48 protein-coding genes (1 of these 48 running past the window's edge) are annotated in these 52,537 nt (G+C 72.0%); 18 read left to right on the top strand and 30 right to left on the bottom strand.

Annotated elements, in window-relative coordinates; all coding sequences use genetic code 11:
* From ACWEOZ_RS29975 to ACWEOZ_RS29955, 5 genes are all read right to left on the bottom strand, one after another.
* Positions 1 to 738 (bottom strand): nucleotide sugar dehydrogenase (locus ACWEOZ_RS29975; protein WP_451914006.1); only part of this gene is annotated, 738 nt, incomplete at its 3' end.
* Complete coding sequence (locus ACWEOZ_RS29970; RefSeq protein WP_451914005.1) at positions 735 to 2,291, bottom strand: glycosyltransferase family 39 protein; 1,557 nt, start codon at positions 2,289 to 2,291, stop codon at positions 735 to 737. The genes ACWEOZ_RS29975 and ACWEOZ_RS29970, both read right to left, overlap by 4 nt.
* 7 nt (positions 2,292 to 2,298) lie before the next feature.
* Positions 2,299 to 4,380, bottom strand: a complete 2,082-nt coding sequence (locus ACWEOZ_RS29965; RefSeq protein ID WP_451914004.1) for an acyltransferase family protein — start codon at positions 4,378 to 4,380, stop codon at positions 2,299 to 2,301.
* Entirely contained in the window at positions 4,377 to 5,957 is a 1,581-nt protein-coding gene (locus tag ACWEOZ_RS29960) for a glycosyltransferase family 2 protein (RefSeq protein ID WP_451914003.1), read from the bottom strand. Before ACWEOZ_RS29960 ends, ACWEOZ_RS29965 begins: the two co-directional genes overlap by 4 nt.
* A gap of 310 nt (positions 5,958 to 6,267) precedes the next feature.
* A complete protein-coding gene (locus ACWEOZ_RS29955; RefSeq protein WP_451914002.1) occupies positions 6,268 to 6,876 on the bottom strand; it encodes a dienelactone hydrolase family protein in 609 nt (202 codons plus the stop codon).
* 46 nt (positions 6,877 to 6,922) lie between these two features.
* Between ACWEOZ_RS29955 and ACWEOZ_RS29950 the strand changes: the two genes are divergently transcribed.
* Entirely contained in the window at positions 6,923 to 7,507 is a 585-nt protein-coding gene (locus ACWEOZ_RS29950) for an ArsR/SmtB family transcription factor (protein ID WP_451914001.1), read from the top strand.
* 95 nt (positions 7,508 to 7,602) lie between these two features.
* Positions 7,603 to 8,586: a trypsin-like serine peptidase gene (locus tag ACWEOZ_RS29945; protein WP_451914000.1), complete on the top strand. Its 984-nt coding sequence runs from the start codon at positions 7,603 to 7,605 to the stop codon at positions 8,584 to 8,586.
* Here ACWEOZ_RS29945 and ACWEOZ_RS29940 read toward each other — a convergent pair whose 3' ends face one another.
* The 3 genes from ACWEOZ_RS29940 to ACWEOZ_RS29930 all read right to left on the bottom strand — a co-directional run bounded on the left by ACWEOZ_RS29940 (position 8,587) and on the right by ACWEOZ_RS29930 (position 12,169).
* Positions 8,587 to 9,297: a hypothetical protein gene (locus tag ACWEOZ_RS29940; RefSeq protein WP_451913999.1), complete on the bottom strand. Its 711-nt coding sequence runs from the start codon at positions 9,295 to 9,297 to the stop codon at positions 8,587 to 8,589.
* A 50-nt stretch (positions 9,298 to 9,347) separates the two neighbouring features.
* Positions 9,348 to 9,953, bottom strand: a complete 606-nt coding sequence (locus ACWEOZ_RS29935; protein ID WP_451913998.1) for a helix-turn-helix domain-containing protein — start codon at positions 9,951 to 9,953, stop codon at positions 9,348 to 9,350.
* 200 nt (positions 9,954 to 10,153) lie between these two features.
* Positions 10,154 to 12,169 carry an ATP-binding protein gene (locus ACWEOZ_RS29930; RefSeq protein WP_451913997.1) on the bottom strand — a complete coding sequence of 672 codons (2,016 nt, stop codon included), beginning with the start codon at positions 12,167 to 12,169 and terminating at the stop codon, positions 10,154 to 10,156.
* Between the two features lie 101 nt (positions 12,170 to 12,270).
* On the opposite strand from ACWEOZ_RS29930, the gene ACWEOZ_RS29925 reads away from it, so the two are divergent.
* Complete coding sequence (locus ACWEOZ_RS29925; protein WP_451913996.1) at positions 12,271 to 12,702, top strand: TetR/AcrR family transcriptional regulator; 432 nt, start codon at positions 12,271 to 12,273, stop codon at positions 12,700 to 12,702.
* A 5-nt stretch (positions 12,703 to 12,707) separates the two neighbouring features.
* Here the strand turns inward: ACWEOZ_RS29925 and ACWEOZ_RS29920 are convergent, their stop codons facing one another.
* A complete protein-coding gene (locus tag ACWEOZ_RS29920; RefSeq protein WP_451913995.1) occupies positions 12,708 to 15,014 on the bottom strand; it encodes a glycoside hydrolase family 65 protein in 2,307 nt (768 codons plus the stop codon).
* A complete protein-coding gene (locus ACWEOZ_RS29915) occupies positions 15,007 to 15,879 on the bottom strand; it encodes a PfkB family carbohydrate kinase (RefSeq protein WP_451913994.1) in 873 nt (290 codons plus the stop codon). The genes ACWEOZ_RS29920 and ACWEOZ_RS29915 overlap by 8 nt, the downstream gene beginning before the upstream one ends.
* A gap of 132 nt (positions 15,880 to 16,011) precedes the next feature.
* Between ACWEOZ_RS29915 and ACWEOZ_RS29910 the strand changes: the two genes are divergently transcribed.
* Positions 16,012 to 17,016: an NAD-dependent epimerase/dehydratase family protein gene (locus tag ACWEOZ_RS29910; protein ID WP_451913993.1), complete on the top strand. Its 1,005-nt coding sequence runs from the start codon at positions 16,012 to 16,014 to the stop codon at positions 17,014 to 17,016.
* 11 nt (positions 17,017 to 17,027) lie between these two features.
* Here ACWEOZ_RS29910 and ACWEOZ_RS29905 read toward each other — a convergent pair whose 3' ends face one another.
* On the bottom strand, positions 17,028 to 17,594 hold the full coding sequence (locus ACWEOZ_RS29905; RefSeq protein WP_451913992.1) for a hemerythrin domain-containing protein: 567 nt from the start codon (positions 17,592 to 17,594) through the stop codon (positions 17,028 to 17,030).
* Between the two features lie 119 nt (positions 17,595 to 17,713).
* Between ACWEOZ_RS29905 and ACWEOZ_RS29900 the strand changes: the two genes are divergently transcribed.
* Together ACWEOZ_RS29900 and ACWEOZ_RS29895 are read left to right on the top strand one after the other, a co-directional pair.
* Positions 17,714 to 18,265 (top strand): pyridoxamine 5'-phosphate oxidase family protein, encoded by a 552-nt coding sequence (locus ACWEOZ_RS29900; protein WP_451913991.1) that lies wholly within the window; start codon positions 17,714 to 17,716, stop codon positions 18,263 to 18,265.
* A 17-nt stretch (positions 18,266 to 18,282) separates the two neighbouring features.
* Positions 18,283 to 19,533: an MFS transporter gene (locus ACWEOZ_RS29895; RefSeq protein WP_451913990.1), complete on the top strand. Its 1,251-nt coding sequence runs from the start codon at positions 18,283 to 18,285 to the stop codon at positions 19,531 to 19,533.
* A gap of 7 nt (positions 19,534 to 19,540) precedes the next feature.
* On the opposite strand, the gene lexA is transcribed toward ACWEOZ_RS29895, so the two are convergent.
* A complete protein-coding gene (gene lexA / locus ACWEOZ_RS29890; protein WP_451913989.1) occupies positions 19,541 to 20,185 on the bottom strand; it encodes a transcriptional repressor LexA in 645 nt (214 codons plus the stop codon).
* A 119-nt stretch (positions 20,186 to 20,304) separates the two neighbouring features.
* On the opposite strand from lexA, the gene ACWEOZ_RS29885 reads away from it, so the two are divergent.
* Positions 20,305 to 21,177 carry a hypothetical protein gene (locus ACWEOZ_RS29885; protein ID WP_451913988.1) on the top strand — a complete coding sequence of 291 codons (873 nt, stop codon included), beginning with the start codon at positions 20,305 to 20,307 and terminating at the stop codon, positions 21,175 to 21,177.
* Here the strand turns inward: ACWEOZ_RS29885 and ACWEOZ_RS29880 are convergent.
* From ACWEOZ_RS29880 to ACWEOZ_RS29840, 9 genes are all read right to left on the bottom strand, one after another.
* On the bottom strand, positions 21,165 to 22,091 hold the full coding sequence (locus ACWEOZ_RS29880) for a hypothetical protein (RefSeq protein WP_451913987.1): 927 nt from the start codon (positions 22,089 to 22,091) through the stop codon (positions 21,165 to 21,167). The two genes, ACWEOZ_RS29885 and ACWEOZ_RS29880, sit on opposite strands and share 13 nt — an antisense overlap.
* Positions 22,092 to 22,206: 115 nt before the next feature.
* On the bottom strand, positions 22,207 to 23,454 hold the full coding sequence (fdhA, locus tag ACWEOZ_RS29875; protein WP_451913986.1) for a formaldehyde dehydrogenase, glutathione-independent: 1,248 nt from the start codon (positions 23,452 to 23,454) through the stop codon (positions 22,207 to 22,209).
* A 78-nt stretch (positions 23,455 to 23,532) separates the two neighbouring features.
* Entirely contained in the window at positions 23,533 to 24,978 is a 1,446-nt protein-coding gene (locus ACWEOZ_RS29870; RefSeq protein ID WP_451913985.1) for a diguanylate cyclase domain-containing protein, read from the bottom strand.
* 81 nt (positions 24,979 to 25,059) lie between these two features.
* Positions 25,060 to 26,268 (bottom strand): D-mannonate dehydratase ManD, encoded by a 1,209-nt coding sequence (gene manD / locus ACWEOZ_RS29865; RefSeq protein WP_451913984.1) that lies wholly within the window; start codon positions 26,266 to 26,268, stop codon positions 25,060 to 25,062.
* Between the two features lies 1 nt (position 26,269).
* Positions 26,270 to 27,109, bottom strand: a complete 840-nt coding sequence (locus tag ACWEOZ_RS29860) for an ABC transporter permease (protein WP_451913983.1) — start codon at positions 27,107 to 27,109, stop codon at positions 26,270 to 26,272.
* Positions 27,109 to 28,017, bottom strand: a complete 909-nt coding sequence (locus ACWEOZ_RS29855; protein ID WP_451913982.1) for an ABC transporter permease — start codon at positions 28,015 to 28,017, stop codon at positions 27,109 to 27,111. The genes ACWEOZ_RS29860 and ACWEOZ_RS29855 overlap by 1 nt, the downstream gene beginning before the upstream one ends.
* Positions 28,014 to 29,123, bottom strand: coding sequence for an ABC transporter ATP-binding protein (locus ACWEOZ_RS29850; RefSeq protein ID WP_451913981.1), 1,110 nt, complete (start codon positions 29,121 to 29,123; stop codon positions 28,014 to 28,016). The genes ACWEOZ_RS29855 and ACWEOZ_RS29850 overlap by 4 nt, the downstream gene beginning before the upstream one ends.
* 13 nt (positions 29,124 to 29,136) lie before the next feature.
* Complete coding sequence (locus ACWEOZ_RS29845; RefSeq protein WP_451913980.1) at positions 29,137 to 30,351, bottom strand: extracellular solute-binding protein; 1,215 nt, start codon at positions 30,349 to 30,351, stop codon at positions 29,137 to 29,139.
* A 27-nt stretch (positions 30,352 to 30,378) separates the two neighbouring features.
* A complete protein-coding gene (locus ACWEOZ_RS29840; protein WP_451913979.1) occupies positions 30,379 to 31,368 on the bottom strand; it encodes a LacI family DNA-binding transcriptional regulator in 990 nt (329 codons plus the stop codon).
* Positions 31,369 to 31,610: 242 nt separating this feature from the next.
* On the opposite strand from ACWEOZ_RS29840, the gene ACWEOZ_RS29835 reads away from it, so the two are divergent.
* A complete protein-coding gene (locus ACWEOZ_RS29835) occupies positions 31,611 to 33,131 on the top strand; it encodes an FG-GAP repeat domain-containing protein (RefSeq protein WP_451913978.1) in 1,521 nt (506 codons plus the stop codon).
* A 52-nt stretch (positions 33,132 to 33,183) separates the two neighbouring features.
* Here the strand turns inward: ACWEOZ_RS29835 and ACWEOZ_RS29830 are convergent, their stop codons facing one another.
* Positions 33,184 to 33,849, bottom strand: coding sequence for a cutinase family protein (locus ACWEOZ_RS29830; RefSeq protein ID WP_451913977.1), 666 nt, complete (start codon positions 33,847 to 33,849; stop codon positions 33,184 to 33,186).
* 200 nt (positions 33,850 to 34,049) lie between these two features.
* On the opposite strand from ACWEOZ_RS29830, the gene ACWEOZ_RS29825 reads away from it, so the two are divergent.
* The gene (locus tag ACWEOZ_RS29825; RefSeq protein ID WP_451913976.1) at positions 34,050 to 35,246 is read left to right on the top strand and encodes a PucR family transcriptional regulator; all 1,197 of its coding nucleotides are present in this window, start codon (positions 34,050 to 34,052) and stop codon (positions 35,244 to 35,246) included.
* Here ACWEOZ_RS29825 and ACWEOZ_RS29820 read toward each other — a convergent pair.
* Entirely contained in the window at positions 35,236 to 36,021 is a 786-nt protein-coding gene (locus tag ACWEOZ_RS29820) for a helix-turn-helix domain-containing protein (protein ID WP_451913975.1), read from the bottom strand. The genes ACWEOZ_RS29825 and ACWEOZ_RS29820 overlap by 11 nt on opposite strands.
* A gap of 119 nt (positions 36,022 to 36,140) precedes the next feature.
* On the opposite strand from ACWEOZ_RS29820, the gene ACWEOZ_RS29815 reads away from it, so the two are divergent.
* Positions 36,141 to 36,566 carry a hypothetical protein gene (locus ACWEOZ_RS29815; RefSeq protein ID WP_451913974.1) on the top strand — a complete coding sequence of 142 codons (426 nt, stop codon included), beginning with the start codon at positions 36,141 to 36,143 and terminating at the stop codon, positions 36,564 to 36,566.
* A 2-nt stretch (positions 36,567 to 36,568) separates the two neighbouring features.
* On the opposite strand, the gene ACWEOZ_RS29810 is transcribed toward ACWEOZ_RS29815, so the two are convergent.
* Entirely contained in the window at positions 36,569 to 36,754 is a 186-nt protein-coding gene (locus tag ACWEOZ_RS29810) for a hypothetical protein (protein WP_451913973.1), read from the bottom strand.
* Between the two features lie 76 nt (positions 36,755 to 36,830).
* Entirely contained in the window at positions 36,831 to 37,397 is a 567-nt protein-coding gene (locus ACWEOZ_RS29805; protein WP_451913972.1) for an HDIG domain-containing metalloprotein, read from the bottom strand.
* A 139-nt stretch (positions 37,398 to 37,536) separates the two neighbouring features.
* Here ACWEOZ_RS29805 and ACWEOZ_RS29800 point away from each other — a divergent pair, with 139 nt between their 5' ends.
* Together ACWEOZ_RS29800 and ACWEOZ_RS29795 are read left to right on the top strand one after the other, a co-directional pair.
* Complete coding sequence (locus ACWEOZ_RS29800) at positions 37,537 to 38,859, top strand: GH1 family beta-glucosidase (protein ID WP_451913971.1); 1,323 nt, start codon at positions 37,537 to 37,539, stop codon at positions 38,857 to 38,859.
* Positions 38,856 to 40,079 (top strand): MFS transporter, encoded by a 1,224-nt coding sequence (locus ACWEOZ_RS29795; RefSeq protein WP_451913970.1) that lies wholly within the window; start codon positions 38,856 to 38,858, stop codon positions 40,077 to 40,079. The genes ACWEOZ_RS29800 and ACWEOZ_RS29795 overlap by 4 nt, the downstream gene beginning before the upstream one ends.
* Here ACWEOZ_RS29795 and ACWEOZ_RS29790 read toward each other — a convergent pair.
* Together ACWEOZ_RS29790 and ACWEOZ_RS29785 are read right to left on the bottom strand one after the other, a co-directional pair.
* Positions 40,076 to 42,073 carry a hypothetical protein gene (locus tag ACWEOZ_RS29790; RefSeq protein ID WP_451913969.1) on the bottom strand — a complete coding sequence of 666 codons (1,998 nt, stop codon included), beginning with the start codon at positions 42,071 to 42,073 and terminating at the stop codon, positions 40,076 to 40,078. The genes ACWEOZ_RS29795 and ACWEOZ_RS29790 overlap by 4 nt on opposite strands.
* A gap of 192 nt (positions 42,074 to 42,265) precedes the next feature.
* Positions 42,266 to 43,111, bottom strand: coding sequence for a transporter substrate-binding domain-containing protein (locus ACWEOZ_RS29785; protein WP_451913968.1), 846 nt, complete (start codon positions 43,109 to 43,111; stop codon positions 42,266 to 42,268).
* A 110-nt stretch (positions 43,112 to 43,221) separates the two neighbouring features.
* Here ACWEOZ_RS29785 and ACWEOZ_RS29780 point away from each other — a divergent pair, with 110 nt between their 5' ends.
* The gene (locus tag ACWEOZ_RS29780) at positions 43,222 to 44,796 is read left to right on the top strand and encodes a methyl-accepting chemotaxis protein (RefSeq protein WP_451913967.1); all 1,575 of its coding nucleotides are present in this window, start codon (positions 43,222 to 43,224) and stop codon (positions 44,794 to 44,796) included.
* A 14-nt stretch (positions 44,797 to 44,810) separates the two neighbouring features.
* On the opposite strand, the gene ACWEOZ_RS29775 is transcribed toward ACWEOZ_RS29780, so the two are convergent.
* The 3 genes from ACWEOZ_RS29775 to ACWEOZ_RS29765 all read right to left on the bottom strand — a co-directional run bounded on the left by ACWEOZ_RS29775 (position 44,811) and on the right by ACWEOZ_RS29765 (position 46,963).
* Entirely contained in the window at positions 44,811 to 46,184 is a 1,374-nt protein-coding gene (locus ACWEOZ_RS29775) for a gluconolaconase (RefSeq protein WP_451913966.1), read from the bottom strand.
* Between the two features lie 44 nt (positions 46,185 to 46,228).
* Positions 46,229 to 46,582 (bottom strand): VOC family protein, encoded by a 354-nt coding sequence (locus ACWEOZ_RS29770; protein ID WP_451913965.1) that lies wholly within the window; start codon positions 46,580 to 46,582, stop codon positions 46,229 to 46,231.
* Positions 46,583 to 46,669: 87 nt separating this feature from the next.
* Positions 46,670 to 46,963, bottom strand: a complete 294-nt coding sequence (locus tag ACWEOZ_RS29765; RefSeq protein WP_451913964.1) for an NAD(P)H-dependent oxidoreductase — start codon at positions 46,961 to 46,963, stop codon at positions 46,670 to 46,672.
* A 173-nt stretch (positions 46,964 to 47,136) separates the two neighbouring features.
* On the opposite strand from ACWEOZ_RS29765, the gene sigJ reads away from it, so the two are divergent.
* From sigJ to ACWEOZ_RS29740, 5 genes are all read left to right on the top strand, one after another.
* Positions 47,137 to 48,012: an RNA polymerase sigma factor SigJ gene (gene sigJ / locus ACWEOZ_RS29760; protein ID WP_451913963.1), complete on the top strand. Its 876-nt coding sequence runs from the start codon at positions 47,137 to 47,139 to the stop codon at positions 48,010 to 48,012.
* A gap of 48 nt (positions 48,013 to 48,060) precedes the next feature.
* Positions 48,061 to 48,936 carry an alpha/beta fold hydrolase gene (locus ACWEOZ_RS29755; protein WP_451913962.1) on the top strand — a complete coding sequence of 292 codons (876 nt, stop codon included), beginning with the start codon at positions 48,061 to 48,063 and terminating at the stop codon, positions 48,934 to 48,936.
* Between the two features lie 36 nt (positions 48,937 to 48,972).
* Entirely contained in the window at positions 48,973 to 49,455 is a 483-nt protein-coding gene (locus tag ACWEOZ_RS29750) for an N-acetyltransferase family protein (RefSeq protein ID WP_451913961.1), read from the top strand.
* A gap of 73 nt (positions 49,456 to 49,528) precedes the next feature.
* A complete protein-coding gene (locus ACWEOZ_RS29745; RefSeq protein WP_451913960.1) occupies positions 49,529 to 52,246 on the top strand; it encodes a hypothetical protein in 2,718 nt (905 codons plus the stop codon).
* A gap of 64 nt (positions 52,247 to 52,310) precedes the next feature.
* On the top strand, positions 52,311 to 52,537 hold the 5' portion of the coding sequence (locus ACWEOZ_RS29740; RefSeq protein WP_451913959.1) for a metalloregulator ArsR/SmtB family transcription factor. Its footprint extends 136 nt past the window's final position; only the first 227 of its 363 coding nucleotides appear in the window; its start codon is at positions 52,311 to 52,313; its stop codon lies beyond the right edge, outside the window.

Genomic DNA, 52,537 nt, shown 5'->3' with positions numbered 1-52,537 from the left:
CTCGGCCATCGCGTTGATGAAGCTGATCTTGGTGGCCAGGAACGCGTTCGCGGCCACCTTGACCAGCTCGGCGGTGGCGAAGTCGGTGACCACCACCGGCACCTCCCGGTCCTCCGCGGCGGCCAGCTCGAGGATGCCCCGGTGCGCGGCGTGCAGCATGTCGTCGGCCCACTCCGACCGCAGGCCGGCGACGATCCGGCTGGGCCGCAGCACGTCCTGCACGGCGAAGCCCTCCTGCAGGAACTCCGGCGACCAGGCCACCTCGATCCCCAGGCCGGCGTCCGTGTGCTCGGCCACCAGCCGCTCCACCCATTCCGCGGTGCCGACCGGGACGGTGGACTTGCCGACGATCAGGGCCCGGCGGGTCAGGTGCCGGGCCAGTCCGGTGACCGCCGTCTCGACGTACGACAGGTCGGCGCCCATGCCGCCCACCCGCTGCGGCGTGCCGACACAGATGAAATGCACGTCGCCGAAGTCGGCGGTCTCCTGGTACGACGTGGTGAAGCGCAGGCGCCCGGCGGCGAGGTTGCGCCGCAGCAGCTCGTCGAGACCCGGCTCGTGGAACGGCACCGCCCCGGCCGACAGGGTGGCGATGCGGGCCGCGTCGACGTCGAAACCGAGCACCTCGTAGCCCAGCTCGGCGAAGCAGACGGCGTAGGTGGCACCGAGATAGCCGGTGCCGGCGAAGGTCAGCCGCGGTCGCTCCATCAGTTCTTCCTTCCTCGGGTACGGCGTCATCGCGGGTCCTTGCGGTCCAGCACGAAGATCCGGATCTGCTCGAAGCTGCGGTACTCGCTCAGGGTGTACGCCGTGAGCAGGAAACCCTGGGTCGGACCGGGCATGCCGTCCATCGGGTCGAGGTTGGCCGCTGTCGTCGACACCAGCCAGATCCGCCGGGTGTCGCCGACGCACGGCCCCGGGTCGGTGCACTCGTGGGCGCCGAAGGTGCCGTTCTCCTCCGAGGTGCGATCGACCAGCACGTCCCGCAGCACGCCGAGGCGCCGCGCCTCGTAGTCGAAGGCCCGGCGGCCGTTGCGGGTCGTACCGGCGTAGGCGATGCCGTCACCGGGCTCGGCCACCGTGGCCAGGGCAGCCGCCGCGCTGCGGTAATCGGGCTCGCCGTAGACCGGACTGTGCCGGGCCGCTCGCTGTCCCGGTCCGCTGACGAGCAGCACCGCGGCCACCACCAGCAGGCCACTCAGCGACAGCAGCCCGGGTGACCCGGCCCGGCGGGTGAACCGGGCCAGGGAGAAGCCCAGGGCGCCGGCCAGCAGCGCCCACGCCGGGACGGTGAAGAGCAGGTAGCGGTGCAGGAAGAGATGCAGCACCGGGAAGGTGACGTAGCAGAAGAGCGGCGGGAACAGCGCCCAGCTCAGCAGCAGGACCACCGGTCCCCGGTGGCGCGACCAGAGCAGCGCCGCCGCCGGCAGCGCCGCCACGCACACCACGAGCGCGACCTGCCAGGAGCCGAAGATCCGCTCGGGCAGGCTGGTCACCGCCGCGGCGTCGACCTTGATCCAGGCGATGACGCTCGACTGTTGCGAACCCTTGGCCGCCAGCGGCAGCGCGGCGGTCACCGCGATGAACGCCCCGGCGAACCAGCGCAGCAACCGCAGCTCACCGCTGACCCGGAAGGCCCGCCACAGGAACAGGGCGTGGGCCGGCAGCACGGTCAGGGTCACGATGTGCACGAGCCCGGCCAGGACGAGCCCGACGCCGTACCAGATCCACCGCCGCCAGGTCGGCCGCTCCATCGCCCGCAGCAGCAGCAACGTCGCCAGGGTGGCGAAGCCGATCGCGAACGCGTACGGGCGGGCCTCCTGGCCGTAGCGTGTCGCCGCGGGCAGGCCGGCGACGATCAGCCCGGCGATCAGGCCGGCCCCCGTGTCGAACAACCGGCGGCCCAGCACCGCGACCAGCGCCGCGGTGGCGGCCATGGCGAGCGCGGACGGTAGCCGCAGGCTGGTCTCCGAATCGCCGAAGACGTCGATCCAGAAATGCAGGACCAGATAGTACGGCGCCACGACGGCGTCCACGTTGGCCAGCAGCTTCCCCAGGTCCCGGAAGCTGAGGGTGGCGGCGTACCAGCTGGCGTACTCGTCGTTCCACATGCTCCGGGAGCCGATGCCGGCCACCGACAGGGTGAGCGCGAGCAGGGCCGGCGGCAGCGCCAGGGCCACCGTGCTCAGGACGGACCAGCTCCGCACCAGGGGCGGCGGTACGTGCCCGTCCGGTCGGCGCTGTCCGATGATCCGGGGTGCGGCGGGGGACAACAGTTGCGCGTCGGTCATCGCTTCCTCATTCGGCCAGTGCCTCGTCCAGGACGCCCGCGAGCTGCTTCGCGTACACGGACGTCAGGTGGTTGTCGTCGCGGTAGACGACGGTGCCGCCGATGACGGCGGGGCAGATCCTGGGCGTGCAGAACCAGGCGGTGGAGTCGACGACCCGTCCGCCGTGGGCCTGCACCAGAGCCCGGACGATCCGTTGCCGGGGCAGGAACAGGGACCGGAACACGTCGAGATGGCACTCGTTGACGGCGTTCCGGTGGGTCGCCAGGCACCGCGGTACGTCGTAGTGCGTGACCGGCGTGTCCGGGATGACGACCGGCAGCGCCCCGGCCCGCTTGATCCGGGTGACCGTGGCGGCCCAGGCCGAGGCCCAGTCCTGGTCGGGACCGGCGCTGGCTTCGACGTCCAGCGGGCCGCCCTCGCGGTTGCGGGCGGACATGACCACCACGGCCGGTCGCAACTGCTCGATCCGGTCCAGGGCCCGCAGCCGCCACTGGTCGCATTCCGCGTACGGAACAGTGGTGCCGAGTTTGTTGACCTTGCCGAGGGCCGGTCCGCAGTCGGTCTTCGTGAAGACGACGAGCCGCCAGCCCCGCTTGCGCGCGATGGTGTCGACGGCGTCGAACCACTGCTGGGCGTGCGAGTCACCGAAGAGCACCATGACCTGGCTGCCGGTCACGACGCCGTGCCGCTCGCAGCCCCGGCCGATGTTGTCGGAGACGAACCGGCTCGCGGGCGGCACCAGGCATCCGCCGTCCCGGGGCGAACTCGCCGCCGCCCGCGCGAGGGCAGGCGTCAGGTCGCGGGGCAGGACCGTCGGGATGATGCTGTCGCGGATGATCTTCTGCAGCTGTGGGACGGTGGCCGTGCCCGAGGCCAGCACGTCGGCGGGCTTGCGGGCGGCCGCCGTACCCGGGGTCCGCGTGCTCGAAAGGTGCGGGGCAGCCAGCGCGACGGCTACGGTCGCCGCAGTCAGCGCGGCGCCCAGGGCGAGCGCCCGGCCGGGGCGCAGCCGCAGGCCGCGGTGCCGGTGGATGCGGTTCTCCACGGCGGCGACCGACATGGCCGCCGGCACCAGCGCCGCGACCACCACGGCCACCTCGGCCGCGGTCGTCAGCGGGCGGCCCAGCACGTACGGGGCCAGGACCAGCAGCGGCCAGTGCCACAGGTACCAGCTGAACGAGACCCGCCCGAGCTCCTGCACCGGCTTGAGCCGCAGCAGCCGCCGGGCACCCCAGGACGGGCGGGCGCAGCCGCCGGCGATCACCAGTCCGGCCCCGAGCACCGCCGGTACGGCGTCCCCCAGCGCGACAGCGGCGGCCACGGTTCCCAGGCCCAGCCAGGTGAGCACGGCGGCGAGCGGGGCCGGGAGAGCCGAGAGCCGCCGCGTGCCCATGGCGATCAGAGCGCCGGCACCGAACTCCCAGAAGCGGGCCGGCAGGCCGTGGACGGTCCACGCGTTCGCCGCCGGCTCCAGCCAGAGTGCCAGCGAGGCGGCGCTCAGCACCGTCAGCAGGAGGGCGGCCGACAGCACGCTGGGGCGGCCACGGCGGGCCCAGGCCAGCGCGGCCACGACGAGCAGCAACGGCACCACCAGCGAGAACTGCACCAGCAGGGACAGCGGCCAGAAATGCTGCAACGGCGACACGTCGACCGGCCCGATGCCCTGGGTCGCCAGCCGCACGTTCATGGTGGCGGTTGCGGCAGCTACGGCGTCCCAGGAGACCATTGCGCGGTCCGTGGGCGGCATCCAGTGCCAGGCCGCGCCGAGAGAGCCGAGCACCACCACGGTCGCGGCCGGCACCATCCGGGTCGTCCGCCGGGCGTAGAACCGGAGCAGCGACAGCCGGCCGTCCTGCCGCAGCTCCCGGAACGCCCCGGCGGTGAGCACGAAGCCGGAGATCACGAAGAAGAGGTCGATGCCGACCCCGCCGCCGCTCAGGCCGGCCACGCTGACATGACAGCCGACCAGCAGCAGGACGGCGAGCGCGCGCAGGCCCTGCACGTCACGCCGGAAGACCGGCGGATCAAGTGCCGGCACCGGCCGGGCCGCCGGACGGGCCCGTTCGAGCAGTCCCGCGGTGCCGGTCATGACGCCACGACCGGGGCGCAGGCGGGCATCGGGCGGGCACCCGGGATCAGCGGATCGGCGTCCGGCGCGCTCGGGTGCCGTTGCGGGGTCGCCCGTCCGCCGAGCAGCAACGGCCAGACGAAGTACAGCATCGGGCCGGCGAACAACACCGTCGCCCAGAGCCGGTCCAGGCCGTAGTGCATGATCCCGAGCACGATCCCGGACCAGGTGAGCAGCTGGGCGGCGATGAGCCAGACCCGCAGCAGGCGCAGCACCCGCTTGGCGGTCGACGTGCGCTTGGCGGCGCCGGTCGGCACCCAGGCGGCGGTACGGCCGCGCAGGAAGTCGGCCAGGGCCAGGGCGTGGCAGAAGCCGATGAGCATCTGGACCCGTACGACGGCCGGTGACCAGCGGTAGTCGGTGACCCGGGGCATCAGGGTCGACCACACGAAGATGGTGCCGATCAGCGGCAGATAGTTGAGCGGCCGGATCTGATCGGGGAAGAACCACAACATCAGGAAGCCCGGCAGCTGACTGGTGAAGGCCGCGACGGCGGTGGTGATGTAGTAGAGGAAGCCGGTCCAGAAACAGAGCTTCTGCTTGACGGTGAGCGCCGAGCGGTGGAAGTCCGGATCGGCCAGCAGGCTCATGCTGCCGGTGCACCAGCGGTACTGCTGGTTGGCGAAGCCGTCGAAGTTGTCCGGGCAGACGCCCTTGGCCAGATTCACCGGCACATAACGCGTCCGGAAGCCGGCCTTGGCCATGTTCACTCCGGTGTGGACGTCCTCGCTGTGCCCGATCTGCGCGAAGCCGCCCGACGCCCGCAGCGCGCTGCGGCGGTAAACGGCATTCGTGCCGACACAGATGGCCGCGTCGACCGCGTCGCGGGCCGGCTGAATCCAGCGGTAGAACATCTCCTGGGTCGCGCCGGCCGAGCGCTGCAGCCAATTGAAGTGATCCTGCTGGACGTCGAAGAATTGCGGCGACTGGACGATCCCGACGGCCGGGTCGTCGAAGTACGGCGCCAGTTCGCGGGTCATGTCGGCGCGCGGGGCGAAATCGGCGTCGAAGACATGAATGAGATCGCCGGTCGAGTTCTCGTATCCGTGGCGCAGGTTTCCGGCCTTCTTCAACTCGCCGCGGTTGGGCCGGGAAAGGTAACGGAAGCCGTACTGCGCGGCGAGTCCGGCGACCGCGTCGCGGCCCGAGTCGTCGAGGACGTGGACGGTGAGCAGGCCCGGCCAGTCCAGGGCGGCGACGTGTCGGTAGGTGTTGTCCAGGACGGCGAGCGATTCACCGGCGGACGGCAGGAAGACATCGACCGAGGGATACGCCGCCGGCCGGTACTCCGCCACCAGGGCTTCGTGCTCGGCGCGGGTGCTGCGGCGCTTGCGGGTGCTCGACAGCAGGCTGATCAGCACGGCCACGACCTGAAGGGCGATCAGCTCGTAGAGCAGGCTGGTCCACATCGAGTTGGCCGCCAGCCGGGTCAGGCCGAACATGACACCGGCGAAGGCCAGCAGGAACACGCAGAAGATCCAGCGGCCCTGGCGTCCGTAATAGAGATATTTCTCGTGATCGTCCGGCGGCAGTGGCACGTACTCCACCACTGTCCGGGCAGAGCTGCCGGCCCGCGGATCTCTCTGTTGCCGAGTTTGTGCGACTACCACCGATGAAGGCCTTCCGTATGTGATGACGGAGCCGACTCGGGGATAGAGCCATCGAACGACCGACGACCGCAGCTGAGCCGGCGGTTGTCAGTCGATCACCCGGAAACAGAGCCTGAATGCATTTTCGCCGACGTTCACCGGACCCGTACGGGTTAATCCGATCGGTCGGAGATAAAGGAAAGCGTGATGCTGGTGATGTACATCACAACAACGACTGTCCGTTGTGTTCAACAATTTGTCAGCTCAGCCGGTCGAGAAACTCCACCGAGCGGCGTACCACCAGCGCCGTCGCGTCGGCGTCGGAGGACGGCAGCGAGCTGTCGGTGAACAGATGCCGGTCGCCGGGGTAGAGGAACAGCTCCGCCAGCTCGGGCCCGGCCGCCGCGACCAGCTCGCGGGCGGCGTCGAGGTCACCCTCCAGCGCGAAGATCGGGTCCTGCTCCATGCCGTGGATCTGCACCGGCACGCCCGCCGGCCAGGGCCCGAAGGACCATTCTCCGCTGATCGGCACGCAGCTCTCGTAGAGCAGGGCGCCGCGGGCGCCGGGCCGGGTCTGGGCGTAGCGCTGGGCCTGAGCCCCGCCCCAGGAGAAGCCGGCGTACACCAGGGGCCCGGCCAGCTTGGCCACCGCCCGGTCGGCGCGTTCGTTCAGGAGCTGCTCACCGGCGCCCCGGACGTACGCGACGCCCTCCTCGACGCTCGCCGGCCGCTCGCCGTCGAACAGCTCGGGGGTGTGCACGGTGTGCCCACCGGCCCGCAGGTGCTCGGCGAACGCGAGCACCCCGTCGGTCAGACCTTGCACGTGGTGGAACAGCACGACGCCGGCCATCTCTACACTTCCCCTCATCGGACGACAGTGGTCGAATGATCCACGATAGTAGAACGGTCGAACTTTGTCGGTCAATGAGCAGATCCCCGACTACGACCTCGACGAGATGGTCGTGGTCACCGCCCCCGCGCAGCTCCGCGCCCTGGCCGACCCGCTGCGCAGCACCCTGCTGGAGCTGGTGCTCGAGCGGGCCGCGACGGTCACCGAGCTGGCCCAGGCGGTCAGCCGCCCCAAGGGCACGGTCGCGTACCACGTGAATCTGCTGGTCGACGCCGGGTTGCTCCGGGTGGTCCGGACGCGGCGGGTGCGGGCCATCGAGGAGCGCTACTACGGCCGGATCGCGCGGACCTACTACATCGGCGCGCTGAACCGGCCCGAGGACAAGAAGGTCGTCGCCGCGATCAACGGGCTGGCCGAGGCGGCGGCCGAGGCCGTCCCGGCCCACGAGGCCGACGAGCTGCGGTGCCTGCTCGTGCACGCCCGCATCCCGATGGAGGAGGTCCGCAACTTCTGGGCCGAGGTCCAGGAGGTGGCCCGCCGCTTCGCCCAGCTCCCGCGCTCGGGTGACCAGGCGTACGGCTTCGTCGCCGGGCTGTATCCCACCGACGCCCCGACCCTGCCGGACGCGCGTTCCACCACGAAGGACTGATCATTCCCTTTTAGACCGTTCTGCGGGCATTCGCCGCCGTAAGGTGGCCGATTGCCGGGCGCGCGAGGTGCTCCGGCGATCCGAGGGAGTGACGCATGACCCGTCTGGCCGTACCGCTCGCTGTGCTGTTGGTTCTGGGGGTGGGTGCCGGACCGGCCCACGCCGCGGCGGTGAGCCCGTCGAGCGAACCCGTCGAATCAGCCGCGCTGATCAACGGGCGGGTGGTCCGCGACGCCGCGACCGCGCAACGGCTCATCGACGCCTACTGGACGCCGGAACGGATGCGGACGGCCATCGCGGTCCCCGACCCGCGCGTCATCGAGGACCCGGCGCTGGAGCAGCGCGACCGGCCGGGCAACATCGGGCGCCCGCAGACCGCGGTGCGGCCGGCCGGGCCGTCGGCCGCCGGCGGCACCAGGAGTACGGGCCGGGCGGTCAACCCCTCGGCCGGCGTCGGCAAGGTGTTCTTCACCAAGTCCGACGGCAAGAACTACGTCTGCTCCGGCAGCACGCTGAACAACGAGACCGGCAACCTGGTCTCCACCGCCGCGCACTGCATCCACGGCGGCAAGGGCGGCGTCAACCACGAGAACTGGATGTACGCGCCGCTCTACGCCGCCGGCAAGACCCCGTACGGCAAGTTCGCGGCGAAGTGGTTCCACGCCACCAAGGGCTGGACCCAGCACAGCTACCACTGGTGGGACTTCGCGTTCGTCAACGTGTGGCCGCTCGCCGGTGTGCGCCTGGTCGACAAGACCGGTGGCAACGGCATCAGCTTCAACCAGAGCAAGTCCATTCCGGTGACCGTGCTGGCGTACCCGTCGGCGGCGCCGTACGACGGAACGAAGCAGGTCTCCTGCGTGACCAGCCTGCACTGGGCGGCCGCCGCGCAGGTCAAGGTCTTCTGCGGGCTCACCCCGGGGGCCAGCGGTGGTCCGGTGTTCCAGAACTTCGACCCCACCATCGGCTTCGGCCTCACCAACACGGTGGTCGCCTACGTCTGGAAGAACCGTAACTACGGGCCGTACTTCGACAGCGACGTGCTGACCGTCTTCAACCGGGCCCGCAACAAGACCTGATCAGGCGAGCAGCGACTCCCGCATCGTCCGGCCCGGGTTGAAGGCGCCGGCGATGCGGTGCTCGGTGGGGGCGTACACGTCGACGGTGTTGTTGCGGCGCATCAGCTCCCGGACCGGCGGCGGCAGCGGCGGAGGCTCGTCCGGCAGGGCCGCGCGCAGATCCCGGGCGGTCGCGATCAGCCGGTCGGCGAGCGTGGCCCCGTCCACATCGACCCGTACCCGGCCGTACTCCCAGCCGGCCACGGTCAGGTCGAGCACCTCGAACACGTGCGCCAGCAGCGGCTCGGGGTCGGTCACGCGTACGGTCCGCCGGGCCTGCGCCCCGACCACCGTGACCGCCGCGGCGACCTGGACGTACGGGTGCAGCCCACCCGGCAGCTCGAACAGCGACCACCGCAGCTCCGGCCCGGCCGTCTGCCACAACGGCCGGTAGTTGCGGCGATCCACCGCGAACCCCCGGCCGGTACGCCGGTAGAGCGCACCGGCCTGGGCGAACAGATCCCCGTAGGCGGCGTCGGCGAACTCACCGAGGATGCGGACCGCCACGATCAGCCCGTCGTCCCCGGTCAGCAGCCCGGCCACCGCCTCGGCCTGCGCACCGAAGGGCGCGGGCACATGCGCGCCGAACCGCTGCCGGACGTCGCGCAGCAGCGCCTCCTGCCGGGCGGGATCCTGCTCGACCCGCCGCTTGCCCAGCTGGAACCACCGCATGTCGCCTCGTCTCCGCAGTCACCTGACGAACGCGGCAATGCTAGTGGAGCTCACTCCCCGGCCCGGGCCGAGCGGGGCCTGGCGCGCACATGGATGCGTTCACCCTGCCGGCCGAGGATGCTGAGGATCTCGACGGGATGCGCCCCCGCGCTGCCGAACCAGTGCGGCATCCGGGTGTCGAACTCGGCCGCCTCGCCGGCCGGCAACACGATGTCGTGATCGGCCAGCACCAGGCGCAACTCCCCGGACAGGACATAGAGCCATTCGTAGCCCTCGTGCACCCGTACGTCGGGCTCGGTCTGCTCCGCGGGGATGATCACTTTCCAGGCCTGCAACGAGCCGGCCTGCCGGGTCAGCGGCAGGACTGTACGGCCGTTCGCCTTGCGCGGCACCAGGCGTACCCGCGGGTCACCGGGGCTGGGTGCGCCGATGAGCTCGTCCAGCGGCACCTGATGGGCCTGCGCGATGGGCAGCAGGAGCTCCAGGCTCGGGCGGCGCAGGCCGCTCTCCAGGCGGGACAGAGTGCTCTTGGAGATGCCCGTGGCCTCGGCCAGCGCCGCCAGGGTGACGTTGCGCTGTGTCCGCACGCGCCGCAGGCGGGGGCCGACCTGGGCCAGGGCCGCGGCAACCGCGGGCTGGTGATCCACGGTCCCCATTCGAACGGCATTTCCCGGAAATAGCAACAACAGTTGCCGTTCTCGTGGATCGGGGCGCAGCCTGGGCGCAGCTGGAACGACCACAGATCCCGAAGGAGCATCCACGATGTCCGAGAACTCGATGACCCGCCCGCCGGTACGGGTGGGCCCGCCGCCGCGCCATCACCTGGCCGTGATGATCTGACTGCGCACCCGCCTGCTCAGTCGCCGGAACTGACCGGACCCTGCTGCCGCGCTCGGGGGATCCGGACAGTGACGGTGGTTCCGGTGGGCCGGTTCGGGGCCAGCGTGATGGTCCCCTGGTGGCGTTCGACCAGGACCCGGCTCAGGGTCAGCCCCAGCCCGGCGCCGGGGATGCCGGCCTGGTGGGCGTTGCGGCCCCGGTAGAGGCTGCGGAACATGCTGGCCTGTTCGGCGACCGGGATGCCGGTGCCCCGGTCGGTGATGGTCAGCACGGCGAGGTCACCGTCGGCCGCCAGCGTGACGGTCACCGTGGAATCGTCGGGACTGAACTTCACGGCGTTGCTCAGCAGGCTGTCGACGACCTGGCGCAGCCGGCGCGGATCGCCGGGCACGGTCAGCCCGGCCGGTACGTGGACGTCGACGGTGATCCGGTGCTCCTGGGCCACCGGGGTGATCGCCGCCACGCCCGCCGTGGTGATCTCGGCCAGGTCGGCGTCGACGGTCGTCAGCCGGGCGTGGCCGGATTCGAGGGCAGCCAGGTCCAGCAGCCGTTCGATCAGGGTGTGCAGCCGGCCGTTGTTGCGTTCGATGACCTCGATGAGGTTCCGCACCTCGCCGATCGTGGTCTCGTCGGGTGACTCGGCGATCAGGTCGGTGTAGGCACTGATGGACGTCAGCGGCGTGCGCAGCTCGTGACCGACCAGCGCGATGTATTCGTCGGTGGCCGCGGCCAGGTGTACGGCCAGCTCCTCGGCGCGGCGCCGTTCGAGGTAGGCCCCGATGGTGCCGGCGATGCCCCGCAGCAGCACCGCGAGCGCGGGCTCGGGCTCCTGCGGGCTCCAGGAGAAGAACGTCAGGACCCCGTTGACCTGATCACCGCTGCGCAGCGGCACGGCGCCGGCGCCGCGGTACTCGGCGGCGGCGACAACCTGCGGCAGCAACGGGGAACCGGGGGCGTGGACGTCGGGCACCCACAGCAGGTCGCCGCTCTGCCAGCACAGGCCGGCCAGGCCCTCGCCACGGGCGATGGAGTCCGGCATCGGCATCGGCGTCGCGTCGTCGGCCAGGAACGCGGCGGCGGGGCGCAGCACGTCACCGGCCGGGTCGACCAGCCACAGCCGCAGGTAGGGCCAGCCGACTCCGGTGCCGACGGCCCGCAGCACCTCGTCGCCCAGGGTGACCGCGTCCGGGCTCCGCGACAGCACGTCGAGCACCTCGGCCGTGCAGTCCTGGAAGCGCCGCGCCCGATGCTCGGTGGTGACGTCGTGCACCGCGGCGACCGCCCCGGTGACGGCGCCGGTCGCGTCACGGATCGGCCGTGCGTTGATCGAGAGCCAGTGCTCCTGCTGGCCGGCGTCGCCGGCCAGCACGAGCGACCCGCGGACGTCTTCCCCGGCCAGGGCGCGCAGCAACGGCATTTCTTCGGTACGCAGCAGCGTGCCGTCGTGGTGGCGCAGCCGGGAACGCCGCGTCCACTGCTCCAGCGGCACCGGCCCGTCCGAGGCGCCGTCGCCGCAGAACAGCTCGCTCAGCCCCGGGCTGCGCACCGTCAGCCGGCCGTCGGCGTCGCAGGTGACCACCCCGACGTCGAGGCCCTCCAGCAGTGCCTCCATGAACGCTGTGTCGGGCGGGGCGGGCTGCCCGGCGGCGCTGCCGGCAGCCGGCCCGGCCTCCTCGCCCAACTGCCGGCGCAGGGCGGAGGTCAGCTCGTGGACGCTGAACGGCTTGGTCATGACCGTGGTGGCGCCCACCGAGGCCAGCTGCGGGTCGCTCGGGGGCAGATAGCCGGTGAGCACCATGATCGGGATGTCCGCGAAGGCGGGATCGTCGCGCAGCGTGCGGCACAACTGCAGGCCGTCCAGATGCGGCATGTCGATGTCGGTCACGACCAGATCGGGCCGGCACCGGGCCACCGCGGCCAGGCCGGCGCGTCCGTCGCCGACCACGGTGACGTCATGTCCGAGCCGCCGCACCACCTCGGCGACGAGCCGCTGATGATCAACGTTGTCCTCGGCCAGCACCACCAGAGCCATGCCTCATTCTATTCGGGCGAAAGCTCGTAAAGGTCTCTTTCTGGACTACTGCCCGGCCATGGCCGCGATCAACGGCAGCGGATCGAGGTCCCGGTCTGGTCATGCACTACTTCGGCTCGAAGGACGAGCTCTTCGCCCGGGCCGCGAGCCTCCCCGCCGACGAGCCGCCCGCCGGCAGTGCCGAGCAGCTGGCCGAGGCGTTGCTCGCCTCGCTGGCCGGGCGCCTGGACAGCGAGCCGGTGGGTTCCCTGGCCGTCCTGCGTTACATGCTGACCAATGCCGACGCCGCCGAGCGCTACCGGGCCGCCGGGGAGCCGCAGCTCAGTAAAATCAGCGCCGCGATTTCGGCCGCCGACGCCGACCTGCGCGCCGGCCTGCTCAGCGCAATCGTGCACGGCGTGATCATCGAGCGTTACCTGCTGCGCCTCGGCCGGCTCGCCGACGCCCCACCGGAGCAGATCGTCGACCTGCTCCGGCCGTGCTTCCAGCTGCTCGCCACGGCCCCTCCGCAGGATCCGCACCGGCCCGGATAGCCGCCTCAGGCCTCCAGGGCGTCGCGCCGGCGCTGCGGCGGGCGTGGTGACGGCGGCGCGGCCCGGTCCTCGCCGCGGGGGATCGGCCGGGTGACCGGGTCGCCGTCCACGGTCAGCGTCTCGCCGTGGTGGGTGATCTCCACCGGTGGTCCGCTCACCGCGTACGTCGCCTCGGCCGGGGTCACCGTGACCCGCAGGCTGCTCTCGCGCCAGCGCAACCGGAAGCACAGCCGGGGCAGGTACTCCGGCAGCCGCGGGGCGAAGCTCAGCCGGCCGCCGTGGTCGCGCAGCCCACCGAAGCCCATCACCAGCGCGATCCACGAGCCCGCGCACGCCGCGATGTGCAGGCCGTCGCCGCTGGACTCGCCGCCGGCCCGCAGGTCGAGCAGTGCCGCCTCGGCCAGGTAGTCGTGGGCCAGCTCCAGGTGCCCGGTCTCGGCGGCCAGCACCGCCTGCGCGGGCGCGGACAGCGACGAGTCGCGGACCGTACGGGCCTCGTAGTAGGCGAAGTTGCGGGCCTTCTCCTCGGCGGTGAACGCGTCCCCGCGCTGCGCCATGGCGAGCACCAGGTCGGCCTGCTTGCTGACCTGCTTGCGGTACAGGTCCAGGTACGGGAAGTGCAGCATCAGCGGGTAGTCGTCGTCCTTGGTCTGGGCGAAGTCCCACTCCTGCAGCTTGGTGAAGCCCGCCGCCTGCTCGTGCACCTGCCGCACCTCGGACCAGGGCAGGTGCAGGTTGTCCGCGACCTCGCGCCAGGCGGCCAGCTCGTCGGCGCCGACGTCCAGGTCGTGCGCCTGCGACGGGAAACGGGCACAGGCATCGGCCGCGCCGCGCAGGTTGTGCCGGGCCATCAGGTTGGTGAAGACGTTGTCGTCCATCAGCGCCGTGTACTCGTCCGGGCCGGTGACCCCGGCGATGTGCCACTCGCCGTCGTCGGCCAGGTGCGCCACCCGGCACCACAGCCGGGCGGTCTCGACCAGGATCTCCAGACCGGGCCCGGCCAGGAGATCGTCGTCGCCGCTGGCCGCGGCATAGCGCAGCACGGCGTCGGCGATGTCGGCGTTGACATGCAGGGCGGCCGTACCGGCCGGCCAGTAGCCGGAGCACTCCGCGCCGCTGATCGTCCGCCACGGGTACGACGCGCCGGCCAGGCGTAGCTCCCGGGCCCGGTCCCGGGCGGTCTCGAGGGTGCCGTGCCGCCAGCGCAGAGCCAGCCCAACACAGGCCGGGTGGGTGTACGTCAGCACGGGCAGCACGAACGACTCGGTGTCCCACAGCGTGTGGCCGTCGTACCCGTTGCCGGTCAGGCCCTTGGCCGCGATCGGGTGCGGTCCCGCCTGGGCGCCGGCCTGCAACACGTGGAACAGGCCGAACCGGACGGCCTGCTGCACCTCGGGATCGCCGTCGAGCTCCACGTCCGCGGCCGCCCAGAACTCGTCCAGGTACTCCCGCTGGTCGGCCACCAGAGCGTCGAAACCGCGCGACCCCGCCGCATCGCGGTCCTGGCGGGCCCGCTCCGCGGAGGCCTGCGCGCCCCACGCGTACGCGAGGAACTTGTCCACCCGCAGGGTGCCCTCGCCGGTGATCGTGCAGCGGATCCGGTCCGGCTCGCTGGTCACCGTCTGCGCGCCGGTGGTGTGGTGGCTGACGGCCGCGGCGACCGCGAGGTCACTGCGCCGGGTGCGGTGTTCCAGGACGTCGTCGCTGTGCCGGACCGGCCGCAACGCGTTGTGCAGAGTGGTCGCGGCGCGCGGGTCGTCGCGCTGCTCCGGCTGCTCCTCGTTGGCCAGCAGGTCGGACTCGACCCGCAGCCGCACGCCGGGGCCGGCGGTCACCTCGTACCGGATCGCGGCCACCGACGGATGCGGGAAGGAGACCAGGCGGGTGCTGACGATCCGCACGGCGACGCCGGCCGGCGACACCCAGGCGACCTCGCGGCGCAGGGTGCCGGCCCGCAGGTCCAGCACGCGTTCGTGGGAGACCAGTTCACCGGTACGCACATCGAACGGCTCGCCGTCGACGGACAGCCCGATCGGTTTGCCGTTCGGCGCGTCCACGATGGTCTCGGACTGATCCGGGTAGCCGTACCCGGCCTCGGCGTGCTGGAGATCGCGCAGCTCGAAGAACGAGTTGAGGTAGGTGCCCGGCATGCCCCGGGGCTCGTTCTCGTCCAGGTTGCCCCGCAGTCCGATGTGCCCGTTGGCCAGTGCGAAGAGAGATTCGGCGTGACGCAGTCCGGCGGTGCTGAGCGAGTCCTCGGACAGCCCGGTCTCGCGGACGCACCAGGGCTCGGCCGCTGCGAGGTCAGCCACGGGCGGCCGTACCCGAAAGGTCCGGGCGGCCGCCGGCGTGCCCGACGGTGGCGCCCGAGGCCGCGGTCGCCCGCCGGGCGGCTTCCGGGTACGGATCACCGCGCAGCAGCGACGCGGTCAGCGCGGCGACGAACGCGTCCCCGCCGCCGGTGGTGTCGACCACCTTGTCGTCGGTGAGCGGGACATGCACGTCCCCGTCGGCCCAGACGAAGAGGTTGCCGTCGTCGACCGCGACCGCGATCAGCCGTGGTCCCTTCTCCAGCAGCTTGCGCGCCGCGTCCCGCATGTCCTCCGGCGGTACGCCGAGCAGCAGTTCCGCCTCCTTGTCGTCGGCGCGCACCACGTCGGCCCGGGCCAGCAGCGCGTCGTCCGAGGTCGCGCCGTCCAGCACCACCAGCCGGCCGGCCTCGTGCCCGATCCGCGCGGCGGCCGCGCACACGTCGGCGGGTTGCTGGAGCTGGACGAGCACCGCGTCCTGCTGCCGGATCGTGTCGGCCCGCTCCTCGACGTCGGCCACGGTGAGCAGCGGCAGGTGCTCGATGTAGCGGTACTCCGTACCGGAAAGAACCTCGACGATCAGCCCGGTCAGCACCCCGCTGCGCCGCACGACGGCGCCGACATCGATGCCGTCGTGCCTAGCCTGTGCCAGCAGGACGTCGCCGATGGCGTCGTCGCCGGCCACGGCGATCAGCGTCGGCCGCACCCCGAGCTGGGCCAGCCCGACCGCCTGGTTGGCGCCCTTGCCGCCCAGCTGCTCGCGCCGGTCGGTGGCGTCGGCGGAGGAGCCGGGCTCGGGAAGACCGTCGACGGACAGCACGAGATCCCGGGCGAGCTGACCGACCACGGCCACAGTTGGTGTCGTCACGGACCGTCTACTACCCGGAAGAACGTCCGTTGCACGAACCAGCCGCTGAGAGGCAGCTGACAATCCCGGCCCGCGTTACGCCGCCGGCGAACCGGCTTGTCGCCGGGTGACCCGCGCTGATCAGATCGGTCGATGGACATCCTCATCCTCGGCGGCACCCAGTTCCTCGGCCGGGAAGTCGCCCGGCAGGCCCTCGGCCGCGGCCACACCGTCAGCTGCCTGGCCCGGGGTCACAGCGGTGACCCGGCGCCCGGCGCCCGGCTGGTGGCGGCCGACCGGCGGGACCCGGCCTCCTACGACGAGGTACGGCAGCAGTCCTGGGACGCGGTCGTCGAGGTCTCCTGGCAGCCCGGCTTCGTGCGGGCAGCTCTCGGCGCGCTCGCCGCCCGGGCCGGCCACTGGACGTACGTGTCCTCCGGCAACGCCTACGCCACCTTCGACACCCCCGGGGCGGACGAGTCGTCACCGCTGCGGGAGCCCACCGACCAGGAGGAGGCCGGCCGGGAGCTCTACGGCGAAGCCAAGGTGGCCTGCGAGCAGGCGAGTGCCGCCGCGCTCGGCGACCGGCTGCTCATCGCCCGCTCCGGCCTGATCGGCGGCCCCGGCGACACCAGTGGCCGCTCCGGCGCCTGGGTGGCCCGCGCCGCCCGCGCCCCCGAGGAGCCCATGCTCGTCCCGGACACTCCGGACGTCCCTACCCAGGTCGTCGACGTCCGGGACCAGGCGGCCTGGATCCTCGACTGCGCCGAGCGCGGCACCGCGGGCGCCTACGACGTCGTCGGGCCCACGGTGCCGTTCGGCGAGTGGGTCGAGCTGTGCCGCCGGGCCGGCGGGCACACCGGGCCGGTGGTCCGCGTGCCGGGGGAGTGGCTCGTCGAGCGCGGGGTCGAGCAGTACATGGGCGTCGACTCGCTGGCCATGTGGCTCGTCGAGCCGGGCTGGGAGGGCTGGTCCACCCGTACCGGGGCAGCGGCCGTCGCCGCCGGCCTGCGCCACCGCGACCGGGCCGAGCTGATCACCGGCGTCCTCGCGTACGAGCGCGCCGAAGGGCTGGACCGGCCGCGGCGGGCCGGCCTCAGCCCTGAACGGGAACGCACCCTGCTCGCGGACTTCGCGGCGGCGTCACCACTGCCCTGACGCCGCCGGCCTCAGTCGGTGTTGCGGCCGGACAGCTTGTCCCGGAGCCGGTCGACCAGGCCGACGCCCGGGCCGACGAGCTTGTGGAACAGCTCGTTGTTGGGCGCGGCGGGGTGCGGGCGGGTCGGCGCGAGCTTCTTGGCCGTCTCGACCTTGCCGGCCAGCTCGACCAGCTCGTCGCCGGGGATCCGGCGCCGCAGCTCGGGGAACTGCTCGGTCTCCTCGTCCTGGATGTGGTCGGCCAGCAGCTCATCGAGTTCCTGGATCGCCGCGGTGAACTCGGCACTCGACGCGTCCGCTCCTTCGAGCTTCTTCAGGGCGCGTTCGATCTCCTTGTGCTCCTCGACGTCGTGCTCGACGGCCTTGTCGCCGTCGGGGAGGTGCTTGCGCATGGCCGGGTAGACGTACATCTCCTCGGCGACGGCGTGGCGCACGAGCTCGCTGATGGCGGTGTCGGCCAGGTCGCGCCGCCGCTCCGGATCGGTCGTGGACCGGATCTCGGCGAGCAGGGCGGTGACCTCGCGGTGGTCGCTGGTCAGGATGTCGACGACGTCGCCGGCGGGCGGGGTGCTGGACATGATTCCTCCGCGGGTGCTGGGCATGGTTGCGCCTGGCGGCTACCCCGGATGCCGGCGGTTTACTCCCGTTCCTCGGGCACGGCGAGCGGGCCGGCCGGTGGCTGGGGGAGCATGGCGGCATGAAGGTGCATGACAACATCGACAGCCGGCTGCGGGAGTTCATCGTCAGCCAGCCCATGTTCTTCGTGGCCACCGCGCCGACCGGTGCCGACGGCCACGTCAACGTCTCGCCGAAGGGCATGGCCGGCACCTTCGCGGTGCTCGGCGAGCTGCGGGTGGCGTACCTGGACTTCCTCGGCAGCGGGGCCGAGACCACCGCCCACCTGCGGGAGAACGGCCGGATCACGCTGATGTTCTGCGCGTTCGACGGCAAGCCCAACATCGTGCGCCTGTACGGCACCGGCCGGGTCGTCACGCCCACCGACCCGGGCTACGCGGAGCTGCTGGCCTCGTTCGCCGCCCCGCCGGACCTGCACGGACTGCGGTCCATCATCGACATCGAGGTGCACCGGGTCAGTGACTCGTGTGGTTACGCCGTGCCCCTGATGTCGTACGAGGGTGACCGTGACCTGCTGACCCGCTGGAGCTCCCGGCGCAGCGACGAGGAGCTGGCCGAGTACCGCCGGCGCAAGAACAAGGCGAGCATCGACGGCCTGCCCGCCTTCGACTGAAGTAGGGTTTCCGGCTTGTGGGCAGAGCAGCGGAGATCCTGGTGCCGGCGCGCCTCGGGACGGGCTTCCGCTGGCTGATCGCGTCGTCCTGGTCGACGAACCTCGGCGACGGTATCGCCACCGCGGCCGGCCCGTTGCTGCTGGCCTCGCTGACCCGCGACCCGTTCCTGATCTCGCTGGCCGCCATGCTGCGCTGGGCACCTCCGCTGGTGTTTGGCCTCTACGCGGGTGTGCTGGCCGACCGCCACGACCGCCGCCGGGTGGTGATGGCGGCGAACTCGGCGCGGGTCGCGGTGCTCGCCGCGCTCACCGTCACGCTGGTCACCGGTACCATCCCGGTCGCCGGGGCGCTGGTGGCGCTGGGCCTGCTCGCCACCGCGGAGGTGTTCGCCGACAACACCGTCACCACGCTGACGCCGATGCTGGTGCACCGCGACGATCTCGCCCTGGCCAACTCCCGGCTGCAGACCGGGCTGCTCACCCTGGACCAGCTGATCGGCCCGTCGATCGGGGCGGTGCTGTTCGCCGCCGGGGTGGGCTGGCCGTTCGCGGCCGAGCTCGTCCTGGTCACGGCGGGCGTGCTGCTGATCTCGAAAGTCGTGCTGCCGCCGCACGGCCGCTCCGCGGGCCGGAGCCGCGGCGACGTGCGCCGCGACATCGCCGAGGGCTTCCGGTGGGTGCTGCACAACCCGGCGGTGCGCACGCTGGTGCTGACCATCATGATCTTCAACGTCACCTTCGGTGCCGCCTGGTCGGTGCTGGTCCTGTACGCGACCGAGCGGCTGGGCCTCGGCGCGATCGGCTTCGGTGCGCTGACCACGGTCATGGCCCTGGGTGGCCTGCTCGGCACCGGGATCTACGGCCCGCTCACCCGCCGCGTGAGCCTGGGCAACGTCATGCGCGCGGGCCTCGTCCTCGAGACGCTCACCCACCTGGCCCTCGCCCTGACCACCTCGGCGCCCGTCGCGTTGCTGATCTTCTTCGTCTTCGGGGCGCACGCGTTCATCTGGCACACGACCTCGATCACCATCCGCCAGCGGGCCGTCCCGGTGCACCTGCAGGGCCGCGTCACCAGCGTCAACACCATCGGCCTGTACGGCGGGCTGGTGGTCGGTTCGGCCATCGGCGGCACCCTGGCCACCCACTACGGCGTGACGGCCCCGTTCTGGTTCGCGTTCGCCGGCTCGGCGGTCTTCGTCCTGCTCCTCTGGCGGGAGACCAGCAGGATCGCCCACGCCGACGACACGGTCGGCGCTGAGCCGTCGTGAGGCTGCCTCACACCCGGCGCAGCACTGAGACCACCTTGCCGAGGATCATCGCGCGGTCACCGTCGATGGCCTCGTACGCCGGGTTGCGGGGCTCCAGCAGCACGTGACCGCCCCGGCGGCGGAAGACCTTGACAGTGGCCTCCTCGTCGATCATCGCGGCGACGATGTCACCGTTGTAGGCCTCGCTCTGGCGCCGCACCACCACGATGTCCCCGTCGCAGATCGCCGCGTCGATCATCGAGTCGCCCCGTACCCGGAGGCAGTAGAGCTCGCCCCGGCCGACCAGCTCGCGCGGCAGCGTCAGGGTCTCGTCGAGGGTCTCCTCGGCGAGGATCGGGCTGCCGGCGGCGATGGACCCGACCAGCGGGAGGGTCACTGTCGTCGCGTCGCCCTCGGCCCGGGCCGGCGGCTCCAGGAACATGCGGACGTCGATCGGGCGGGTCGTGGCGCCACCCCGGCGCAGGAAGTCACGTTCTTCGAGGATGCGCAGGTGCCGGCTGACCGACGACGTCGAGGCCAGCCCGACCGCGTCGGCGATCTCGCGGGTCGACGGCGAGTAGCCGTACCGGGTCGCCCAGTCCCGGATGACGGACAGGATCGCCCGCTGCCGATCAGTGAGCGTGGACGTGTCGAGGTCCTCAGCCAGTAGCACCTCACGATCTTGACCTATCGGCCTCGCCGGTGACCGTCCGGCACGCCCATCGGGCCGGTCCGGGCCGCTCAACGGCGGGGTAGGGTCGGTGCGGGCCCGGGGGCACACGGAGGTGGATCATGGTGCGGGTGACCCGTCGACTCGCCCTCTGGCAGGCCGACCTCGACGGCGGCGTCTGCGCCGCCCCCGAGGAGTGCGTCGACACTTTGCGGGACCGCGCGGCCGTCCCGCTCGTGCTCGAGCACCGCGAGCACGGCGTGACGCCGGCCCGGCAGGTCTTCGAGACCGCCCTGCGCCAGGACGTCGAATGGCAGTTCGGCGACATCGTCTGGCCGGCCGACCTGCGCCCCGGCGTGCTCGTCACCGTGTCGTGGCAGTCCGCCAAGGACGAGGTCGTGGTGCGGACGGCTCCGCTGGAGGAGCCGATGCGGGTCGACGGCGTGAACTACTACCACGAGTACGACCCCCGGGTCGTCACGCGCGAGTTCGACGCCGGCAAGTCCAACCGCGGCCAGGTGCTGCACGCGGTGCGCAAACTGGGCCGCGTCTTCTCCGACGGCAGCGCGGTCCTCGCCGAGTCGGGACTGGCCGCGCACTGCGGGCTGGGCCGGGGCGCCCGCGGCACGTTCCTGCTCCGCAACGCCGTCGACCAGCTGATCCGCGAGGGCTATCTGACCCGGGTGCCGGGCAGCGTCGACAAGGCCGGCTATCCGTCCTATCCCGCCGTCGAAGGTCAGAAGCCGGCCGAGATGCTGTTCTACGCGCCCCTGGTCGAGCCGGCGCCGTACCCGGGTGATCCCGACTTCGCCGAGGGCGAGGGGGCCGACCGCCGCGACCACTGGGTCAACGGCTTCGTCCGCAAACTCCCGCCGGGCGCACAGCCCTCGGAGAAGCAGGTGACTCTGCACGAGAAGGCGGTCGAGAGCGAGCAGGTGCCGGCCAGCCCGCTCGCCCCCGGCTACACCTTCGTGAAGAAGCATCACCGCACCTGAGCCCGCGTGCTCCTGCGGTGGATCCACCACAGGGCGAGCGTGGCCGCGAGGGCGCCGATGGTCAGGTCATAGCGGCCGCCGAGCCCGACCACGGCGTCGAGCACGAGGAAGAACGCGAGGATCCCGGTGACGACCCACAGCCCGTCGCCGGTCGTCAGGCGCCGGATGAGCAGGACGGCCAGCGCTATCGGGAGCAGGGCGGCGGCCGTGCCGATCGGCCAGCTGACGCCGGTCGACGGGACGGTGTAGACGAGGACGAAGTGGGCCGCCGTCGCGACGAACGCGATGAGGCCGAGGAGCCGAGGCCGGGGCGTGCGGGAGCCCGGAACCGGCCGGCGGGGAAGACGTGGTGTCAGGAACGCGCACCCGATGAACAGGACGCACAGGCCGCCGGCGGCGAACAGCTGACCGGCCGGCACGCGGGCGAAGTCGGCGTAGGTCAGCACCGGGACGGCCAGGAGAGCCAGCCCGGCGACAGTCAGACCGGGGCGGCTGACCCAATCCTGTTGCCGGGAAGCGGGGAAGACCCGTGCCACGAGCAGGACCGACGAGCAGATGCTGACCGCGACGTGGAAGGCGGTCAGATGCGCGGCGATCAGCAGGTTGGTGTGCCAGACCTCGCTGTAGGAACCGACCCCGGAGCTGTCCCAGTACCGCGGATCGAACCAGAAGCGGTCGACCAGAGCCTCCTCGTACACGGCGTACGCGGCGGCCAGCAGGCACAGGCCGGGCAGGCCCAGCCGGTAGCGGTGGGTGAGCTCGCGGCAGATGAGCGCGCCGCAGCCGTACAGCGCGACCATCACCGGAAGTCGCCACGGCTGGATCAGGTCGAGCGGCGGCGTCGCCGTCGACAACGTCTCGCCGAGAAACGGAGCAGTCAACAGCAGGGCGAATGCGGGTCTGCGGGCCTTCACGGCTACCAGCGGACCATCGGCGGCGGGATCCCGGCTGCCGACTTCCGGCTACGACTGCCGGCCACAAGTCGGGAGCGGGCGGGCCGGTCGGCGCGCCCGCTCCCGGTGCTCGCGGTCAGTTGGCCCGGCTGCTGATCGTGCCGTGCGGGTCGAGGACGTACTTGCGGGCCGCGCCCTGGTCGAACTCCTGGTAGCCGCGCGGGGCCTGGTCCAGGGGGATCGGGGTGGCGTTCACGTTCTTCGCGATCTGCACCCGGTCGTGCAGGATCGCCATCATCAGTTCGTGGTTGTACTTCATCACCGGGCACTGGCCGGTGACGAACGAGTGCGACTTGGCCCAGCCCAGCCCGAGCCGGATCGACAGCGACCCGTGCTTCGCCGCGTCGTCGACGCCGCCGGGGTCGCCGGTGACGTAGAGGCCCGGGACGCCGATCGCCCCGCCCGCGCGGGTCAGGTCCATCGGCGAGTTGAGGACGGTGGCCGGCATCTCGGTCTGCGCGTTCTCGCCGTGCCCCCGCGCCTCGAAGCCCACGGCGTCGACGGCCGAGTCGACCAGCGGCTGGCCGATCGCCGGCGCGTCGCGGCCGAGGATCTGCTGCACCTGTTCGGCCGGGTCGCCCTGGGAGACGTCGACCGTCTCGCAGCCGAAGCTGCGGGCCTGGGCCAGGCGCTCCGCGTTGAGGTCGCCGACGATGACGACCGCCGCGCCCAGCAGGAACGCCGACGTCGCGGCGGCCAGCCCGACCGGGCCCGCGCCGGCGATGTACACGGTCGATCCGGTCGTCACGCCGGCACTGACGCATCCGTGGTAGCCGGTGGGGAAGATGTCGCTCAGCATGGCCAGGTCGAGGATCTTCTCCATCGCCTGGTCCCGGTCGGGGAACTTCAGCAGGTTCCAGTCGGCGTACGGCACCATCACGTACTCGGCCTGCCCGCCGATCCAGCCGCCCATGTCGACGTAGCCGTACGCCGAGCCGGGCCGGTCGGGGTTGACGTTGAGGCACACGCCGGTCTTGCGTTCCTTGCAGTTGCGGCACCGGCCGCAGGAGATGTTGAACGGCACCGAGCAGATGTCGCCCACCTTGATGAACTCGACGTCCGAGCCGGTGTCGACGACTTCGCCGGTGATCTCGTGCCCGAGCACCAGCCCTTCCGGTGCGGTGGTGCGCCCCCGGACCATGTGCTGGTCGCTGCCGCAGATGTTGGTGGCGACGGTCTTGAGGATCGCGCCGTGCGGCGTGCGGCGGCCGACGTTGGCCTTGTTGACGCCCGGACCGTCCTTCATCTCGTACGTCGGGTAGTCGCTCTCACGGACCTCGACCTGGCCGGGACCCTGATAGACAACCGCTCTGTTGCCCGTCATGTTGTGCTCCGTTCCTGCTCGCCCTCGCCTGTGGGCCGGACCTCCCATGCTTCTCGCGTCGTAGGTCAAAAAGAACCATCAATATGTACGAGACATGCCGATAGTCGCATCAGGCGCATACGTGGCGGCCTTCTCCCGGTACATGGTCGCGTCGGCCGCGGCCAGCAGGGCATCCGACGTCGGGTGCTCGAGGTCCGCCGCCGAGGCGTGCCCGACGCTGACGCCGATCCGCAGGTCGTGGCCGTCGTGGTGTAACGGCGCCGCGACGGCGTTGCGGAGGCGTTCGGTGACGGCGGCGACATCGTCGACCGCGGCGGAGACCACCACGAACTCGTCGCCGCCCAGCCGGGCCACGGTGTCGATGTCCCGTACCGTCGCGCGCAGCCGCCGGGCCACCTCGGTGAGCACGAAGTCGCCGGCCGCGTGCCCGTACCGGTCGTTGACGGGTTTGAAGCCGTTGAGGTCGAGGAAGTGCACCACCGGGCCGTCGCCGGCCCGCTGCCGCAGCGCGGCGGTCAGCCGGACGTGCAGCTCCTGCCGGTTGACCAGCCCGGTGAGCTGGTCGTGGGTGGCCCGGTGGGCCAGCGCCGCGCGCACCCGTTCCTGCTCCCGGACCACCAGGGTGAACCGGATGAGCACGATGACGGTGAGCATGACCATGGCGCTGAGCATGGTGAGCCGCTGGATCGCCTGGTCGTCGAGCCGCATGTCGTTGATCGAGGGAAGCGCCAGCAGCGAGACGCCGAGGAACACCACCCGGGCCGGGTGCAGCCGCTGGGCGTCGGCCTTGACCGCGCCGGCGGGTTCGTCGGCGTCCCGGTGCCAGAGGGCGGCGGCCAGCAAGCTGTTGGCCAGCAGCAGGACGCTGTCCAGCCGGGCGGTGTCGAAGTCCGGGAAGATCGGGGAGATCACCGAGATCGTCACGTCACCGAGGAAGGTGACGCCCAGGCCCGCGATCAGGTACCGGGTCGAGGCCGTGCGCTCGCCGGGGGAGAGCACCACCAGCGCGCCCGCCGCGAACAGCAGCACGTCGCCGAACGGGTAGAAGACGCCGAACAGTACGGCGAGCGACATGGTGTTGCCGGTGACCTCGGGCGCCACCATGAACTGCCAGAACAGCGCCGCCACCACGGTGGCCATGGCCAGCACGTCGAGGGCGGCCTCGCGCAGGCGCCCGGGCGCGCGGAGCCGGACCAGCAGCACCATGCCGGCCGCCAGCAGGGGATAGCCGAGCACCCACAGCACGTCCGGGAACGACACGTCACCCAGTTCGCCGAGACGCCAGACCAGCACCGCGTAGAGCAGATCACCGCCGAGCCAGGCGCTCAGCCCGGCGGCCATCAGCGCGTGCGCGGTCCGGGCGCGGCCGGTCCGCCCGCGCACCCCGAGCCAGGCCAGGACCACCAGGAGCCCGAAGGCGATCGGGTACGTGACCTGCGCCGTCACCGACCCCGGCAGCAGCACCGTGGGCAGCCCGAACAGCACGGTGAGCACGGGTACGGCACCGGCGGGCAGACGCTTCACAGAACACTGATCGGCCGCGAACCGCACCGGCGAAGCAGCGGACCATTCAGGCCGGGGAGCGGTCCGGTTGCGATCAGGGGCTCACCAGCTGTGCAGGGTGCCGTCCTCCAGGCGGTTCACCGGCAGGGAGGCCGGCCGGTACGGGTACCGCGCCGCGAGCTCTTCGTCGATGTCCACGCCCAGCCCCGGCTCCTCGGACGGGTGCAGGTAACCGTCGGCGAAGCGGTAGGTGTGCGGAAACACCGCGTCGGTCTCGGCGCTGTGCGGCATGTACTCCTGCAGCCCGAAGTTGGGGATGGCGATGTCGAGGTGCAGCGCGGCGGCCAGGCAGACCGGCGACAGGTCGGTCGCGCCGTGCGAGCCGCTGCGCACGTGGTACAGATCGGCCAGGTCGAAGATGCGGCGCAGGTGGGTGATCCCGCCGGCGTGCACGACGCTGGTGCGGATGTAGTCGATGAGCTGCTCGGTGATCAGCTGCCGGCAGTCCCAGACGCTGGTGAAGACCTCACCGACGGCCAGCGGGGTGGTGGTGTGCTGCCGGATCAGCCGGTAGCCCTCCTGGAGCTCGGCCGGGACCGGGTCCTCCAGCCAGGTCAGCCCGTACGGCTCCAGCGCCCGGCCCAGCCCGGCGGCCTCGATCGGCGTCAGCCGGTGGTGGGCGTCGTGCAGCAGGCGCAGGTCGGGACCGAACTCGGCGCGGACCCGCTCGAAGACCCCCGGCACGTGGGCCAGGTAACGCCGGGTCGACCACACCGCCTCGGCAGGCAGGGCGGACCCGGCCGGCTCGTAATTGCGCGGGTCCGCGGTGACGCCGTACGTGCCGGTGAGGCCGGGCACCCCGGTCTGCACCCGGACCGCCCGGTAGCCCGCGTCGACGAGCCGGCCCACGTCGGTGAGCACGTCGTCGACGGTCTCCGCCGCGGCGTGGCCGTACACGGTGACGCCGTCGCGGCTGCGCCCGCCGAGCAGCTGGTACACCGGCAACCCGGCGACCTTGCCCTTGATGTCCCACAGCGCGGTGTCCACGGCGGCGATCGCGCTCATCGTCACCGGCCCCCGCCGCCAGTACGCGCCCTTGTACAGCAGCTGCCAGGTGTCCTCGATCCGCGCCGGGTCCCGCCCGAGCAGCAGGGGCACCACGTGCTCGGTCAGATAGGCGGCCACGGCCTGCTCGCGCCCGTTCAGCGTGGCGTCGCCGAGCCCGGTCACGCCGGCGTCGGTCACCAGCTTCAGGGTCACGAAGTTGCGGCCCGGCGACGTCACGATCACCCGCGCCTCGGCGATGCGCATCTCAGTCCCCCTCGTCGCGGACCCGGGCGACCAGTTGCGTCGGATTGACGAAGCGCAGCGCCAGCACCAGCAGCACCAGCATCATCGACGTGTAGATCACCGCCATCGCGTCGATGGACTGCTGGGCCCGGATCCCGGCCGCCGACATCGAGTAGTACAGGGCGACGACCAGCGTCTGCGAGTCCGGCCCGGCGGTCAGGAAGGTCAGCTCGAACATGCCCACGGTGCGGACCAGCACCAGGATCGAGGCGGCCAGGATGCCGGGCACCAGCAGCGGGGCCAGGATCCGGGTGAAGACCTGCCGCGTGCCGGCGCCGCACATCCGCGCCGCCCGTTCCACGGCCGGGTCGATCTGCTCGATGAACGGCGTCATGGTCAGGATCACGAACGGCACCGAGGGCACCAGGTTGGCCAGCACCACGCCGGAGAGGTTGCCGGCGAAGCCGTACTTGTAGAGCACGGTGGCCAGCGGGATGCCGTAGGTGATCGGCGGCATCAGGATCGGCAGCAGGAACAGCAGATAGAGCAGCCGGCGCCCGGGGAAGCTGCGGCGGGCCAGCACGTACGCGGCCGGCACGCCGATCAGCACGGAGATGCCGACCACCAGCGCCGACACCTCCAGGGTCACGATCAGCACCGGCAGCAGGGTGAACTCGTCCCAGGACTGGGCGTACCACTTCGAGGTCCAGCCCACCGGCAGCCAGGTGTCGAACCACTGGGTGCCGAACGAGCTCACCACCACCGAGCCGATGACCCCGGTCAGGAAGACGAAGAACGCCAGGACCACGCCCCAGACGAGCCACGCCATCGGGGTGGCCACGATCGGTCGCCGGGCGGCCATCAGCCTTTGCCCCCGGCCGTCGATCCGGTGTAGAGCAGCGCCCGCCAGCCCAGCACCGCGGCGATGACCACCAGCTCGACCGCACCCATGAGCACGGCGACCGCGGAGGCCAGCGGATAGTCGTAGCGCACGTACGCGGCGTCGTACGCGGCGATCGACATCACCCGGGTCGTGCCGGACGGGTCACCGACCAGCACCGCCGACGGGAAGACGCTGAACGCCAGCACGAACGTCAAGCAGAACGTGGTGGCCAAACCGGGCGCGAGCAGCGGCAGCGTGATCCGCCGGAAACGCTGCCAGCGGCCGGCCCCGAGCGTGGCCGCGGCCCGTTCCAGGGTGGGGTCGATGCCCGACAGATACGACAGCACCAGCAGGAACGCGAACGGGAACCCGGTGATCACCAGGGAGAAGAAGACACCCCAGTAGTTGTTGGTGAGCCGCACCGGCGCGTCGGCCAGGCCGGAGCTCAGCAGGGTCCGGTTGAACCAGCCGGTCGGGCCGAGGAAGTTGAGCAGGCCCTGGGCGGTCAGCACCGTGCCGAGCGTGATCGGCACGACCAGCAGGGTGGTCAGCAACCGCTTGCCGCGGAACCGGCCCCGCATCCGGTACGCGATGGGCACCGACGCCAGCACGTTCAGCAGCGCCGCCGGCAACGACAGCCGCAACGTGGTGAGGATCGTGTCCCGCAGGTACGCGTCGGCGAAGAACTCCCGGTACGCCCCCAGCGGCCCGCCCCGCGCCGGCTGGAAGGACAGGCCCACGCCGTACAGGAAGGGGTAGATGAAGAGCACGAGCACGAACAGCGCGGCCGGGATCAGCAGCAGCAACTGCCGGTCGATGCCGCGCTCGGCGAGGCGGTGCCGCAGCGCCGGCCGGGCCCCGCCGGTGGCGGCGTTGATCGCGGTCATCGCGGGTCCGCCGGGAAGACCAGCAACCGCCGGGGCTCGACGGTGACGGTGATCCGGTCGCCGACCGCGGGCCGGTCGACGGCGCGCAGGTTCAGCGGGATGCCGCCGTCGGTGCGCGCCTCGACCGCCACCTCGCGGCCCTGATACTCCACGACCTCGACAACGGCCGGCACCCCCGTGCTGCCCTCCGGGCCGATCCGCAGGTCCTCCGGCCGGATGCCGGCGATCACCTCGCTGCCCGGCGCCGGCTCACCGACCGGCGTGCCGGTCAGCTGCTGTCCCTCGATCTCCACGGTGATGCCCGCGCCCTGCCGCGCGCCCGCCCGCACCGGCAGCAGGTTGCGGTAGCCCATGAAGTCGGCGACGTGCCAGTTGGCCGGCTCGGTGTGCAGCTGCTCGGGCGGGCCGATCTGCTGCACCCGGCCCGCGCGCAGCACCACCAGCCGGTCGGCCAGCGACAGCGCCTCCTCCTGGTCGTGGGTGACGTAGACGGTGGTCAGCCCGAGCGACTGGTGCAGCCGGCGGATCTCGGTCCGCATCTCCAGCCGCAACTTGGCGTCCAGATTGGACAATGGCTCGTCCATCAGCACCAGGGACGGCTCCAGCACCACCGCACGGGCGATCGCCACCCGCTGCTGCTGACCGCCGGAGAGCTGCCCGGGCAGCTTGCCGGCGTGCTCCTCCAGGTGCACCAGCCGCAGCGCCTCGTCCGCCCGGCGACGGATCTCGGCCCGCGGCACCCGGCGCATCTGCAGGCCGAACGCGATGTTCTTGCGGACCGTCAGGTGCGGGAACAGCGCGTAGTTCTGGAACACCATGCCGAAGCCGCGCCGCTCGGGTGGCAGTACGTCGAGGCGGGTGTCGTCCTGCCAGATGCTGCCGCGGGTCAGCGGCAGCAGCCCGGCGAGGCAGTTCAGGGCGGTCGACTTGCCGCAGCCGGACGGCCCGAGCAGCGCGATGAACTCACCCCGCCGGATGGTCAGGTCGAGATCGGCCAGAGCCTCCTGACCGCCGAAGCTGCGGCTGACCCCGTCCAGACGCAGGGTTTCGAAGTGGCCCGGACGCGTGCCCTCGGCGCTCGGCCGGCTCGGCGCCGCGGCCGTCACGACGCCCGCCCGCTCACTTGGCCACCTTCGCGCCACCGATCTCGCGGTCCCACCGATCGAAGGCGGCGACCAGTTGCTGGGAACCCAGCGGCACCTCGAGCGGAGCGCCGGCGATCAGGCTCGCGTACTCGGGCCGGCCGAACTCCTCGATCGCGGCCCGGCTGTCCGCCGGCGCCATCGCCAGGTCGACGCCCTTGACCGCCGGGCCCGGGTAGAAGTAGCCCTTGTCGTACGCCTTGGCCTGCTGCTCCTTGGTGAGCATGTGGGCGAGCAGCAGCAGGACGGCCGACTGCTTGTCGGTCGACACGCCCTTGGGGACGACGGCGTAGTGCGCGTCGGTCACCCAGTGGAAGCCCTGCAGGGTGCCGATCGCCGCTTCCTTGGGCACGGTGCCCAGCACCCGTGGGTTGATGTCCCACCCGGTCGTCGACACGATGATCTTCGCCGAGCCGTTGGCCAGGTTCTTCATCGTCTCGCCCGTGCTCGACGGGTAGAGCGTCACGTACTTGTTCAGCTCGGCCAGGTAGGCCCAGGTCTTGTCCCAGCCGCCGGTCGGGTCCTTGGGATCGGAGTCGCCCAGCAGGTAGGGCAGGCCCATCAGGAAGGTCCGGCCGGGGCCGGAGTTGGACGGCCGGGCGTACTGCACCGCACCCGGGTTGGCCTTGGCGTAGGCGAGCAGCTCCGGCGCCGACTTCGGCGGGTTCGGCACCTTCGCGGGCAGGTACTCGATGAGCGGGCCGGACGGGTAGTAGGTGACGGTCACCCCGGAGTCCCCGGCCAGCTGCTGCATGGCCGCGGCCCCGGGCAGATATTCCTGTACGCCGGGCAGCCGGTCCCGGTACTTGGTGAGCAGCGGGTTCCACAGGCCCTGCTCGATGCCGGCGGACAGCCCGTCCACACCGGTCAGCACCAGGTCGATGTCGACCCGGTTGGCGTTCTGCTGGGCCTTGACCTTGCCGACCAGCTCGGGCGCCGGCGACTTGGAGTACGTCACCTTGCTGACCACGCCGGAGTTCTTGCTGACGAAGTCGTCGATCATGGGCTGGGTGAGCTGCAGGTTGCCGGCCACGTCCAGGATGTTGAGGGTCACCGCCTTGCCGGGCTTGGCGGGCACCTCCCCGTCGGTGTCCTGGGCGGAGCCGCCCGAGTCGGGGGCGCTGCACGCGGTCAGCAGCAGCAGGGCCGCGGTCGCGGCGGTGACAGCGCGTCTACGAGCGAGTGGTGGCATCGGAGGCCTTCCTCGAGGAGATGAGTCTCAAGCGCTCGGTGCGGGGCCGGTGGAGCCCCGGACCATCAGTTGGGTGCCGAGCTCGCGGCGGGTGCTGCCGAACTTGTCCGCGTCCTGCAGCAGGCCCAGCAGCAGGTCGACGCCGGCCCGGCCGCAGCTCTTCATGGGCAGGCCGACGGTGGTCAGCGAGGGGTGCACCATCGCGGACAGGGCGATGTCGTCGAAGCCGAGCACGCTGATCGCGGCGGGCACCGCGATCCCGCGCGCGTTCAGGCGGCTGAGCAGGCCCAGCGCGATGACGTCGTTGTAGGCGATGACGGCCGTGACCCCGGCCGCGAGCACCTGGTCGGCGGCGGCGACCCCGCCGTCGAACTGGGGCTGGACCGGACCGACCTCGACCAGCTCGGCCCCGGCCGCGGCGATGGCCAGGCGGAGCCCGCGCACCCGTTCCCGGTTGGACCAGGACGCGCGCGGCCCGGCGACGTACGCGATCCGCCGGTGCCCCAGAGCGGTGAGGTGGGTGACGGCCTGGCGCATGCCGTCGACGTTGTCGAAGGTGATCGCCGGGAGCCGGCCGACCCGGCGGTTGAGCAGGACCACCGGGGTCAGCGCGGCCACGCCCCGCAGCTCCTGCTCGCTCATCCGCGGCGAGCACAGCACGATCCCGTCGACCTGTTTGGCGAGCGTGCGGACCAGCTGGGCCTCGGCGGCCGGGTCCTCGTCGGTGTCGGCGAGGAAGACGGCGTAGTCGGCCTCGCGGGCCCGGGCCTGGATGCCCTTGACGACGCCCGGGAAGAACGGGTTGCCCAGATCCGGCACGATGAGCCCGAGATTGCCGGTGCGGCCGGTGATGAGGCCGCGGGCGGCCCGGTTGGGCGAGTAGTCCAGCTCGGCGGCCGAGCGCTGGACGCGTTCCCGGGTCTCGGCGCGCACCAGCTCCGGTGTCGAGAGGGCGCGGCAGACGGTGGACGGCGACACCCCGGCCGCCCGGGCCACGTCCTTGATCGTCACCGCCATCGGTTGCCTCCGCATCGTCCGGGGACTGGAGTGCTGCGGAGAGTGTGAAATCCTTTGCGGAGGGTTGTCAATAGATGATCGTCGACGTTTCCCGACGCGGCTGAAATCGTTTGCGGCACGTTCCCGGCCGCCGTCCGGCGACGACAGCGGGTCCCACTCGGACGATGGCAATCCGGCGGCTCATTGGTTAGGGTCACTGCGATGGGTGGCCGCGACCCATCCGCACTTCGGGGGAAGGTGTCGTGAGGCTTTCAGCTCTGTCGGGCGTGCTGTGCACAGCAGCCCTGGTCACTGCTTCGCTGTCCCTGCCTGTCGCCGCCACCGCGGCTCCCGCCGCCGCCCTGGCCGCCATCCCGTCGGCGCCGTGCGCCCCCGGTGGCGTCACCGCGGCCGATCGGGCCGTCGCGGCGCGCCTGCGGCCGGCGATGACCGGCCAGCGGCTCGGCCCGGCCCTGACCGGATACAACGTCTCCTGCGCCCGGGCCATCGTGCGGCACGTCATCGGCCGCGGTCTGCCCGCCCGGGCGGCGGTGATCGCGGTGACCACCGCCATCACCGAGAGCACCCTGCACAACTACACCCTCGCCGTCGACCACGACAGCCTCGGCCTGTTCCAGCAGCGCCCGTCGATGGGCTGGGGCAGCCCCGAGCAGCTGCTCGACCCCGGCTTCGCCACCGGCGCGTTCCTCGACAAGATGCTGCGCACGCATCCGGCCAGCAGCTGGCAGGCCGGCGACATCGGCCAGATCAGCCAGCGGGTGCAGGTCTCGCGCTATCCCGCGGCGTACGGGCCGGAGGCCAACGACGCGCGGCTCATCGTCGGCCAGCTGTGGACCAGCTCGACCGGCACCACGACCGCCCCCTCCGCCAAGGCGCCGAAGAAGTCCACGGCCAAGAAGCCGACCGGACCGTTCAGCAAGGCCCTGCTCCAGACCGTGCCCGGGCTGCCCGGCACCTTCGACGACCGGCACCAGCTGCTGTTCGCCGACTGGAACGGCGACGGGCACTCCGATCTGATCGTGCTGCAGCAGTCCGGCACGGCCAGCGGCGCCACCGAGGTGCGCATCGTGAGCGGCGCCAGCGACTTCCAGAACCTGTTGCTGCACACGGCCATCCCGCTGGGTCCGACCGACGCCCGGACCACCTTCGCCATGGCGGACTGGAATTTCGACGGCCGCCCGGACCTCGTGGTGACGCAGAAGTCCGGCACGGCGAGCGGCCGTACGGAGGTCCGGGTGCTCGACGGCGCCTCGTTCCTGCGGCGTTACCTGCAGGAGACGGCCACGGTGCTGGGCCCGAGTGACGACTGCTACGCGTTCGCCGTGGCGGACTGGAACGCCGACGGACGCGTGGACGTGGCCGTGATCCAGAAGTGCGGGACGAAGAGCGGCCGTACGGAGGTCCGGGTCCTCGACGGCGCCGCGAACCTGCAGCGTTACCTGCAGGACAGCCCCACGCCGCTGGGCCCGACCGACGCCCGCCACACCTTCACCGTCGCGGACTTCAACGGCGACCTCAACCTCGACCTCGTCGTCACCCAGAAGTCCGGGGCCAAGAGCGACAAGACCGTGCTGCAGGTCCTGGACGGCGCCTCGCAATACCGCAACCTCCTCGGCAAGCCGATCACCGCGCGCGTCTCGACGGACGAGCGGCACAGCCTGTCGGTGCTGGACTGGAACACGGACGGCCGGCTCGACCTCGTCGTGGTGCAGAAGTACGGCACCGCCGCCGGTCGCACCGAGGCCAAGATCCTGGCGGGCTGACGACGATGGGCCCGGCCACCCGGCCGGACCCATCACCGTCGCCGGCTGGGGGCTACAGCCGGTCGACCGCGAAGTCGGCCGCCTCGTCGGCGTCGTCGGTGTAGCTGAGGTGGGCCAGCACGCTCGTGCCCAGCGGATCGCAGACCACGTCACGGTTCGCGCAGATGTCCAGCGTCCGGTCCGCGTACACGCCGGTGATGCCCCGGCCCAGCTTGCGCAGCGGGTAGCCGAAGACCATGACGGCCGCGACCCGCGGCTGCACCGCCGCGGGAATGGTCGCGACGACCGGCCCGCCGACGCTCGCCCCGGCCGAGCTGATCCCGAGCGAGTTGCCCACCACGTTCGCGCCCTGCGAGTAGCCGACCAGGACGAACCGCTGCTCGGGGCAGGCCTGCGCCTGCTCGGACACGTGGCTGACCAGGGCCCGGTTGCCGGCGGTGGGCGACGTCGGGCTGACGCTCGCCGGGTAGTCGACCGGGTGGCTGGTCAGCGTCGTGCCCGACGCCCGCCGCTGGATCGCCGCGAACACCGGGTCGCCCACGATGAGCCCCAGCCGGCCGGGCTCACTGGTGCCACGGGCGACGACCACGTCGACGTCCGCGCACTCCGCGGCGGCCGCCGCGGGACCGGCCGCGATCACCGCACCGCCGGTGGCGAGCAGCGCGGCGGTGAGCAGGACGCTGACGCGTCCGCGGCGACCGGGAAGGGAAAAGCGCATGTGGATCACCTCTGCTTCTGGTGAGGGCTGGTGGAGGCCCGAAGCTAACGAGGCGCCCGGCCCCGCTGATACTCATTGAGCTGCTGGTATCGGCGCGCGAAGTTGTCATCGCGGTGCGCATCCGCCCGGGGCCGGCGGCGTCCGGGCAGCGGTGTTACCCGGGGGTAGCCACTGCGCGAGAAATAGGCGAATATCGCTTCATGCGGGTGATTCGTGACGCGACGATCATCACCGGGCCGGCGGGCAGCACCGAGGCGGCGACCGTCGCACTGCTGCACGCGGACGTGCTGGGGTCGGCGGCCGAGATGGTCCGCGAGATCCAGGAGCAGGTCCCCGAGTACGCGGCGTCCGACGAGCGGGAGGCCCGGGCCCTGCGGCGCGGCGTCGACCTGGCCCTGCGCCGGTACGTCGAGCTGCTCGACCAGCACGTGGGCCGCGGTGCACCGGGCCGGGACTGGCGCGAGATCTACCGGGCGGTGGGCGTGAACGAAATGCGGGCGGGCCGCAGCCTGGAGTCCCTGCACGCCGCCGTGCGGATCTGCGCGCGGGTGGCCAGCCGGCGACTGCGGGCCTTCGCCGGGCGTCATGCGCTGCCGCCGGCCGTCGTGGCCTGGCTGGCCGAGGCGATCTTCGACAACATCGACGAGGTCGCCCGGGCCTCGGCCGAGGGCTACGCGCAGGCGCAGGAGGCCGAGGCCGGTGAGCTCGGCCGTCGCCGGCGCCGTCTGGTCGAGCTGCTCATCGCCGACCCGCCACCGTCGCAGCGGGCGCTGGCCGCCGCGGCCGCCGCAGCTCACTGGCACCTGCCGCGCCGCCTCGCGGTCGTGGTCGTCGCCGCCCCCGGGCCACTGGCCCAGCCACCGCTGCTGGCGCCGGAGATCCTCTCCGCCTTCGACCACGCCGAGCCGTGCCTGATCGTGCCCGACCCGGAAGGCCGGGCTCAGGTGCGGGCCCTGGTCAACGGCCTGGCCCGGCACCACGCGGCGGTGGGACTGCCGGTCGAGCCGATGGACGCCGGCAAGTCCCTGCGCTGGGCCCGGCTGGCCCTGGACCTGTCAGCCAGGGGCCGCATCCCGCGCCGGCGCATCATCTGGTGCGCCGATCACCTGGCCACCCTGGCCGTCTTCCAGGACGAGTCGCTGCTCGCCGCGCTCGCCCAGCGCCGCCTGGCCCCGCTCGACGGGTTGCGCGAGGACAAGCAGCGGCTGCTCGCGCAGACCTTGCTGGCCTGGCTGAGTTTCAACCAGAACGCCAACGAGGTGGCCGGCCACCTGCACGTACACCCGCAGACGGTGCGGCACCGGCTGCGCCGGCTGACCGAGCTCTTCGGCGATCAGATCCGTGACCCGGGGCTGCGCTTCGAGCTGGAGCTGGCGCTGCGCGCGTTCACCACGTGACGAGCTCGTGCAGCGCACTGCTGGTGGCGGCGTCCGCGGGCAGGAACGCCTCCAGCCGGAGCTCGGCCACGGTGACGTCGGTGGCCGTGCCGAAATGGGTGAGCGTGGTGATGAGCCGCAGCTCCCGGTTGGCCGGGTCGCCGACGCGCAGGCGCAGCGGCACGGCGAAGCCCAGATGGTCCGGTGTGGACGATCGCGGGGGAACGAGGCCGGTGAGCTCGGCCGCCAGGTGCCGGAGCTGCTCGGTCGGATTGCGCAGACTTTCGGCTCGCACCCGGTCGACGACGTGCCAGGCCCACTGGTCGAGGTTGACGATGCGCGGTGCGAGGCCGAGCGGATGCAGCAGCACCCGGGGAACGCTCACCGGCGGCTCGAGCAGCCGCGGATCCACGCCGCGGGTGATCATCTCGAAGCCCGCGTTGGCTGAGACGAGGTCGCCGTGGCGGTCGACGACCACAGCCGGGTATGGCAGATGGCCGTGCAGGATGCGTTCCAGTGCCGTCCGGACCGGGGCGAGCGAGGAATCGGTCAAGTCGCTCTGCGGGTAGGCGGGCGCGAAACCGGCCGTCAGTAGCAGCTCATTGCGCTCACGGATCGGCACGTCCAGGGACTCCGCCAAGCGGATGATCATCGACCGGCCGGGCGTCGACCGGCCGCTCTCGATGAAGCTGACGTGCCGTTGCGTGGTCCCCGCACGCATCGCCAGCTCAAGCTGGCTGACACGTCGGCTCCGTCGCCACTCGCGCAGTGCCCCGGCGGTCGATTCGCTGATCACAGCTCCTGTGTACCGGTTGCCGTGCGGATCAGCGATTCCTCGCGAGGAATTGCCGGGGTACCGGCACCCGCACCACAGTCGTGCTCGCACAGTGCATCACCGCGACCCGAGGAGCAGCCATGGCCGACCTGGACCTGACCACCTTCACCGACAGCTACGTCGAGGTGTGGAACGAGCCGGACGCCGGGCGTCGTGCTGCTGCCGTACGCGCGTTGTGGTCCGACGACGCGGTGCACGTGCTGCAGCCGCCGCAGGAGATCCGGCAGGCCGCCGCCGGGCTGGGCTTCGACCGGCTGGTGCTGGAGGCCCGCGGGCACGACGCGCTGGAACGGCGGGTGACCCGGGCCTACGAGGAGTTCGTCGCGCCGGGCACCTTCAGCTTCCGGGCCCGTGGTGACGCGGACCGGCTCCGGGACCTCGTGAAGTTCCGCTGGGAGATGGTGCCGGCGGGCGCCCCGGGCGACGTGGCCGCGGTCGGGCTGGAGATCCTGCTGCTCGGTCCGGACGGCCGCATCGTCAGCGACTTCCAGTTCATCGAGGCCTGACGTCACCAGAGCCCGGTGGCTCGGGCGAGCCCGCCGCCGGCCACCGCGGCGGTGCACGCGACCAGCAGCGTGGTGCACAGCCGGTTGGTGAGGTGTTTGTTCGCCGCGGTGGGCTGGTCCAGCAACGCCACCACCACACCCCAGGCGGCGGCCAGGGCCCCGATCACCAGGCCGACTGATGTACTCACCACCACAGCCTGCCCTGGCCGCGCCGACCCCGGCCCAATAGCCGATGACATGACGGTAAACAGCGGACCCTGTCGATCAGGCCTGGACACCGGCCAGGGCCAGCCGGTGCTCGACGCGCTCGGCGACCGCTCGCAGCTGGGGCAGCCGTACGTGGTCCACCAGCGCGTTCCACGACGCCGGACCGTGCCGCCGCAGCATCTCCTCGTGGCGCCGGCCGGTGGTCACCCGCCGGCCGTCCGGGCCCACGGTCTGATCGGCATAGGTCAGTGCGTCCGACACCCGCCCGCCGTCGTCCGGATAGGCGGCGAGCTCCTCGGCGAGTCCCCGGGCGGCGGCGACGAACCTGGCCCCCGAGTGCTGCGCCACCAGGCCGACGATCGCTGCCGGCCAGGCCAGCCGTTCGAGGTGCCGGGCCCCGTCGAGGGGATGGAAGCCGGTCACCACGGTGCGTTCGGCGTAGCCGATGTCGTGCAACCAGGCGGCCGCGACGAGCACGTCCCGGTCCACCTCCAGGGGTGCGGCGAGCTGAGCGGCCCGCGCGGCGACCCCCGCGGTGTGCCGCCAGCGGTTGCCCAGCGGGGCCAGCAATTCGTACGCGAGCTCCTCGGCGGTGTCGGGAAGCGTCGACAGTCCTGCGCGCATGGCTAGATGCTAGGGACCTGGACATGAACGGCAGTTGTCCAGGACAAGACCTCCTGCTGAATCCGCTCGCGGCGACGCCTTACCAACGGCCCCGGCGGTCACTAATATGAGCTCCTCTCACTTCTGAGGAGTCGTGGCCATGGATGCGCTGCCCAGCTTCCCGTCGAGCTTCGTGTGGGGCGTCTCCACCGCGGCCTATCAGATCGAAGGCGCCGCCGGCGAGGACGGGCGCGGCCCGTCGATCTGGGACACCTTCGCCCACACTCCCGGCCGGGTCCGCGACGGTGACACCGGCGACGTCGCCTGCGACCACTACCAGCGCTGGCCCGAGGACGTGGCGCTGCTGAGCGAGCTCGGCGTCGGCGCGTACCGGTTCTCGATCGCCTGGCCGCGCATCCAGCCGGACGGTTCCGGCGCGGTCAACCCGAAGGGTCTGGACTTCTACGACCGCCTGGTCGACGAGCTGGTGGCCCGGGGCATCGCCGCGGTGCCGACGCTGTTCCACTGGGACCTGCCGCAGGCCCTGGAGGACGCCGGCGGCTGGCTGAACCGCGAGACCAGCTACCGCTTCGCCGAGTACGCCGCCGTGGTCGCGGACCGTCTCGGTGACCGGGTCAGCCGCTGGATCACGCTCAACGAGCCGATCGTGCACCTGGCCCAGGGCTACGCCTTCGGCACTCACGCGCCTGGGCGCGAGCTGATGTTCGACGCGTTGCCGGTGGCCCACCACCAACTGCTCGGGCACGGGCTGGCCGTGCGCGCGCTACGGGCGAGCGGCGCGGCCGAGGTGATGATCACCAACAACTGCACGCCGGTGGTGCCGGCGAGCGACTCGGAGGCGGATCTGGCCGCCGCGGCGGTGTACGACGGCTTCCACAACCGGCTGTTCCTGGACCCGGTGCTGCTGGGCGAGAATCCGCTGCTGGACGGCGCTCCCTGCGTCCGGGACGGGGACCAGGAAATCATCGCGACCCCGCTCGACGCCCTCGGTGTCAACTACTACAACCCGACCCGGGTCGGGGCCGCGCCGGACGGATCGCCGCTGCCGTTCGAGATGCTCCCGATCGAGGGAGTCCCGACCACCGCGTTCGGCTGGCCGGTCGTCCCCGGCGGGCTGCGCGACCTGCTGGTCGGGCTGCATGACCGGTACGCTGGCGCGCTCCCCCCGATCTACATCACCGAAAGTGGCTGTTCCACCGTGGACGAGGTCACCGCGGACGGGCGGATCCACGACACCGCCCGCATCGACTACCTCGACGGTCACCTGCGCGCGCTGCATCAGGCGATCGGCGAGGGCGTCGACGTGCGCGGCTACTTCGTCTGGTCGCTGCTGGACAACTTCGAGTGGGCCGAGGGCTACCAGCAGCGGTTCGGGCTGGTCCGGGTCGACTACGACACTCAGCGCCGTACCCCGAAGGACTCTTTCGGCTGGCTGCGGACCGCCCTGCGGGACCAGAGATGACCGCGCCCGCCGCGGCGGTGGAACCGGCGCGGGTGGGCGCCCGCTGGATCGGCCTGCTGTCGCTGGCCAACCTCGGGCTGTGGATGGGCTACTTCGGTCCCCTGCAGGTGCTGCTGCCCAACCAGGCGCAGGACCTGGCCGGGATCGACAAGACCACCGCGCTGGGCATCATCACCGGCGCCGGTGCGCTGGTCGCCGTCCTGGTCGGACCGATCGCGGGCGCACTGTCGGACGCGACGACGGCCCGGACCGGGCGGCGGCACACCTGGATCGCCTCCGGTGCCCTGCTCGGCTGCGCGGGGCTGGCCCTGCTCTCCGGGCAGCGGACGCTGATCGGGCTGACCCTGTGCTGGTGCGTCGCGCAGGCCGGCCTGAACACGTTGCAGGCCGGGCTCACCGCGATCGTCCCGGACCGGACCCCGGTACGGCAGCGCGGCCTGGTCTCCGGCTGGGTCGGCCTGACCCAGTCGATCGGGGTGGTCGTCGGCGTCCTGCTGGTCACCCTCGTGGCCGGCGGCTACTTCCTGATCGGGTCGCTGGTCGTGCTCACGGTGGTGCCGTTCCTCCTCCTCACGCCGGATCCGGCGGTCCCGGCCGGCGCCGCCCCGCGCATCACCCTCCGCGGCCTGGCCGCCGTCTTCCGCTTCGATCCGCGGGCCCACCCCGACTTCGCCTGGGCCTGGGCCACCCGCTTCCTGGTGCAGCTCGGCAACGCCATGGCCACGCTGTACCTGCTGTACTTCCTGCGCGACCGGGTGCACCACAGCAGCCCGGAGGACGGGCTGCTGCTGCTGATCCTGGTCTACACCGGCACCACGGTGCTGACCGTGGTGGCCGGCGGCATCGTCTCGGACCGCACCGGCCGGCGCAAACCGTCGGTGATCCTGTCCGGCTACGTCATGGCCGCCGCGGCCGGACTGCTCGCCCTCTGGCCGACCTGGACCGGCGCCCTGATCGCCGCCGCCGTGCTGGGCCTCGGCTTCGGCGTCTACCTCTCCGTCGACCAGGCCCTGATCACCCAGGTGCTGCCGGCCGCGGAGGACCGGGCGAAGGACCTCGGCATCATCAACATCGCCAACTCGGCGCCGCAGGTCCTCGGCCCGGCCCTGGCCTTCCCGATCGTGGCCTACCTCGGCGGCTACCCGGTCCTCTACCTGGTGGTCGCCGCGGTGACCGTGCTCGGCTCGGTCCTGGTCACCCGGATCCGCTCGGTCGACTAACCGGCGGCGATCGCCTGCTCCCACATCCGGGTGTAGGCCTCGGCTCCGCTCATCAGCTGCTGCCGCAGCAGCGGTCCGTCGCTGCCGGCGTGGTGGATGAGGTCGGTGGTCCAGTCCGCGTAGAGGCCGTACTGGGCCACGCCGTCGGTGTTCAGGTCGAAGGTGCGCGAGCCGTAGACCTGCTTGCTCACCGTGGTGCCGTTGGGTGCGGTGAACGGGTAGGCCAGCGGGTCGGTCCCGCGCGGCGGTGCCTGCGGGCCCAGGCCGTTGACGTCGCTGCCGAAGCCGTAGCCGGTGATCGAGGAGCCGTGCGGCAGCGCCCGGTTGGCGCGCCATTCGGCGAGGAAGCCGGGCTCACCCTCGGCCGGGTCGGCCGCGAAGGCGTACGAGGCCACGAAGCCGCCGCGGGCCACGATCCGGTCGACCAGCGCCCGGTCCGCCCACGTGTGCACCGAGGTCACGCCGGGGTAGCGGGCCGCGTCGACCAGGTCGAGCACGGCCTGCGCGGTCTTCACCCCCATGTGGTCGATGTGGATGATCATGCCGCGCCTGATCATCTGCTGGATCAGGTACGTGCCCAGCGCGGTCAGCCCGCGGGTGTTGCAGATCTTGCCGCTCGGGTAGACCGGCAGGATCGCGCCCGCCGGCAGGCCGAGCGGGCCCAGCTTGAGCAGCTCGGCGAAGTCGTCGCTGACCAGCGGTTGCTCATTGTCGGACGGGCCGGTGCAGCTGGTCGCCGTCCACCAGTGGCCGGTGGAGAGCAGGTTCGCCACGTTGAGGGCCGCCCCGGTGACCCCGGCGTCGAACCGGGTGCCGCCGAACGCGTTGTCGAACTTGTGCACCGGGTACAGCCCGGAGACGCCGAGCGCCTGCAGCTCGTCGAGGCCGGCGTCGATGTCGGCCCGGGTGCACTGGGCGACGTCCTTGATCTCACGGCAGCCGAAGACCTCGGAGTTCTCCACGCCGACGAGCACGGCCAGCTTGCCCTGGGCCGCGATGGCGCGGACCTGGGCCGGCGTCCGGGCGATCCGGAACCAGCCCTTGCCCTTGCCCCCGTGCTGGGCGTCGATGTAGTCCTGCATGGACGACAGGTACGTGGCCTGCACCCGCAGCTGGTCCATCTCGTCGCAGGGCGTGTCCCGGTACGGGAACAGCTCGCAGATCACCCGGTTGGCCACCAGTAGGGCGTTCAGCACCCGCTCACCGGAGCGCCAGACCCGCTCGATGCTGCGGTAGTAGGACTGCTCGTGCAGCAATGAGTTGTGCTGCGGCCAGTCGCCGAAGGTGGGCCAGCCGTCCTCCGCGGAGTTCACCACGTCGGTGCCGCCGATGATGCCTTCGAACAGGGCGCCCACGTTGAGGCTCGCGTGCGAGGAGCAACCCGCGAGGGCGTCCCGTACGCCGCCGGGGGCCCAGGCCTCGCCGCAGTGCAGCCGCCCGCCGAACGCAGCGCCGGCGGTGATGTGTGCGTGCGCGTCGATCGTGCCGACGAGCTTGCCGCTGCTGTCCACGCCGGGTGCGGCGGTGCCGGCGACGCCCGGGTCGACGTCGGGCGGGGTGTAGCAGCCCGAGGCCGAGGTGAGGGCGACCGTGTGGGAGCTGCTGCCCGCGCCGAGGCTCCACAGGAACGAGCCCATCACCTGGCCCGTGGCGGTGTTGGTGAAGCGGTACTTGTCGCCGCTCACGGTCACCGTGTAGTCGGCGCGCTCGCCGTACGCGTCGCCGGCCAGGATGAAGCCCGCGACGCTCTGGTAGGCCGGGGCCCCGGAGGCGTCGAAGAGCTCGTAGCGGGACAGCTGGGTGGCCTCCAGCCGGAACGGCGTGGCGGCCGAGGCGGAGCCCGTGAAGCCGTAGCCGGCCGAGCTGCGCACCACATAGCCGAGGGCGCGGGAGCCGTCATAGACCTGCAGCGCGGCGCAGGTGCCGTCGAGGGCGTCGGCGGCGACGGTGATCGGCGCGGCGGCGGCCGCGGTGGGGGAGACCGAGAGAGCCACTGCCGGTAGGAGAACGGCCAGGGCGAACGCGAGGGGTCGGCGGCGGAGGGGGAAAAGAGGCATGGGGGCACCCGCTTGACTCACGCTGGACTCGCTCCAGCAGCGCGAACGTCAGCAAAGACTGTGCCCGGCGTCGATGTCTGTCAAGGTGAGTGCGAGAAACATTCACTTTGTCCGATGACGCTGGAAGGGTCACGCGCCGCCGTTGATCGCCCCCGTACGCAGGGCGCCCTCCTTGACCTTCCACTTGGCCAGCAGCTCGTCGTAGGAGCCGTCGTTGATCAGCGCGTACAGGGCGGTCTGCACGGCGGTGGCCAGCTCCTTGCGGTCCTTGGCGATGCCGATCCCGTACGGGATGGCCTCGATCTGGGGTCCGGAGAGCTCGAGCGCGGGCATCTTCTCGACGTCGAGGGCGGCGATCGGGAAGTCGTTGAGCGCGGCCTGGGCCTTGCCGTCACGCACGAACGCCGACGGGGTGTCGGACAGGACGACGGTGAGCTTCTTGGCGCCGCAATCCTTCTTCTGCGCCTCAGCCATCTCGACGAAGACGGTTTCCGGCTGGGCAGCCACCTTGCGCCCGCACAGCCCGGGCATGCCACCGATGTCGCCGACGCCCTTCGGGACCACGATGGACGTGCCGGCGTTGAGGTAGTTGACGAAGTCGGCCTTCTTCTGCCGTTCCGCGCGGTCGAACATCGACGACATGGAGAAGTCGATCTTGTGGCTCTCGACCTGGTCGAGCAGGTCGCCGAAGCCGACGTTGCGCCACTCGACCTTGAGCCCGAGGCGCTGGGCGATGGCCTCGCCGAGGCCGACGTCAAGCCCGGCAAAGGTCGGACCTTGCATGAAGGTCATCGGTTCGAAGGTGGGATCGGTGCCGCCGATGAGCACCCCCGACTGCTTGATCGAGTCCGGCAGGGCGGCCCGGGCCTCGGCGAGCCGGTCCACCGGCCGGCCGATCTCCGCCTCGGCATCCGCGCAGCCGGCCGCCGTCGCCAGGGTCACCGCGACGCTCAGCAACAGGGGAACGATTCTCATGAGACCTCCTGGACACGCCTGAAGATTCGATCGGCCGCAATCCCGCCGGCCTGAGCCGAAGGTGCCCGGTATGAGGGTATTTCAGGTAATCTGTGGGGGAGGAGGTCGCCTTGACGTTCACCATCCGGCGTCAGATCGCCGCTCTGGCCGTGGCCGGCTTTGTCCTGGTCATCGTGGCCGGCGCGATCGGCTACCGCGGCACGTCCGCCATCGCCGCCCAGCAGGCCACCGCGCGGAACTCGGCCGCCGCCCTGCAGGCCGTCCAGTCCGCGGACCTCGCCCGGGCCCTGTTCCGGGGCAACGTGCTGGCCGCCTTGGTGACCAACAACGCCACCGAACGCCAGACGGTGCTGGACCGCCTGGGCGAGAACGTGGCGCAGGCCCGGGCCGGCATCGACGACGTGATCCGGTACGCGCCCCAGCTGCGGGCGCAGGCCGACAGCGCGCTGCCCGTCCTGGACCAGCTGATCGCCTCCGGCCAGCGGATGGTGACCCTGGCCAGCCGGGTCGCCTCGGACCCGACCCGCTCCGGGGCGCTGGCCGCCCGGCCCGCGTACGACGAGGTCGACGCGAAGGCGGCGCAGACCCTGGACGCGCTGAAGGCGGCGATCACGCTGCGGGTGAAGCAGTCGTACGACGAGGCCAACTCGGTGGCGACCGGCGCGAAGCTGCTCACCCTGGTCACCGGTCTGCTGGCGGCGATGGTCCTGGGCGGCGCGGCGCTGCTGCTGGCCCGCCGGATCGCCCGCCGGATGGACCACTGCCTGTCGGCGGCCCGGTCGATCGCGGCCTACGACCTCACGGTGGACGCGACCCTGCCCGGCGGCGACGAACTGGCGCAGCTCGGCGGCAGCCTGAACGCCATCGTCGGCTCGCTGCGCCAGGCCCTGATCGAGATCGGCGGCAACGCGGGCTCGGTGGCCGCCGCCTCCGAGGAGCTCACGGCGACCAGCCGCCAGCTGTCACAGGGCGCCGGGACGGCGTCGTCGGAGGCGGCCGAGGCGAGCCGCGACATCGGCCTGGTCACCTCGAGCGTCGAGGAGACGACGGCGGCGGCCCGCGGCCTGGAGACCTCGATCCAGGACATCACCACGGCCGTGACCGAGGCCGACACGGTCGCCAAGGAAGCGGTCGAGCTGGCCGTCACCACGAACCGCACCATCGACCGGCTCCGCAGCTCCAGCGAGGAGGTGTCCGCGGTGGTCAGCATCATCACCGCCATCGCGGAGCAGACGAACCTGCTGGCCCTGAACGCGACGATCGAGGCGGCCCGCGCCGGCGAACAGGGCAAGGGCTTCGCCGTGGTGGCCGGCGAGGTCAAGGACCTGTCCCGGGAGACCGCGTCGGCGACGGGCGACATCGCGGCGAAGGTGACGGCGATGCAGACGGACACGGCCGGGGCGTTCGAGGCGATCACCCGGATCAGCGAGGTGATCGACCGCATCGACGAGCTGCAACGCTCGATCTCCACCGCGGTGGACGCCCAGACGACCGCGACCGAGCAGATCGTGTCGAGCATCGCCGCGGCGGTGACCTCGGCGACCGGCGTGTCGACGTCGATCGGCCGGGTGGCCGGCACGACCACCCTGACCCACGAGGCAGCGACCCAGACGGAAGCGGCAGCCGTCGAGCTGTCCCAGCTGTCGCAGCAGCTACGAATGGTCTCCGACAAGTTCCGCCACTGAGAACCGGCCGGCGGTCAGCCCGCGGTCACGCGGTAGATCGCTCCGGCGAGGTCGTCGCTCACGTACAGGGCCCGGTCGGGGCCCTGCACCGCCATGACCGGACGGCCCCAGCGTGAGCCGTTCTCCAGCTGGAAGCCGGTCAGCAGCGTCTGCTGCGGGCCCAGCGTGCCGTCGCGCCAGGCGAAGAACGACACCTCCGGCGGCCGCGGTGGGGTGCGGTTCCACGAGCCGTGGATGCCGGCCAGAGCGCCCGGTCCGTACTCCCCGGCCAGGCCCGGCGACGTGGCGAAGCTCAGGCCCAGCGGGGCCGAGTGCGCGCCCATGCCCTGCTCGACCGGGGCCAGCGCGGCGCAATCGAGCTTGGTGCCGTCCGGGTTGGTCTGGACGTCGCGGACGAACGGGCGCCGGGTGTAACTCAGCGGCGAATCCTTGGCCCCGGGGTTCAGGTCGGGCTCCGGGTTGCAGTACGGCCACCCGAGGTCGCGTCCCTGCGTCAGCCGGGCCAGCGGCTCGAACGGGTGGTCGTTCACGTAGTCCGGCATGACCCGGCCCTCGTCGGAGTCGCCGTCCCCGTCGTAGTCCCGGCCGTACGGGTAGGCGATGTTGTCCCGGTTGTTGACCGCTGTCCATACCGCACCGTCGGGGTCGACCGCCAGCCCGGTGCCGTTACGCACCCCGCGGGCGAAGACCGTGGGCGTCCCGCCGCTCGCCGGGGCCCGCAGGATGGACGCCCGCTCGGGGTTTGCGTCCCGATCCTCGGCGGACACGTTGCCGGTCGAGCCGACCGAGACGTAGAGCGGGCCGTCCTTACCGATCGTCACGCTCTTGAGCGCGTGCGCGTAGGCGCCGCCCAGGTCCGGGCTCTTCGCATCGGGCAGATTGTCGATCACGACCCGCCGGCCCGACACCGCGCCGGCGGCGTAGGTGAAGGCGTCAACCTGATCACTCTCGGCCACGTACAGCGTGTTGCCGGTGAAGGCCAGCCCGTGCGGCTGGTGCAGCCCGCTGACCAGGGTGCGCTGCACCGGCGCGGCGTCGCCCGGGCTCGGCACCAGCTCGACGACATCACCGGACTTCGGCCGCGAGACCAGCAACCGGCCGTCCGGCGTCCAGGCCAGCAGCCGGGCGCTGGGCACCCGGGCCCACACGGTGACGGTCCAGCCGGGCGGGGCCTGCAGCGACCGGCTCTGGTCGAACGGCGCGCTGCCCGTGCCGGCGAGCGGGCGTACGGCGGTGGTGACCAGCGCCGGCACATCCGCGGGGGCCGGGGCCGACGACACGGTCACGGTCGCGCGGGGCGCGGCATCAGCGGCCGGCTGGTCCGAGGAGCACCCGGCCAGAACGAGAGTCAAGCCACCGGCGACCACCGCACTCACGACCGTCTTCATGGTGCATCTCTACCCGCCGGCGGCGCCGACCCGCAAACGTTGGTTCAGTCCCGATGGGCCACGATGTTGAGCACGTTGCCGTCCGGCGCCCGGACGAAGAAGCGGCGTACGCCCCACGGCTCCGTGGTCAGCGGGTGCACGATCTCGTAGCCGAGCCGCTGCGCTTCCGCGTAGGCCTCGTCGACGTCGTCGGTCTGCACGGAGATCACCGAGTCCTCAGGCGCGGTGGCGTCACCGGTCACCAGCTGCACGCTCGCCCCGCCGTCGGGTGAGGTGTAGCGGGCCACCCAGCCCAGGCTGAACTCCTCGGTGCTCAGGCCCAGGAAGCCGGTGTAGAAGCCCTTCGCCGCCTCGAGGTCGGCCACGTGAAGGTTGGTCATGATGCGTCGGGCGCGCATGTGCTCCTCCTGCCTGCGCCGGCCTTCAGCGAGGCGGCGGTCTCGACCGCACGGAGGGCCTGGTGCCGGGCTGCGTGCAAGGCTATGTCACCGGGCGGGTCCGGTGCTGTCGATGAAGGACTTGGGATGGGCGGACACGTTGCCGAAACGGGTCGGCGTGCCCATCAGCACGACGTCGGCCCAGCCGAGATCGTCGAGGCCGGCCTCGGGGACGTCGGCGGTGTCACCCAGGTGCCGGCCCCACGCGGGGTTCGCGTCGATCGCCTGCGGCGGGGCCGACTCGGCGACCTTGCGCAGCCGCACCTGCGCACCGGCTTTCTCCGCGCCTTCGGCGGCGGCCCGCGCGAGGGCGTGCACGGTGCCGGTGGCGCTGTAGTACACGATCGTGACTTCACGGATTCCATGGTCGGCCTCTCCGGGTCGGGAGCGTTCCGGGACACCGGTACGACGACACAGCACCGCAGAATGTGAGGTGGCGCGCCGGCCTCACAATCCGGTGCGGTGTCTCGTCGGACCCGGAGAGGACGCGACGATCGAGGGGGCCCGGCGGAACCATGAGCGAACGGCGGCAGCTGATCAACCTCGCGTACCGGTTGCTGGGCTCACTGGCCGACGCCGAGGACGTGGTGCAGGAGACCTACGCCCGCTGGTACGCCATGCCGGCCGCGCAGCAGGAGGTCATCGAGTCACCCGGCGCCTGGCTGACCCGGGTAGCCGGGCGCATCTGCCTCGACCAGCTGCGCTCGGCGCGCTCGCGGCGGGAACGCTATGTGGGCCAGTGGATCCCGGAGCCGCTGCCCGGCCGTACGGGGCTCGGCGGGCGGCCCGGCGCCGCGACGGCCGACCCGGGCGACCAGGTCACCCTCGACGAGTCGGTCAGCATGGCCTTCCTGGTCGTGCTCGAGTCGATGACCCCGGCCGAGCGGGTCGCGTTCATCCTGCACGACGTCTTCCGCTACTCGTTCGCCGAAGTGGCCGAGATCGTCGGCCGGACGCCGGCGGCGTGCCGCCAGCTGGCCTCGTCGGCCCGCCGCCGCCTGCCCGCCGCACCCGCGCCGGCGACGCCGACGGCCCGGCAGGCCGGCCTCGTCCGGGCCTTCAAGCAGGCCTGGGAGACCGCGGACATCAACGCCCTGATCGGCCTGCTCGCGCCGGACGCCACCGCGACCGGCGACGGCGGGGGACGGGTCCGCGCCGCGCTCGAGCCGGTGCACGGCGCCGAGCAGGTCGCGCGGTTCTTCGCCGGCCGGGCCGGTGCGATGCCCGCCATGATCGTCCGGGAACGTCCGATGAACGGCCGTCCCGGCCTGGTGGTCCGGCTGGACGGCGGCACCGTGTCAGTGATGGCGTTCGACATCGCGGGCGGCCGGATCAGGCACATCTGGGCCGTCCTCAACCCCGACAAACTCCGGCTGTGGACGGCGGACTGATCCACAGGTAGCCCGCCCCGGGCGCCCCGGCGGCCGTATTGTCGCCGGATGACGCAGACACAGACGCACACCCTCGCCGTGCCGGGCGCCGACCTGGTCTACGACGTCCGCGGTCCGCTGCCCCCGGCCGGCGGCCGGCCCGCGCTGCTCATGATCGGCCAGCCGATGACGGCGGAAGGCTTCACCGCCCTGTCCGGCCACTTCACCGACCGGACGGTGGTCACCTACGACCCGCGCGGCCTGGGCCGCAGCACCCGCACGGACGGGCGCTCGGACCACACCCCGCAGCAGCAGGCGGCCGACCTGCATCTGCTGATCGAGGCCCTCGGCGCCGGCCCGGTCGACGTGTTCGCCAGCAGCGGCGGCGCGGTCACCGCGCTGGAGCTGGTAGCGACCCACCCCGGCGACGTCGTCACCCTGGTCGCGCACGAGCCGCCGATCAACGCGGTGCTCCCCGACGCCGCGGCCGCCGAACGGGCCCGGGCCGGCTTCCACGAGGCGTACCAGGCCAAAGGCACCGGCGCGGGCATGGCCGCGTTCATCGCGATGACGTCGTGGCAGGGCGAGTTCACCGACGCCTACTTCGCCCGGCCCGCACCCGACCCGGCGATGTTCGGCATGCCCGCCGACGACGACGGCACCCGCGACGACCCGCTGCTGTCGAAAAGCTCGTGGGCGATCAGCGACTACCGCCCGGACGCGGCGGCGCTGACCGCCGCCCCGACCCGGATCGTGGTCGCGGTGGGCGAGGAATCGGCGGGCACCTACACCGCGCGTACGGCCCTGGGCGTCGCGGCGCTGCTGGGCCAGGAGGCCACGGTCTTCCCGAGCCATCACGGTGGCTTCCTGGGCGGCGAGTTCGGCTACGCAGGCAAACCGGAGGAGTTCGCCGCGAAGCTCCGCGAGGTCCTGGACGCCGGCTGACGGTGCGCCGGTTGGCGACCTGACGGGGAGGTTGACATGACGACGACAGATTTCACGCTGCGGGCGGCCGGCCCGGACGACACCGCCGCCATTGCCGAGGTCTGGCATGCCGGCTGGGCGGACGGTCACCTCGGTCACGTGCCCGAGCAGCTGGCGCAGCACCGGCAGCTCGACGACTTTCGCCGCCGGGTTCCCGGCCGCCTCGCCGGCACCGTGGTGGCCACGATCGACGACCGCGTGGTCGGTTTCGTGATGGCTCACGACGACGAGGTCGAGCAGCTGTACGTGGCGGCCGGGGCCCGGGGCCGGGGCGTGGCGGACGCCCTGCTTCGCCGCGGTCGGGAACTGGTCTCCGCCAACGGCTTCGACCGCGCCTGGCTCGCCGTGGCGACCGGCAACGCGCGGGCCCGCGCCTTCTACGAACGCATGGGGTGGACCGACGCCGGGCCGTTCGAGTACGCCGCCCAGACCGCGACCGGATCCATCGCGGTCTCATGCCACCGTTACGAATCCGCCTGAGTCCGTTACCTGACTGCCGTTCCCGCAGATTGACGGATAGTGAAGGGCTTGGGTTCGCGGCAGGAGGACGGGCATGGTCCCGCAACCGCACGGCAGAGTCGTCGAGATCCGGGTGCACGGCGTCAGCGGTACGCCGATCGAGTCGGTCCTCGACGACCCGTGGCCGCGCCAGGTCGCCGGTGACGACGCCGGACGCATCTTCCGGCGCACCGCCACGCATCCGTCCGGCCGGGTGATCGAGGGCTACCACTGGGGCCGGTACACCGCGGGGTCGCCGTCGCGGGCGCTGTGGCTGCTGCTGGTGCCGTTCGCACTGGTGAACGTGGCCCGGTTCGCGCTGTTGATGCCCGAGCGGCGGCGCACCCGGGACCGGGTGGCCGACGGCGTGGTCCGGCTGCTGGGCCTGGTACTGACCGTGACCATCGTGGTGACCACCTGCTATCTGGCCTGGAACGTGCTGGCCCGCCAGTGCGGCCCGGGCGCCTGCTCCGGCGGCTTCTGGCTGCTCGACTGGTACGCCGGCCGTTCCCCGGGCGTCCGCGAGCTGGCCGGCGCCGTACTGCCGGGTGTGGTCCTGCTGGTGTTCTGGCAGTTCGACCGGTTGTCGTTCCCGCACGACCCGCCGGGCATCGCGCGCTCGCAGCGCCCCGGCAGCAACGGCGACCTCGGCGATCCGGGTTTCTGGCGCGGCGCTTCCGCGCAGACCTCGTGGCAGCGGGCCGCGCACGTGTGGACCGGCTGCGCCGCCGCCGGTCTGCTGGCGCTGGCCATGCTCGGCCGCCCGGGTGCCTGGGCCGGCGAGAGCCCGGTCTTCACGGCGGCCTGCGTGCTCGTGGCCGCGGTGCTGGCCGCCGGACTGGTCAGCGGCGTCTGGCAGGTGATCCTCAATCCGACGCCGGACGAGAAGGAGGCCGTCCCGGACGGCCGCGACCCGGTGGCCCTGCGCACGGCGATGCGGGTGACGCGGTTGTCCACCGCGGGAGCCGCGCTCGCCGCCGTCGCGCTGGCCGCGATCGGACTGGACCACGTGACGCCGGCGGCGCCGCAGGGTGTGGGCGCGACCTTCTCGGCGGTCGCCAACGGCGTGTTCGCGCTCCTCGGCTCCGTGCTCCTGGCGCTGCTCGGGGTCTGTGCGCTGCTCGCGTACGGGGCCGGCGGGCGGGAGTTGCGGCTCGGTGGCGGCGCGCGGCCGGCGATCCCGGTGTCGTTCCGGCCGTTCTACCACGGCATGGGGGGCTGGCTCGGCGCCGCGCTCGGGGCGACGGCCGGGATGGGCATGAGCGCGGCCGCGGTGTTCTGGACGGCCCGGGCGCTGGGTGAGCCGGTGGTCGACGGCGCGCGCACGCAGCCGCAGCAGATCGAGATCGCGGCGGTCTACTGGATCATGGCGGCGGTCTGGGGTGCGCTCGCCCTGGTGCTCGCGGTGGCGTTGCTGCCGCTGGCCGCGTGGCTGCTGCGCCGGCGGACGTGGTGGCTGCTGGTGCCGGCGTTGCTGGTCGCACTGGGTACGGCGGCCTGGGCCGTGCTCGCCCACCCCGGCCCCGACGTGCTGTCCCGGCAGGCGGAGTGGCTCATCGTGGGTCTCGCGCTGGTGTTCGTGGTCGCCTGCGTGGTGTTCCTCACCGGCCGCGACAGCTTCCGGCGCCTGCTCTGCGAGGACTACACCAGCAACGAGAGCCTGATCCGGGCTCAGGCGCGGGTGGCCGGCCGCTGGCGGATCGCGATGATCCGCTACCGCTACCACCACGTCATCGGCCTGCTGGCCACGCTCGGCGGGTTCGCGGTGATCGTCTCGGCGGGGGCCTGCGCCTGGCTGCTGGCCGCGTACGAGGATCCGCCGCGGGCGCTGATGGGCAACGCGACCGGCCCGCTCGGACAGCTCGGCGTCGTGGTCGTCTCGTTCGGCGCGACCGGGCTCGTGGTGCTCGGGCTGGGCACGTGGCGACGGCCGGGGCTGCGTACCACGGTCGGGGTGATCTGGGATCTGCTGTCGTTCTGGCCGCGGGTGGGCCACCCGCTGTGCCCGCCGCCGTACGGCGGCCGGGCCGTCCTCGCGGTGGCCGGCCGCGCCGCGCAGTGGGCCGCCCGCGGTGTGCCGCGCGGCGAGCCGGCCGAGAAGGTCGTCCTCTCCGGACACAGCCAGGGCAGCGTGATCACGTTCGCCGCCTGCGCGGTCATCCTGAACCAGGCGGCGGGCCGGTCCAGCCAGGGCGGCGAGGAGGACGACCTGAACTTCGCCCGGTCGCGGGTCACCGCCGAGCGGCTGCACATGATCACGTACGGGTCGCAGTTGCAGTTCCTCTATGCCCGCTTCTTCCCGTCCTACCTGGGGTTCGCGCAGCTCCACGCGGTCGGGACCGGGGGGATGCGGCAGCGCTGGGTCAACGCCTTCCGGTGGACCGACCCGCTGGGCGGCCCGGTGCTCTCCTGGCAGGTGCCGAAAGCGCGGGAGAAGTTCGGTCCGGACCTCAGATACTGGCGCACGATGAGCTGCGGGCCGTGCTGCCCCAAGCATCAGCCGGTGGTGCGCTGCGGCTGCCCCGAGCCGTGCCCGGATCCCTCCGCCGGATGCCCGGAGCCGCGCTACTGGGCGGTCGGTGCGGACGTGCGTTTCCGGGACCCGGCCACCATCGTGGACTCACCGGACGTGCCCCGGCTGGCGGCCCGGGGACACAGCGGATACCTGTCCGACCCGGCGTACGAGATCCTCCTGCAGGATCTGCTCGACGGCACCGTGCCGGACCGCCCGGGTACGCGGACCGGCTCCCGTGAGCGCGCTGTGAAGGTGTGACGGGACCCATCGTCAGGTGAGTCCGTCCTTGCCAAACGCGTAACAAGGTCGTTACCCTTCCGCCGTGGACGAGGTGGCGGCGGCGATCGCCGATCCGGTGCGCCGCGACATCCTGGTGATGTTGCGGGAGCGGAGCCTGCCCGCGGGGGAGATCGCCGACCGGTTCGCCATCAGCCGGCCCGCCGTCAGCCGGCACCTGCGGGTGCTGCGGGAGAGCGGGCTGGTCCGCGACACGCTCGTCGGCCGCCGGCGGCTCTACGAGCTCGACCCGGCCCGGCTCGCCGGGCTGAT

Source organism: Actinoplanes sp. NPDC004185, from assembly GCF_053603475.1.
Note: the sequence above shows the minus strand (reverse complement) of the source record. Positions and strands in the feature narration are given on the sequence as shown.

Bases quoted from the DNA above. Each gene is read 5' to 3' on its own strand.
- ACWEOZ_RS29935 (WP_451913998.1), bottom strand. From the start codon at position 9,953: ATGGGGACCGTGGATCACCAGCCCGCGGTTGCCGCGGCCCTGGCCCAG.
- ACWEOZ_RS29860 (WP_451913983.1), bottom strand. From the start codon at position 27,109: ATGGCCGCCCGGCGACCGATCGTGGCCACCCCGATGGCGTGGCTCGTC.
- ACWEOZ_RS29745 (WP_451913960.1), top strand. From the start codon at position 49,529: ATGGTCCCGCAACCGCACGGCAGAGTCGTCGAGATCCGGGTGCACGGC.
- ACWEOZ_RS29945 (WP_451914000.1), top strand. From the start codon at position 7,603: ATGACCCGTCTGGCCGTACCGCTCGCTGTGCTGTTGGTTCTGGGGGTG.
- ACWEOZ_RS29910 (WP_451913993.1), top strand. From the start codon at position 16,012: ATGGACATCCTCATCCTCGGCGGCACCCAGTTCCTCGGCCGGGAAGTC.
- ACWEOZ_RS29770 (WP_451913965.1), bottom strand. From the start codon at position 46,582: ATGCGCGCCCGACGCATCATGACCAACCTTCACGTGGCCGACCTCGAG.
- ACWEOZ_RS29940 (WP_451913999.1), bottom strand. From the start codon at position 9,297: ATGCGGTGGTTCCAGCTGGGCAAGCGGCGGGTCGAGCAGGATCCCGCC.
- ACWEOZ_RS29800 (WP_451913971.1), top strand. From the start codon at position 37,537: ATGGATGCGCTGCCCAGCTTCCCGTCGAGCTTCGTGTGGGGCGTCTCC.
- ACWEOZ_RS29905 (WP_451913992.1), bottom strand. From the start codon at position 17,594: ATGTCCAGCACCCCGCCCGCCGGCGACGTCGTCGACATCCTGACCAGC.
- ACWEOZ_RS29805 (WP_451913972.1), bottom strand. From the start codon at position 37,397: ATGCGCGCAGGACTGTCGACGCTTCCCGACACCGCCGAGGAGCTCGCG.
- ACWEOZ_RS29775 (WP_451913966.1), bottom strand. From the start codon at position 46,184: ATGAAGACGGTCGTGAGTGCGGTGGTCGCCGGTGGCTTGACTCTCGTT.
- ACWEOZ_RS29965 (WP_451914004.1), bottom strand. From the start codon at position 4,380: ATGACCGGCACCGCGGGACTGCTCGAACGGGCCCGTCCGGCGGCCCGG.
- ACWEOZ_RS29925 (WP_451913996.1), top strand. From the start codon at position 12,271: ATGCACTACTTCGGCTCGAAGGACGAGCTCTTCGCCCGGGCCGCGAGC.
- fdhA (WP_451913986.1), bottom strand. From the start codon at position 23,454: ATGACGGGCAACAGAGCGGTTGTCTATCAGGGTCCCGGCCAGGTCGAG.
- ACWEOZ_RS29795 (WP_451913970.1), top strand. From the start codon at position 38,856: ATGACCGCGCCCGCCGCGGCGGTGGAACCGGCGCGGGTGGGCGCCCGC.
- ACWEOZ_RS29930 (WP_451913997.1), bottom strand. From the start codon at position 12,169: ATGGCTCTGGTGGTGCTGGCCGAGGACAACGTTGATCATCAGCGGCTC.
- ACWEOZ_RS29900 (WP_451913991.1), top strand. From the start codon at position 17,714: ATGAAGGTGCATGACAACATCGACAGCCGGCTGCGGGAGTTCATCGTC.
- ACWEOZ_RS29815 (WP_451913974.1), top strand. From the start codon at position 36,141: ATGGCCGACCTGGACCTGACCACCTTCACCGACAGCTACGTCGAGGTG.
- ACWEOZ_RS29830 (WP_451913977.1), bottom strand. From the start codon at position 33,849: ATGCGCTTTTCCCTTCCCGGTCGCCGCGGACGCGTCAGCGTCCTGCTC.
- ACWEOZ_RS29825 (WP_451913976.1), top strand. From the start codon at position 34,050: ATGCGGGTGATTCGTGACGCGACGATCATCACCGGGCCGGCGGGCAGC.
- ACWEOZ_RS29845 (WP_451913980.1), bottom strand. From the start codon at position 30,351: ATGCCACCACTCGCTCGTAGACGCGCTGTCACCGCCGCGACCGCGGCC.
- ACWEOZ_RS29855 (WP_451913982.1), bottom strand. From the start codon at position 28,017: ATGACCGCGATCAACGCCGCCACCGGCGGGGCCCGGCCGGCGCTGCGG.
- ACWEOZ_RS29755 (WP_451913962.1), top strand. From the start codon at position 48,061: ATGACGCAGACACAGACGCACACCCTCGCCGTGCCGGGCGCCGACCTG.
- manD (WP_451913984.1), bottom strand. From the start codon at position 26,268: ATGCGCATCGCCGAGGCGCGGGTGATCGTGACGTCGCCGGGCCGCAAC.
- ACWEOZ_RS29885 (WP_451913988.1), top strand. From the start codon at position 20,305: ATGGTGCGGGTGACCCGTCGACTCGCCCTCTGGCAGGCCGACCTCGAC.
- ACWEOZ_RS29970 (WP_451914005.1), bottom strand. From the start codon at position 2,291: ATGACCGACGCGCAACTGTTGTCCCCCGCCGCACCCCGGATCATCGGA.
- sigJ (WP_451913963.1), top strand. From the start codon at position 47,137: ATGAGCGAACGGCGGCAGCTGATCAACCTCGCGTACCGGTTGCTGGGC.
- ACWEOZ_RS29955 (WP_451914002.1), bottom strand. From the start codon at position 6,876: ATGAGGGGAAGTGTAGAGATGGCCGGCGTCGTGCTGTTCCACCACGTG.
- ACWEOZ_RS29840 (WP_451913979.1), bottom strand. From the start codon at position 31,368: ATGGCGGTGACGATCAAGGACGTGGCCCGGGCGGCCGGGGTGTCGCCG.
- ACWEOZ_RS29750 (WP_451913961.1), top strand. From the start codon at position 48,973: ATGACGACGACAGATTTCACGCTGCGGGCGGCCGGCCCGGACGACACC.
- ACWEOZ_RS29785 (WP_451913968.1), bottom strand. From the start codon at position 43,111: ATGAGAATCGTTCCCCTGTTGCTGAGCGTCGCGGTGACCCTGGCGACG.